Genomic DNA, 54,346 nt, shown 5'->3' on the forward strand with positions numbered 1-54,346 from the left:
GCTACAACTGGCATCGGCCACACTCCGCACTCAACCGCCAGCCGCCCATGAGCCGTATCCCGGCCATGAACAACCTACTGGAACTCAACAGCTAGGCACGGAGAGGGCGAAGCAGTCGCCGCCGCCTGAGCAGGCATTTCTGGCGGCAGTTGCGGCAGCGTCAGGTTGACAAGCCCAAGCAGAGCCGGTGCACAGGAACTGGCATCACTCGCCAAGTGCTGGGCCGACGCGACGGATCGGTCTTCATGTACGCCGTCCTCATCCTGATCGTGGCTATCGTGATGGTGAGCTTCGCCCTCGAAGTGCATCACCGCATGCTTCTGCTCACCAGCATCCGCCATCACGACGGCAATGCCAGCATGGGCCAGCGACTGCAAGCACATGCAAAGCATCAGGGCGAATGTCGTCAGACTGCGGCACACAACCAAATTTTACTCGTTGAGGGGCGGACAACAAAGTTTCGAACTCGGGGAGGCCCCATCCCAGTCATTACCATTCGCAGGTGGCCTCGCCGCTGGCTCGCAAGTCCAGCGACTCGACCGCCAGCCACACAGCTTCGACGCGGATCACCGCAACAACCCGCGAGACACTCCGCAAACCTGACGCCGCTCTGACCGGCCAGGTGACCGTGATCGATGCTGGCCGGCGCCTAAGTTCGACTCGCGCATCAGGCGCCCGTACGGTGAGATCGGGCGGCGCAGGAAGCGAGAGCGCGATGAACTCGCGTATCTAGGCGAGTCCGGTCAACTGCCTCCATCGGTTAGCGACATTGGCACTGATGTCGTGGCACGGTTGGGCCTAGCCCACCGAATTTTCCGTAGGTAGCCGGAACAACTACTGCGCGCCGCGAACTTCCCCTTTTTGAGCGAGCTGGATAGACTGAGGCTGTGCGACGCATCTTCATGTACGTGCTGTTGATCGTGGGGCTGCTGCAGTTCAACTGGGCAGCTGCAGCCGCGTATTGCGCGCACGAAACTGGTGCTGCAGCCGAGCACTTTGGCCATCACGAGCACAAGCACTCGACGTCTGATCAGGCGAAGCCCGCCAAGGAGTCCAAGGCAACGAACCTCGCTCATGCGGACTGCGAGATGTGCCATTTCGGTTCCAGCGCGCCCAGCTTCGAGGTGCTGATTGCGTTGAGCAATCCCTCGAGCCAGACCGTGCTCGCAGAGCCGATGGAACACGCTTCCCACATCCCCTCGTTGCCAGACCGGCCAGATAGATCGCGCCTCGCCTGATCCGGCGAGAAGCGCGCTACTGCTTTCCCAAGCTCCGTTCGACGCCTCGTCGGAAACCTTGTCGGCACCTGCCACGAGGAACCGATGCGACCACCTTTGATCGCACGAACCTCTCCCAGCAGGCTGCCATCGCAGTCAACTGACGCGGCAACGTCGCGCAGCATCTAGGAGATAGACATGGGATTTTGGGAACGCATCGCGCGTGGCGTCATGAGCGGACACGGTAGTGGCGGTCATCACGGCGGGTCTCGCTCGCACGGGTCCGGCCACGGCGGCTACAACAAGCACGGTGGTCACGGTGGCGGTGGCTACTACCCCTCGGCACCGACGCCAACACAGACGAGCCCTGGTGGCATTTCTGGCCTGACGTGCGCGAAGTGCAGCCAGCCCGGGGCGCCAGGTGCGCGCTTTTGTGGTGGATGTGGCGGTCCCCTCGTGGCGGCCAGCTGCGAGGGCTGTGGAGCTGTACTCCTGCCCGGCGCTCGGTTCTGCAGCCAGTGTGGCAAACCGGGTGCGTGATCATGGACAGGCGCAGCGTCATCGTGTCCTCCGCAGCGTTGGGCAGCCTGGTGCTGTCGGGTTGCGCGAGCACTTCTCGCACTCCTCCGAACGATCGCCATTGCTACTGGGCGAGAACGCGGAGCAGATCCAAGCCGACCTGCACGGCTGGGCCGATCCCGGACCTCGCAGCCGACGAGAGGGCCAAACGGTTTGAGCCGGTGCCAGGCCGGCTGGTGATCTATGTGGTCCGGCACCGCTGGGGCGACACCGTGAACATGGTCCGAGTGGGAATGATGGGTGGCGCCCTGGTGTCCACGACCCCGGCATCCATGGTGCGGTTGGTGGTCCCGCCAGGCGGGCATCGGTTGGTGTTCGAATGGGCCAAGGGGCAGGGCAGTTTGGATGTCCGCGGCGAAGCCGGGCAGGTGCTCTTCGTGGAACTTGTGGGCAGCCTCTGGTTCTGGAACGAGTACTACCGGTTCGAAACAGGGGAGTCGTCCTTGCGCGACCGCGCATTGAAGTGCCGGTTAGTGGCTGATGTGGATGGGAAGGGATGATGGCCGTACGACAGACCGACGGGCTTGAGGAGGCGCCAGCGCCTCTCCCACCAGAGTCAGCTGCGGCGCACTTTGAGGCGATCGCGAAAGGCATCAACGACGTCGACGTCGTCATCCAGGGGCTGATAGGCCGGATCCGGCCAGCCAAACCTTGGCAGCGCCAGTTGCTGCAGCAGTTGCGGACGGCGGATCGGCATGTCGAGATCCTGCGGTTGGCCATTTCGCTGGACAGGAGTGCCGAAGAGATCCTTGAAGCGGCGAAGGCGTTGAAGCAGGGCCTGCAGCTCACCAATATGCAGATCGTCGGCGGGCGCGCGGACGGCTTCACTCGCAACGCCTTGCTCGTGGCGTTCCGCAACGCGACGCTGGTCACCGAGATGCTCTCTCCCTGACTGGCTACTGTGAAAGTTCAGTTGCGCGGATGGCTGCCTGCATATGTGTCAGGCGCCGTTCGTTCTGAAAGGTTCGCCGGTCGCCTAGACGGCGGCTTCGAACGGCGCAACATGACAAATTTGTAATGGTCTCAGCAGGGGTCTCGTCGGTGGCGGATTTCTACAGTCTTCCTCGTGGTGAACGTTTTCAGGCGGCTCGGTTGAGCGCCACGGGCACCGAACAAGGAGTACCTCATGAACCGCAACCTGTCTGCTACCGCCCTGATCGCCAGTCTGTTCGTCGGCATGACCGCGCAGGCAACGCCGCAGCGCAACGATGCCATGCTGAATGGCAAGTCGGTGCATGGCGAGGCGGTGGCTGCGCCTCAGAACGCCCGTATCGTGAACCTCGATGCTGGGAAGTCCGTGAACGTGAAGTGCGGCGAGGTGATTACGTTCCAGAAGGCGGGCAAGTCTTTCAGCTGGAAGTTCGATTCCGCCCAGCACCGCGCGGTGGATGTGCGCACGATCGCCCCCGCAGGTTTCGCTGACAAGCCGCTGATGGTCTATGTCTCTCGCAGCGAATGGGAAGGCGCCTGACCCTTGGCACAAGCGATCCGCGGCCTCCCGGCTGCGGATCTGTAAGCCAAAGTCACTGCGGTCTGCGAACGATTTCACTCAGTTGGACCGCAACGAGTCACCCTGACTTCACGCATTCAAGACACAATTCGGCCCATGAGTCGCTGGCTGACCATCTTTTTGCTGTTTGTGCTGCCCGTCCAGTTCGCCTGGTCGGCAGCGGCAGCCTATTGCCAGCACGAGGACGCTCCGGCCAAGACGCACATCGGGCATCACGTCCATGAGCACAAGGCCGGCAACGACACCGGCTCCAAGGCGTCTGGTCAGCACTTGGGTGAGTCTTCGTCGGCCAAGGCCGGCAAACTGCTCGGCGACAACGATTGCGGCTACTGCCACTTCAGCGTTGTGAAGCCGATGGTGTCCGAGGCGGTGAAGTTGGACAGCACCGCCACCTTCTCTCTCCACGCTGCGTCGAAGAAGACGTTCAGTTCGCGCGGGCCTGACCTGCTGGAACGCCCCAACTGGCGCATCGCCTGATCGGCGAGCGCAGTTCCGTCTCTACTTTCTTTCTCTCATGCGGCCCTGACCGCAACACTGCTCTCGCCGAAACCCTCGCGTTGTTTCAACAACCCTGGAGCTTTCGATGCGCAGAACCTTCGTGCCGCTGGCGTGTGCGGCACTCATTTCCTCCCTTGCTCAGGCCCAATCGCCTGCGCCTTCGGCCACTACTCGTCCTGACGTCAACGTCGCGGCGTCGGCGGCCATCACCCCCCAAACCGCATCGCTGACGCTCAGCGCGGCGGTCGACACGGCGCTGGCGCAAAACCCGCAGCTCCGTGCAGCCGCGGCCGAGCTGGATGCCAATGACGGCGCCTTGCGGCAGGCTGGCCTCATCCCGAATCCCGTGCTGGGTGTCGATCAGGAAGACCTCAAATCCGGCACCCGTACAACGACCGTGCAGCTCGCCCAAACGCTCGAGATGGGCGGCAAGCGCGCTGCCCGTGTCGAGTTGGCCCAGCGTGGCAAGGACATCGCCGCACTGGACCTTGTGGCGCGGCGCGCCGACATTCGCGCCAGTGCCATCCAGGCGTTCTTTGACGCGCTGACGGCTCAGGAGCGCGTCAAGGTGGTCGAGGAGTCCCTGCGTATCGCCAACAGCGGCGTGGACGCTGCCGTGCGCCGCGTAACGGCAGGCAAGGTCTCGCCGACCGAAGAGACGCGCGCCCGTGTCGCCGCCTCGACGGCACGAATCGACCTGCGCCAAGCCCAGGCTGAACTCTCGGCGTCACTACGGGCCCTGTCGGCCGTGATGGGCGTTGCTGAGGGCACGGTCCAGCGTCTGGACGGCAACGTTGAAGTGCTGCCCGTTGCGCCCTCCGCGCCAGACATCATGGCCCGTCTGCCGGACGCGCCGGCCATTCGCCGCGCCCAGCTGGAAGTCCAGCGAGCCGATGCCGGCTATAGCGTGGCACGTGCCAAGGGCGTGCCTGACGTGACTGTCGGCGTGGGCGCGCGTCGAGACCAGACCGTGGGGCGTACCCAGGCTGTTCTGAGCGTCTCGGTGCCGCTGCCGTTCTTCGATCGCAACCAGGGTGGTCAGTTGGAGGCCCTGCGCCGGCGCGATGCCGCACAGGCGACGGCCCAGGCTGAAGAGCTGCGTCTGCGCTCTGAGGTGTTGCAGATGGCCGACCTGCTGCAGGCACGCAAGGATGAAGTGGAAGCTCTGCGCCGCGAGGTGCTGCCCGGTGCGCAAACCGCGTACGAGGCGGCCAAGACCGGCTTCGAGCTGGGCAAGTTCAGCTTCTTGGATGCCCTCGACGCCCAGCGCACCTGGCTCCAGGTCCGCAGCCAGTACTACACGGCGGTGGCGCAGGTCCATCGCACGGCTGCAGAGATCGACCGCCAGCTCGGCACCACGACAGATCGCCCGTAACGGGCAACCAACTCAAGAGATCGACGATGTACAACAAGCAAAGCACGCTGGAGCGCCTGCGTGGCGCCGTGGGCAAGAAGCAACTGATCGCCATCGCCGCAGTCATCGCACTGGGTGCGGTGGGCACCGTGTCCATCCTGCGCATGGGTTCCAGCGCACCTGCAGCCGAGGAAGAGCATGGCCACGGTCATGACGAAGCCAAGGGCCATGGAGACGAGGAACACCACGGCGAAGCCAAGGGCGCGAAGGGTCACAGCGACGCTGAGGGCCACGGTGACGGTGAGCACCATGAGGAAGCCAAGAAGGGCGCCAACGGCGGCGACGTCCTTGGACAGCAAAAGGGTGTGACCGTCGAGATGCTTCTGGCTGACCAGGGTGGCTCGCCACGCATCAAGGTGTGGCTGACGAAGGACGGCAAGCCCCTGCAACTGGCCGCTGCTCAGGTGGCCGTGCAGCTGCAGCGCCCCGGCCGCGACGCAGAGAAGGTCGCTTTCGCCCTGGACGGCGGCGTGCTGGTGAGCTCCCAGGTCGTGAGTGAGCCGCACCTTTTCAAGGGCACCGTCGACGTCCAGACGGGCGGCGGGCTGCTGCAGTTCCCATTCGAGAAGGACGAGGGCGCTGTGACGATGACAGCCGAGCAGATCAAGGCGGCTGGCATCAGCATCGAGACGTCGGGTGCGGCCACGATCCGTTCCGCGCTGCAGTTGCCCGGCGAGATCGGCTTCAACGAAGACCGCACGGCCCACGTGGTGCCGCGAGTTGGCGGTGTCGTCGAGTCGGTGCCCGTGGCCCTGGGTCAGCAGGTCGTGAAGGGGCAGGTCCTGGCCGTCATCAGCAGCTCGAGCGTGTCCGACCAGCGCGCCGAACTGCAGGCCACCCAAAAGCGTTTGCAACTTGCACGCACGACGTACGAGCGCGAGAAGCAGCTGTTCGAACAGCGAATCTCGCCGCAGCAGGATGTGCAGCAGGCCGAGCAGGCCATGCGCGAGGCAGAGATCGCCGTGGCCAATGCCCGCCAGAAGCTGCAGGCCATCGGCGCCACTTCTGACTCTTCGTCGCTGAACCGGTTCGAGCTGCGTGCGCCGTTCAACGGCATCGTCGTCGAGAAGCACATCGCCCTGGGCGAGCAGGTGCGTGAGGACGCCAACGTGTTCACCATCTCGGACCTGAAGTCGGTCTGGGCGCAGGTGAACGTGCCCGCGCGTGATTTGCCGCAGGTCCGTATCGGCGAGAGCGTGGTCATCCGCACCACGGCCTTCGAGCAGAAGGCCGTGGGCAAGGTCGCCTACGTGGGCGCCCTGATTGGTGAGCAGACCCGCACAGCGCAGGCGCGGGTGGTGGTCGACAACCCGAACATGGCCTGGCGTCCCGGCCTCTTCGTCAACGTCGAGGTCTCGTCTGACGAGTCTCAGGTGCCCGTGTCGGTAACGGCGGACGCCATCCAGACGATGGAAGGCAAGTCGATCGTCTTCGTCCGCACGTCGAGCGGCTTCGCGCCGGTGTCAGTCGAGCTGGGCCGCAGTGACGGCAAGCGTACCGAGGTCACCTCCGGGCTGAAGGCGGGTGCGCAATACGCGACGTCCGGCAGCTTTGTCATCAAGTCTGAAGCCGGCAAGGCCTCGGCCAGCCACGCGCACTGAAAGAGGCGTCGACATGTTTGAACGCATCATCCGATTCGCCATCGAACACCGATGGCTTGTGATTTTGGCCGTGCTGGGCATGGCCGCGTTGGGTGTCTTCAGCTACCAGAAGCTGCCCATTGACGCGGTGCCCGACATCACCAACGTCCAGGTCCAGATCAACACCAAGGCTCCTGGCTATTCGCCGCTCGAAACCGAGCAGCGAGTGACCTATCCCATCGAGACCGTCATGGCCGGCTTGCCCGGCCTTGAGCAGACCCGTTCACTGTCGCGCTACGGTCTGTCGCAGGTGACGGTCATCTTTAAGGACGGCACCGACATCTACTTCGCCCGCCAGCTGGTCAACGAGCGCATCCAGAGTGCGCGTGGCCAGATGCCGGCTGGCGTGGAGCCAAACATTGGTCCGATCTCCACCGGCCTCGGTGAGATCTACCTCTGGACGGTCGAGTCGCAGCCAGGCGCGAAGAAGCCCAACGGCGAGCCCTACACGGCCACCGACCTGCGCGAGATCCAGGACTGGGTCATCAAGCCGCAGCTGCGCAACGTGACCGGTGTGACCGAGATCAACACCATCGGCGGCTATGCCAAGGAGTACCACGTCTCGCCGGATCCGAGCCGCCTGGCTTCCTACGGCATCACGCTGGCTGACGTCGTCAACGCCCTGGAGCGCAACAACGCCAACGTGGGCGCGGGCTACATCGAGCGCCGCGGCGAGCAGTACCTGATCCGCGCGCCGGGCCAAGTCAAGTCCATCGCCGACATCGGCAACATCGTGCTGCGCAACGAAGGCAGCGTGCCGGTTCGCATCAAGGACGTGGCCAACGTCGAGCTGGGACGCGAGCTGCGGACCGGTGCTGCGACCGACAACGGCAAGGAAGTGGTGCTTGGCACCGTGTTCATGCTGATCGGCGAGAACAGCCGCACCGTCTCCCAGGCCGTCGACAAGAAGATGGAGGAGATCAACAAGAACCTGCCGGCCGGCGTCCATGCCGTGACGGTCTACGACCGCACCACGCTGGTCGACAAGGCCATCGGCACCGTCAAGAAGAACCTGCTGGAAGGCGCGATCCTCGTGATCGTCATCCTTTTCCTGTTCCTGGGCAACATCCGCGCAGCCGTGCTGACGGCGATGGTGATCCCACTGTCGATGCTCTTCACGTTCACGGGCATGGTGAACCAGAAAGTCAGCGCCAACCTGATGAGTCTCGGAGCGTTGGACTTCGGGATCATCATCGACGGCGCGGTCGTGATCGTCGAGAACTGTGTGCGACGCCTGGCGCATGCGCAGGAGCACAAGGGCAGACCGTTGACTAGGTCCGAGCGGTTCCATGAGGTGTTCCTCGCCTCGCAGGAAGCACGTCGTCCGCTGCTTTTCGGGCAACTGATCATCATGATCGTCTACCTGCCGATCTTTGCGCTGGCTGGTGTCGAAGGGAAGATGTTCCACCCGATGGCCTTCACGGTCGTGATCGCTCTGGTGGGCGCAATGATCCTGTCGATGACCTTCGTGCCGGCAGCCGTTGCGCTGTTCATCGGCGAGAAGGTTGCCGAGAAGGAGAACTTCCTGATGGGTTGGGCCCGTCGCGCCTATGAGCCTGCGCTCAAGCGCGTGATGAACGCCCAGCCGCTGGTCATCACCTTTGCACTCGTCACGGTGTTCCTGTCGGGGCTGCTCGCCACCCGCATGGGCAGCGAGTTCGTGCCGAGCCTCAATGAGGGCGACTTCTCCATCCAGACCTTGCGGATCCCGGGCACGAGCCTGACGCAGTCGGTAGCGATGCAGCAGCAACTCGAAGCGACGCTGAAGGCGAAGTTCCCCGAGATCGAACGGACCTTCGCGCGCACCGGCACGGCTGAGATCGCGTCGGACCCGATGCCGCCGAACATCTCTGACGCCTACGTGATGCTGAAGCCGCAGTCCGAGTGGCCCGAACCCCGCAAGACGCGTGACGAACTGCTGGCCGCGATCAAGGCCGAAGTCGAGAAGATGCCGGGTCAGAACTACGAGTTCTCGCAGCCTATCCAGTTGCGGTTCAACGAGCTGATCTCCGGCGTGCGCTCCGACGTGGCCGTCAAGGTCTTCGGCGACGACATGGAGGTGATGGACGGGGCAGCCCAGAAGATCGCCGCGGTGCTCAAGGGCATCTCGGGCTCCACGGAAGTCAACATCGAACAGACATCGGGCCTTCCGATGCTGAGCGTGCAGATCGATCGCGAGAAGACGGCGCGCTACGGCCTGAACGTTCAGGACGTCCAGGACACGCTGGCCACCGCCGTTGGCGGCAAGGAAGGCGGCACGATGTTCGAAGGTGACCGTCGCTTTGACATCATCGTGCGCGTGCCCGAGTCTGTCCGCACGGACCTGGAGGCGATCAAGCGCCTGCCGGTGCCGCTGCCTGGCAGTGCTGATGGCAAGGGTGCACGTCGCTTCATCCCGCTGAGCGAAGTGGCTGACCTCTCCCTGGCCCCTGGTCCCAACCAGGTCAGCCGCGAGAACGGCAAGCGCCGCGTGGTGGTCAGCGCCAACGTTCGTGGTCGCGACATCGGCACCTTCGTCGCAGAGGCTGAAGCCGCGATCCAGCAACAGGTCAAGCTGCCCACGGGCTACTGGATGGTCTGGGGCGGCCAGTTCGAGAACTTGCAGTCCGCCACGCAGCGTCTGAAGGTCGTCGTGCCGGTGTCCCTGCTGCTGGTGTTCACGTTGCTTTTCGTGATGTTCGGCAACGCCAAGGACGGCATGCTGGTGTTTACCGGCATTCCATTCGCGTTGACCGGCGGCATCGTGGCGCTGTGGCTGCGGGACATCCCGATGTCCATTTCTGCGGCGGTCGGCTTCATCGCGCTGTCGGGCGTGGCGGTGCTCAATGGCCTCGTGATGATCTCGTTCATCAGAAGTCTGCGGGAGTCGGGCAAGAGTCTCGACCAGGCCATCTTCGAAGGCGCGGTCACCCGTCTGCGTCCGGTCCTGATGACCGCGCTGGTCGCATCGCTCGGCTTCGTGCCGATGGCGATCGCAACCGGTACCGGCGCCGAGGTTCAACGTCCGCTGGCCACGGTGGTGATCGGCGGCATCCTCTCCTCGACGGCCCTGACGCTGCTGGTGCTGCCGGTGCTGTACCGCATTGCCCACCGCAAGGACGAAGAGGGCGAGGCTGAAGCGCCCCGCACCACGCCTGGCGCGGAGGTGGTTGCATGAATCCAGCGCCACACAACACGGCGCGCAGGCCGAAAGGCCGGTGCCTCGCGAACCTGAGCTCCTTGCATGGAGGGTGGCCGCTTGGCCGCAGAGCCTCATGAAGATCCTGGTCGTCGAAGATGAAGTCAAGGCGGCCGGATATCTGCGAAAGGGTCTTACCGAGGAGGGCTACCAAGTCGAGGTGGCTCTCTCAGGTGTCGACGGCCTGCACATGGCGTCCGTCAACGAGTACGACCTGGTCATCCTGGACTGGATGCTGCCGGGCATCGACGGCCTGGCCGTCCTGTCCGCTCTGCGTCACACCCGGTCCGTACCCGTTCTCATGCTGACCGCGCGCGGTCAGGTCGAGGACCGGGTGCGGGGCCTGCAGAGCGGCGCCGATGACTATCTCGTCAAGCCTTTCGCGTTCTCGGAACTGGTAGCGCGCGTGCAGGTTCTCCTGCGCCGCGCATCGGGTTCCCGAACGGTGGCCGAGACCACCCTCTACAAGGTCGCCGACCTTGAGGTGGACATGGTTCGCCGCAAGGCCAGCAGGTCCGGTCAGCGGCTGGATTTGACGCCCAAGGAGTTCAGCCTGCTGGCGCTCCTGTTGCGTCGACAAGGCCACGTGCTGTCGCGAACCGAGCTTGCCGAGCAGGTCTGGGACATGAACTTCGACAGCGAGACCAACGTCGTCGAAGTGGCTATCCGCCGGCTGCGATCCAAGCTGGACCAGCCGTTCGAGCGTCCCTTGCTGCACACGGTGCGTGGCATGGGGTACGTGCTCGAGGACCGGACATGACTGCCGCGCCGCTCAGCGCTCCGAGCCTGCGGGCTCGGTTGTCGCGCCAGTTCGCGTTGCAGACCATGGTCGGTCTCAGCCTGGTGTGCGGCGCGGTCTACCTTGTCATCGCGCTCACCTTGTCCAGCCGGCAAGACGACACCCTCGTGAAGAAGCGGGCCACCGTCCTTCGCTTGCTCAACGAAGCCCGCGAGGTACACGACGTCGCGGGAATCCAGCACCTGCTCAGCGATTTCCTGACGGGCCACGACGATCTGTCGTTGGTCGTGCGCCAGCGAAACGGCCATGCGGTGTTCGACAAGAACGACCCGGATAGGCCGGACGCGATGAGCAAGCGCCTGGTTTTTGACGTTCGCCTTCCGGATGAGATGGGTGGATCTGGGCGTGCGGAATTGATCCACGACATCCGCAAGGACGAGGCGCTCCTGTCGCGCTTGTGGTGGACGCTGTTGACCGGCGCGATCGTTGGCACGCTGGCCGTGTCGGCAACCGGGTTCATGCTGGTCAAGCGGGGGCTCGCCCCAGTCAACGCGTTGGCGGGACGGACCTCCGAACTGGATGCCACTCGGATGGGCCAGCGTCTCGACCTCACGGGCCAGCCCGAGGAAGTCCTGCCGTTGCTGCTGCAGTTCAACGCGTTGCTGGACCGCCTGCAGGCCGCGTACCTGCAGATGTCGGCCTTCAACGCCGATGTGGCGCATGAGCTCAACAATCCGCTGTCGATCCTGATCGGTAGCTGCGAGGTGGCTCTTCGCCGGCCCCGTTCCGGAGCGGAGCTCCAGGACGTGCTCAGTTCCAACCTGGAAGAGCTTCGTCGGATCGCGGGCATCGTGGCCGACATGCTGTTCTTGTCTCACGCTGAACGAGGCGTGACCGCGCGTCGCGCATACCCGACGCGGATGGCAGAACTCGCCGCCGAGGTGGCGGAGTACCACGAGGCGGCTCTGGAAGAGGCGGAATTGCGCGTCGAGGTGCGGGGTGACGCCCGAGTTTCGGTCGACGCGGGACTGGTGCGGCGTGCCATCTCCAATCTCTTGAGCAATGCGTCTCGCTACGCGACAAAGGGGTCGCTGGTCGAGGTGAGGATTGATCGGCCGAACGTCGACCTCGTCTCGATCGGCGTTCACAACAAGGGACCAGTGATCCCGGCAGAACACCTGCCACGGCTCTTCGACCGGTTCTACCGAATTGACCCGTCTCGGACCAACGCCGACCGGAACCACGGACTGGGCCTCTCCATCGTCGCGGCGATCGCCAAGATGCACGGTGGGACCGCTACGGCCACATCAAGCGAAGAGGGCACCTACGTCGGGTTCACCGTCGATAACCGCGTGGAGGACCCAGCGCTGGCGGATGAAAGGGCACAGCCATGGTGACGCTGTTCGAGCACCTCAAGGACAAGCACCACGGGCTCGCTTACTTCATCTTCCTGAGTTCGCTGGCCGTGGTCATCCTCTCGTTGATCCTGGGCATCTACTTCTTCCGGCAGGATCGTGCGAAGAAGAGGGCCCGGCGTGAGGAACGGCGAGAGCGTCGCCGCCGTGGCGGCCGCCAAAAGCGGTAGCCTCCTACATTGACCCGCTGCTAGGATCATTTCGTGCGTAGAGCCCTCGTGATCTTCTTGCTCGCGGTGCTGCCTTTCCAGTTCGTCTGGGGAGCTGCGGCTGGGTATTGCCGTCACGAGCCAGGCAGTGAGGTCAGCCACTTTGGCCATCACCTGCACAAGCATCAGTCGACGGCCGGCAAGGCCTCTGATGCCGCGGGTGACAGCGCCAAGCAGCTCGCTGGCGAGGATGCGGACTGCATTTCGTGCCACTTCAGTTGCGCATCCTTCCCCTCCGATGTCGCCGTCAGTCTGCTTAGCGACGAGGTCGGGCACGTGGTGCCGACGGTAAGGCAGGCCAGCTTCTGGCTGCTTGTGCCATCGATCGACCGCCCCAATTGGGCATCGCCTTCTTGATCTGAGCCTGGGCTCTGCCCGGGTAACGTCGCCGGCGCTATGCGTCCGGCAGTTCAGATAGACCCGACCGCCGGCATCGACGGGTCTAGTCACGATGTAGCCAGCTAATGCCTGTCCCGGGCGCTGGCAACCACCTTCGCAAGAAAGAGATGTCGTCCATGAGCGATACCCAGAAGCTGCGTCTGGATCTCCCCCTGGTGCTGCCGGATATCCACGACGCTGAAGATCCCTGCGTTACGCGCCTGCAGGACAAACTGGTAGGGCGGCCAGGCATCGAAGAGGCCCATGTCACGGGTGTCAAAGAGGGCAGGCCTCAGCTATGCGTGCACTACGACCCCAACGTGATCTCGCTGAGCCGCCTGCGTGAGCTGGTTGCTTCGACCGGCCTGGAGCTGACAGATCGGTTTGCGCATGTGTTGGCGCGGGTGAATCTGCCGATGCATGCCCGATTCGCGCAGCGCATCGCTGAGCAACTGCGATCGCTGGAAGGCGTCATTGAAGCCGATGTGTCCCCGGGTGGTGTCGTGCGCATTGAGTACGACCGCTCGAAGATGGACGCCACGAAGCTCCGTCAACGATTGACCTCGCTCGACATCTCCATTGGCGAGCCACGAGCCTCTGGAGCCAAGCCTGGCGAGAAGGGGCTGTCAGCATCAGCGTCGGAGCCGCGCGCTGGTTCTTCCAAGGACCAGAAGGCCGCGAACGATGAGCATGCCGGTCGTGAAGAAGACGACCAAGACCATGAGCATCGGGACGGCGACGGTCATGACCATGCGCATGCAGCCGACGGCAGCTCCACGGGCAAGCACAAACACGGCGAAAAGGGCCACGTTCACGGCAAGGACGAGGAGGGCGGCGAGCACAGCCATGAGCACGGGGGCCTCTTCGGCGAGAAGACGGAGCTGATCTTTGCGTGCCTGTCAGGCGTGTTCCTGCTCGGAGGCTGGCTTGTCGGGCGAGGGGGCTCGGGACCGGAGTGGCTGCCGACGGCCTGCTACGTCGTGTCGTACTTCTTCGGCGGCTTCTACACGGTCCGCGAGGCCATCGAGAACCTGCGCGCCAAGCGATTCGAGATCGACACGCTGATGCTGGTGGCCGCAGCGGGCGCCGCTGCCCTGGGATCCTGGGGTGAGGGCGCGTTGCTGCTCTTCCTGTTCAGTCTGGGGCATTCGCTGGAGCACTACGCCATGGGACGGGCACGGCGAGCGATCGAGGCGCTGGCCAAGCTGGCACCGGACACGGCGACCGTCAGGCGCGAGTCCGGGACCGAGGTCGTGCCGCTGGATCAGCTGCAGGTTGGTGACGTCGTGGTCGTGAAGCCCAACGAGCGACTGCCGGCGGATGGCGTTGTGGTCGTGGGGACGTCCAGCGTCAACCAGGCGCCCGTGACGGGCGAGAGCGTGCCGGTCGACAAGCGGCCTACCGAAGACGGTAGGGCCGCGATCGGCAACTTCGAGCGGGTCGCGGCGGAGAACCGCGTGTTCGCGGGCACCATCAACGGCTCGGGCGCCATGGACGTCATGGTTGCGCGCAAGTCGGACCAGTCGACGATGGCGCGCGTCATCAAGATGGTCACCGAAGCCGAAGCGCAGCGGTCTCCCACGCAGCAGTTCACCGAAAAGTTCGAGCGGATCTTCGTGCCGTCGGTGTTGGTGCTCGTCGCTCTGCTGCTGTGTGCTGGGTTTGTCATCGATGAACCGTTCGCGCAGACCTTCTACCGGGCGATGGCGGTGCTTGTGGCCGCCAGCCCCTGCGCATTGGCGATCTCGGTGCCGAGCGCGGTGCTGAGCGGCGTCGCACGGGCAGCGCGGGGCGGGGTGCTGGTCAAGGGCGGCGGTCCACTGGAGAACCTGGGCACGTTGACGTCCATTGCGTTCGACAAGACGGGCACCCTGACCGAAGGCAAGCCAAAGCTGACTGATGTGGTGCCTGCGCAGGGCGTGCCGGAAGATGAGCTGCTGGCGGTTGCGTTGGCCGTTGAAGAGCACAGCGACCATCCACTGGCCGCGGCCATTGTCACGGGTGCGAAGGAGCGACTGGGCGACAACGCCAAGCTGCTGCAGGCTTCAGACGTCAAGAGCATCACCGGCCGTGGCGTGCAGGCTCAGCTTGCTGGCGAGACGGTGCACATCGGCAAGCCGGTCTTGTTTACCGAGTTGCCCGATTCGAAGGTGCCGCCTGATGTCGACGAGGCCAACACGAAGCTGGTGGCGGATGGCCGCACCACCATGATCGTGCGCAAGGGTGGCCGCTTCCTGGGCGTGATCGGCGTGATGGACACGCCGCGGCCTGTTGCCGGCCAGGTGATGGCCGAACTGCGCAAGCTCGGGATCGAGCGTCTGATCATGATCTCCGGCGACAACCAGAAGGTCGCGGAAGCCGTGGCGCAGACCGTGGGGCTCACCGAGGCTCGGGGCGATCTGATGCCCGAGCAGAAGGTCGGGGAGATCAAGAAGCTGCGCACCGAGCACGGCAAGGTGGCGATGGTGGGCGATGGCGTCAACGACGCTCCTGCGATGGCCAACGCCACCGTGGGTATCGCGATGGGCGCTGCGGGGTCGGATGTGGCGTTGGAAACCGCAGACGTGGCGCTGATGGCGGACGACCTGGCGCAACTTCCGTTCGCGGTGGGTCTCTCGCGCAGCACGAGCCGTGTCATCAAGCAAAACCTCTGGGTGAGCCTTGGCGTGGTGGCCGTGTTGATCCCGTCCACCATCATGGGTCTGAGCATCGGCACCGCCGTCATCTTCCACGAAGGATCGACGCTGCTCGTGGTCTTCAACGCGCTGAGACTTCTGGCCTACAAGCCGTTCGACAAGAGCGCGAAGGCGGCGGAGCCGGCCGCAGCAACAGCGTGAGGCAGCCATGACCGTGCAGGACGATGAAAGCCGGACCGGGCAGCTGATGGAGGACGACGACGGTGACCTGACCGACATGCTGGGAGAGCTGCGGGTGCTGCTTCCGACTGCCCAACTGCTGTCGGCCTTCCTGATCGCCGTGCCGTTTGCACCGGGGTTTCGCAGCATTGTGCAAGCCGAGAAGAACGTCTTCCTGGCCACGTTCATGCTGTCGGTCGCGGCTCTCGTGTTGTTCACGGCGCCGGCGGTGCAGCACCGGCTGATGCGGCCGCTGCGCCAGCGTGCGAACTTCAAGGCCAGGGCCAGCCGGCAGATGTTGGTCGGCGCGGCATCGCTCGCCATTGCGCTGGTGCTGGCCACGCAGTTCGTGCTGTCGGAGGTGCTGGGACACGTGGTGGGGAACATCGCCGCAGCCTTCATCGGTGCGTTGATTGGCGTGATGTGGTTGCTGGTGCCGCTGGACTGGAACCGACGACAAGATGAATGAGCGCTCCGCCGATTTCGCTAGCCGGCGTGATGATGTTCGCGTCGGTGCCGGCTTCGGTCAAGCATACCGACCGCTACGGCACGATTGGCGCCGAGGGCTGAACGCAGAAGTCAAACGAGAGCACGTGCGAAGCAAGCGGGCCTACCACTAGGCACCGTCTGCTTGAGGCTAGCTGCAGCCGACCGGATCGCTTCGTCGTCAGTGATGGCCACTGCAGCTGCGCCTTGAAAGCGCTGCTGATCGTTCAGCAGATCGAATCCCGTGTGTCCGCTCTCATCAACTCGGAAACACTGCATGGTGTGCTCAGGGGAAGGGAACAGTCACGCATCCATCGGTGCCATATACGGTCGTGTAGTGGTACTGGGCAGCTAACAGACGATCGTTCCACCGCGTGGTGAGGTCCGTTTCATAGTTAAAGACCAGTTCGGGCGATCGACCATGCCGAACGGTCCTGGCAACAGCTTCGGGCGACGGATGGCCGTAGATCTTGCCGTTACTGCTGAAAAGGTATCTCTGGCTCCTCAAGGCGTCGATGAGCGGGATGGACACATTCGCCTTGCTTCCGTGGTGAGGCAGTTTCACCAGGTCGAATTTATAGGGTGCTTCTCCCTCGAAATGCCGCAATGAATCCAATACTCGAGAGGGGTACGCATCAGCACCGAACAGGATCCGATGCTTCCCGAACTTGAAGACGAAGGCGATGCTGCTCCCGTTGGCCTCTGCTACATCCTCGATGAACGGGTCATCTGCCAGAGCATCGACATCCATCATGCCCGTTCCGCCAAAACGTTCCCGCTCGGATTCGACGATGTGTTCGGCAAGTGGATCGGCGTACAGACCGGCGGCCTCGCACACATCAATCCATTTCTTGCGGAGCCTCTTGAGCAGCGCATCATCTGGCGACAACAGCCGGATCAACGCACCGCCAGGCATTTTCACGTCGTCCTTGATCGAATCAACCGAAATTCGGCTGCCCGCAAAGGCATCGTTCCATGGCAAGCCTTTTTCCAAGATCAGCGCCGTCAGCTTCTCGCCTTGCTTTTCACTGAACGCCTCGCCGGGAAGATGGCGAAGGCCGTTGAACCACAGGTCTCGCACCGGTACGCCGAAGAAGTCCTTCTCAAGGAGGCCGATCATGCCGGCGATGTGATCAGCGTCGATGTGGGTGACGACAACGAGTTCGAGCTCTCCGCCTCGCGCCGCAAGTTCTTCCAGCTTGTTCTTGAGGACCTCGGACACGCTGAGCCCGCCGTCAATCAGGATCACGAGGGGGGCGTAGGCGTCACCGTATTCGATCCAAAGGCAGTCGCCATAGTTGGCCGGCAAAGCGGTGACCAAGATCATGGCGTTCCTCTTAAGCTTTTTGGAGCGAGGTCCAGAAACTTCGATAGATTCACGGTGGTGAACACAGCGTCCTGGGAGCACGCCAAAGACGCGCGTGTTACGGCCGTCAGCGCACGCTTCGCAGGCTGGTCCTTGGCATTTACCACCGTCAGGAAGTTCAGCGCATCTGAGAGAACGCGGAGCCCGATGGTGAAGTAGGGGAGTCCTTGGTCGACCGAACCCAGAATCAGCTGTCTTGCTTGGACGAATTCGCGCGAATTGCTTTCAGCATCTCGCAGCAAAGTCCACCCGACGGCGATCCAAATGTCTGACATCCAGTAGTTGCCCGCAAGAAAATTTAAGGCTATCTCCGACCTTATCAGCGCCTCATCATTGGCGAGTGCATTGACGTAGGCTGCAATGGCAGCGAGGAACGGCTCTTGAAGCTTGTACTCGAAATCCTGCCCTGAACTGCAGATTTCCCGAAACATGGCGTTAGCGGATGACCAGTCACGGATGGAGAGATATTCGAGGAGTGCGTTCAGGGGCGGGTCCGCTATTTCCAAACGAAAGCTCCACGGCGCGGTGGCATTCAGGGGCTCCTCGCGCTGACTTCGCAAAAGCAAAGGGGCGGCACCGGCGCGCCAAGACCAAGTCTCCGGATAGGAGATCAGCGTCCACGGCTCTGCGCCGCCACGTGCTAGCAGCCAGGCGCGCCCCATCGGAGGAGACGGCTTAAGCCATGGGCCTTTCGGCAATTCGGTCTGTAAGTCAATAGCGGGTATTTGAGCCATTCGAACGACCGGATGGCCCTGCCTTCTGCGGGACAGAACTCCGGCCACGAATGCACGTGGGTTCAGGAGGCTGATGTCCTGGGACGTACCCGTAGCGACTGCGAGAACTTCGAGGTCCTGCGTCGATGCCTTCGCAGACGCAGATGACATCACCACGCGTGCTGCGAGCCGGTTGGCGAAGTGGCTCGGTTCCGCAGGCTTCTTTGCGGACGGTTGGATGTATGGGATTTCGAACAGATACTCCTCGTCCCTCTTGACCAAAATGGTGCGTATTGAGCGCCGGCCACGTGGCTGAATCACTTCGACGAGGTATTTTCCGGGGCCAGGCAGGGAGAGCTGCGATGGGGGGGACGAAGAGCCATTGCCCACTGTGATCGGCTGCTCGCTGTAGACGCTATCGCTAGCCTCGGTTCCGTTCACAAGCCGAATGTTGCACACGGCCTGAAGTACGCGGGGGGCAGTGCTGCCGCCGACCCCGGCTGTGAACTTGATGACTGCGCTCACAAGACCTCCAATTCGACTTCTTGCAGCGGAGCGATAAGAACCACATCCCTGGGGTAGGCGGCGGGGTGTCCGCTAGCGCGCAGGCAGCCAAATCTCCAAAGGTTGCTTCTTCGTGGTGTCCCGGGGGACCAGCTTGATCGGTACGGCGGTCGTCGCTCCGAGCTCTCCAGTCGCTAGGGCAGCGACGTCGTTCGCCACCTGCTGGTCTGCTGGTGAAAAGTAGCGTACTTCCGCAGTCTTGGGGGGTATCGCCTTGCGGGCGATTTTCTCCACGCCTGGTGCGACGTAGCGATTCTGGAGGAGCGCGCGCCGCAGTTGCTCGCCTGTCGCGCGGTCTTCTTCGCGGGCGACCTGCACGTAAACCAGCGGGCGTGCAGCCAGCTCCAGGCGCTCCAGTTTTTCAGTGAGCCGACCCATGGCTGAAAGTCCTTGGGTCGATGCAAGGGCCTTCAATGGCGCGATGTTGGAAGCGACGAAGTTGCCAAAGGCGTTGCCGGGCTTGAATGGGTAGTCCCGACGTGCGCGCTTGATGTCTTCTGCAGACATGCGCTTGTTCTTTTCCCGGACGTAGCAGGGCCCCTTTGTGCCGTTGATGGTCCCGGGCACGATGTCATCGGGCGTCGGGTACAGGAACAACGAGCGCTTGTCGGGGTGCGCAGATCCGCTCACGGTGTACGAGTTTGCGAGGAGCAGGTTCGCTTGCGTCCAGTTCGGTGGTGCGTTGTACGCGCGCAGGTAGACATCAAAGATGGTCGGCTCGCCATTGGGGCCGGGCTCCAGCCTGTACTCCGCCTTGCATTCAGGCCTCTGCTGTTCATGGAGGAATCCCAGCACATGGCCGAACTCGTGCAGCACATCGGCCTTGTCCTCGGCAGTCCAGAGCGGATAAGTCTGAGCAAGAGCGCCCAGTTGCATCGTGGCCTGGTTGAACTCCGGTTGCAGGGCTTGGCGTCCGACGGCGCTCCACCTGAGCCTTGCGTCTGACGCGGTCAGGTCAATGCGGACCTGCGCAACCGACGGAGGGTCACCGGGGCTGTATGTGCGCCCCGAGCGAGCGACGGGATTCAGGCCGAAATCAAAGCTGATGTTGGCGACGGATGACCACTGGCCTGCGATGGTGGCGATGTCGCGCCAGATCTCGAAATTACCGCCCTGGAATGCAACGATGAGTTTGGTGCCATTCGGCCAAGCGTAGTTCGTTGCGACGAAGGAGAACAAGCCCGGCGAAGCTGTCTTCTTGATCGCTTCGTCTTCAGCCTGCTTCCGTTGCAGCAGCGCTTCGGCAAGCTCTGTTGGGTAGCCCTCGATAGCGGTTGGCGGGGGTGAGGCGACCGGTTGGGCCTGAATCAAGAAGGTCAGGCCAGCGAGCGTCAACCCGGCCGCCCACTGGCGACGGCGGTGCCTCCCGCCTTGTTGTTTGGCGCGAGGGGCCATGATCAGGTCCCACAACCAAGCTTGGCGATGAGCGTATCGTCCTTGCTCTTGATCGCTTCGATGCACGCCTCGTATTTCTTCCTGGCCAGTTCAGCCTTGGTTGACGCCGCCAAGACCTCCGCTTCCTTGGTGTCGCGTGTCTTGAAGCTGTCGAACAGCTTGCCCACTGCGCCGAAGTACGCGCCGATGACATCCGCTGGTAACTTGAGCAGGGCGATGAGTTCGCCATCCGCATCCTGATCGAACTTCGTCGGCATCCCATCTGAAAAGCCGAAATCCGCGGTCGCCGAACCAAAGAAGGACTTGGCCATCGGCAAGAAGCGTGTCGGCGAGAGAGAAGGTGATAGCACGATCGCGGTCACCTTGACTCCCGGGCCATCAGCCGTGACCTTGAACGCTTCTTCCTGCCGGTAATAGATCCCCTCCCGGGAACCTCCCGTGAGTGACGGCGACGATGCGGCGCCGGTAGGGGTGCCTGCCGGCACCGCAGCAGCGATGCGTTCAATCGTGACCTTCAGATCGCAGGCGTTCGCTTTCGCGCCCGGCTCCACGGTGTACAGGAACGTATGAGTGCCATCAGCGCACGGCGGAGGAGGGAGAGGCGCCGCAGCAAGCCCAGGGCCCGCGAGCATGCCAGCGCTCTCGGCGAGATTCTTGAGTGCGTCTGCCACCCCGCTCGTGCTCGTTGACTTGGCGGTTGAAAGCAGCCCCGTCGGGCTGATGCCGATGTTCATGGCGTTCTTGCCGACCCAGTTGCGATTGAAGTTGATGGCGTAGGCCTGCTGGGTGTCGGGCAGGGCCGCAGTGCTGGCGATGGTCACACTGGTGGTGACGGCTTTGCCTTTGGTCTCTTTGACCACCGTCACCAGCACATCCTTCTTCGGGAGGTAGTACACCAATCCCTCCGAAGCCTTGGCGGCGGGCTCGGAGCTGATGCTTGCGCATCCAGTCATGACGAGTGCCAGTGGCAGAACAAACAGGCGGAATTTCATTGTTGGCTCCCAGGAAGTAGGTGCCGACAGCTTAGGAGGCTCCGGTGCTGGTGTGCTCCTCAATCTTGACGGGGATGCGCGCTTGCCGAACTGACGGATGCTGCGCTGGGTTTCTCGCGGACGCAGGATGGGCGAATGCCGACGCGATCAATTCGCTTCAGGTGCGCGCCGACTCGAGACCATCGCGCCGCACGCAATCCCTCACGAGCGCCAGCCGGTGCCGGCTCGACGTTCGACCCACTGTGTGCGCAACGCCATTGGCGCAACCTGCGGGGATCCTTCCCCCTCACTAGACTCCCCGCACATGCCCCGCCGCCCCGCCCGCCACCACCACCACGTCTACGTGGTGGAACTGGCCGACCAGGTCTGGAATGAGCCGAGCTTTCGCAAGTGCAACCCCGACTACCAGCTGGGCAAGCCTTTCGTCTACGTGGGCATGACGGGGCTGGACCCGGACCTGCGGTTTGACAAGCACAAGGCCGGCATCCAGGCCAACCGCTTCGTGCGCGAGTACGGGCTGCGGTTGGTGCCGGCGCTGTATGAGGTCTACAACCCCATGCCTTACGAGGCGGCGCGCGAGATGGAAGTGGAGTTGGCCATCGGTCTGCGCGAGGCGGGGTTTGGGGTGTGGCAGGCCTGAGCGGGCGGCGTGCGCGGTGACTTGAGGTGGCAGGCAGGGTGCTGCCTACACTTGGCGTTGCTTCAGGAGACCTTTGAGATGACGCCCCCCACTCTCTCTTGCGCCGAGGCGCTGCGCGATGGCGGCATCGACGCCATGGCAGCGTTGGACAGCGCCCTCGCCTTGGCGCTCGCCCAGGCGCCCGTGGAAAGCCATGCGGAACTCAAGCGGGCCATCGGGCGAGCGATGTCGGCCATCATGGGCGAGACGATCAACCCCGCGGTGAAGGCCTTTGGCGCGCTGGCCCCGAGCGAGGACGAGTGGCGCCGTGTGGTGCAGGCGAGATTGCAGGCCCGCATGGCAGGCACTGCCGGCGCGGCAGGCGCCTGAGATGACTGGCGCAGCGCGGGCCGCTTTAGAAGTCGCCGCCGCCGCGCCGCCCCGCCTTGATGCTGCTGCGCTTGGCCTTGCCCTCCAGCCGCCGTTGCTGCGAGCCGTAGGTGGGCTTGGTGGCGCGGCGGGCCTTGGGCACGTGGGCGGCGGCTTGCACGAGGTCGATGAGGCGGGCCACGGCGTCGGCGCGGTTGCGTTCCAGGCTGCGGGCTTCCTGGGCCTTGATGACGACGATGCCGTCGGCGCTGATGCGTTGATCGGGCCAGCGCAGCAGCCGGGCCTTCACGGCCTCGGGCAGGCTGGAGGCGCGGATGTCGAACCGCAGGTGGACGGCGTTGCTGACCTTGTTGACGTTCTGGCCACCCGGGCCGCTGGCGCGGATCGCGTCGAATGTGATCTCGCCGGGCTGGGGCACCCAGCGCAGCTCAACCATGGCCCGCGGTGCGCACCGGCACGCGAGGGGCCACGGCGCACATCAGCTCGTAGCCGATGGTGCCTGCGGCCTGGGCCACTTCGTCGATGGGCAGGCGCGAGGGCTTGCCGTCGACGGTGGGGCCCTCGCCCCAGAGCGTCACTTCGCTGCCCCAGCCGCTGGCGGGCAGGGCGGTGAGATCCACGGCCAGCATGTCCATCGACACGCGGCCCAGGGTGCGGGTGCGGTGGCCGTCCACCAGCACAGGGGTGCCGGTGCCGGCATGGCGCGGGTAACCGTCGGCATAGCCACAGGCCACGATGCCGATGCGCATGGGCTGCTCGGCGGTGAAGGCGCTGCCGTAGCCCACGGTGTCGCCGGGTTGCAGTTGCTGCACGCCGATGATCTTGGAGCGCAGGGTCATGGCGGGGCGCAGGTCCCAGTGGGTGGCGTCGTGCTCGGGGAAGTCGGGCACGCCGCCGTAGGTCATGATGCCGGCGCGCACCCAGTCGTTGGCGGTGCGGGTGGCGTGCCGCAGGGTGGCGGCGCTGTTGGCGATGGTGCGCTCACCGGCCAGGCCGTCGGTGGCGGCCTCGAAGGCGGCCAGCTGGTGGGCGATGCCGTCTTGGCCCAGGCGCAGGGCGTCGGCGTCGGAGAAGTGGGTCATCAGGCCGATCTCGTCGACCTGGGGCAGGGCATCCAGCCGCGCATAGGCGGCGCGGAAGGCGGCCGGCGTGAAGCCCAGGCGGTTCATGCCCGAGTTGAGCTTCAGGAACACGCGGTGCGGCTCGTGCGTCTTGTGCATGGCCAGCCAGTCGATCTGCTGTTCGCAGTGCACCGCGTGCCAGAGCTTCAGGCGCGAGCACAGCTCCAGGTCGCGCGGCTCGAACACGCCTTCCAGCAGCAGGATGGGGCCGCGCCAGTCGAGCGCGCGCAGGCGTTCAGCCTCGGCCAGGTCCAGCAGCGCGAAGCCGTCGGCGGCGCGCAGGCCTTCAAAGGCGCGCTCGATGCCGTGGCCGTAGGCATTGGCCTTGACGACGGCCCACAGGCGGGCGTTGGGGGCCAACGCGCGGGCGCGGGCGAGGTTGTGCGCCAGGGCGTCGGTGTGGATGAGGGCTTCGATGGGACGGGGCATGCCGCGATTTTGCGCGCGCCGCGGGCTCCAGTTCGGCGAAGGGTGCGCGTGCTATAAACCCGCGCCGCACCGGCCAAAAACCAAGAGACAGTTCAGGATTGCGCCTCGCCCGATGAAACGCGGCTTCTACACCATCATGTCGGCGCAGTTCTTCAGCTCGCTGGCAGATAACGCTCTCTTCGTGGCCGCCGTCGAGCTGCTGCGGTCCTCAGGCGCCGCCGAGTGGCAGCGCGCCGCGCTCGTGCCGATGTTCGCCCTGTTCTACGTTGTGCTGGCCCCCTTCGTGGGCGCCTTTGCCGATGCGGTGCCCAAGGGCAAGGTCATGTTCTTCTCCAACAGCATCAAGGTGATCGGCTGCCTGATGATGCTGTTCGGCACCCACCCGCTGGCGGCCTACGCCATCGTGGGCCTGGGCGCCGCGGCCTACTCGCCGGCCAAGTACGGCATCCTGACCGAGCTGCTGCCGCCCTCGCAGCTGGTCAAGGCCAATGGCTGGATCGAAGGCCTGACCATCGCCTCCATCATCCTGGGTGTGCTGTTGGGCGGCCAGCTCATTGGTGACCGCGTCTCGCACATGCTGCTGATGGTGGATATGCCGATGATCGACACCGGCATCGACACCCCGCCTGAGGCGGCCATCGCCAGCCTCGTGGGCCTGTACGTGCTGGCGGCGCTGTTCAACCTGCGCATCCCGCGCACCTCGGCGCCGCTGCAGCCGCTGGCGCACAGCCTGCCGGGTCTGGTGCGCGACTTCTCCGCCTGCAACAGCAAGCTCTGGCAAGACAAGCTCGGCCAGATCTCGCTGGCCACCACCACGCTGTTCTGGGGCGTGAGCGGCAACTTGCGCTACATCGTGCTGGCCTGGGCGGCGGCGGCGCTGGGCTATGGCACCACGCAGGCGTCGTCGCTCGTGGGCGTGGTGGCCATCGGCACGGCAGTGGGCGCGGTCATCGCGTCGCTGTACTGCCGGCTGGACCGTGCCACCTCGGTCATCCCGCTGGGCATTGCGATGGGCCTGCTGGTGATCTTCATGAACGTCATCCACAACGTGTGGGTGGCGGCGCCCTTCCTGATCCTGCTCGGCGGCATCGGCGGCTACCTGGTGGTGCCAATGAATGCGCTGCTGCAGCACCGCGGCCACATGCTGATGGGCGCTGGCCGCAGCATCGCGGTGCAGAACTTCAACGAGCAGGCCTGCATCCTGGGCCTGGGCGCCTTCTACACGGCCATGACCAAGTTCGGCCTGTCGGCCTTCGGGGCCATCACCATCTTCGGCATCGTGGTGGCCGGGGTGATGTGGTGGATCAGGCGCTGGCACCAGCGCAACCTCGTGGAGCACCGCGAGGAGGTCGAGCACCTGCTCGACATCGCCCGCACCGACCACGTCCCGCAAGACCGTTAAGGCTTCCGTCCAAGGCCGCGTGCCTCAGCGCGCGGCGGGGGCCGTCAACTGTTGCTGGAGCCGCGCCCCTTGCGGCCGGTGGGCACCGGGATCAGGTGCTTGCCTTCCAGCACCATCTCGATGTGCTCGCTCCAGGCGCGGGCGATCTTGAAGCAGCCGCTGTGGTTGAGGTGGATCTCGTTGTGCCAGTCGCCGCTGATGCCGGTGGAGCCCGGTGCGGCCAGGGCCAGGGGCACGGCGGTGGAGTCGAACACGAAGAGGCCCGGGAAGGCGGCCTTGTCGGCGGCCATGCTCTTGAGCAGCTGTGCCAGGTGGAACACCATCAGCCGGCTCACCGCGGCCCAGTCGGCCGCCGGCACGCCGTAGGCCTTGAGCGCCGGGTAGAGCCAGGGGCCGCTGGAGCCGAGTTCGTCGCTGCTCTCGGCCCCTGCCGGGCGGGGCATGGGCACCGCATAGCAGTGCATGAACACCGGCTTGCCCGCCGAGGGGCCCTGGTCGCGCAGGCTCAGCAGGTGCTTGACGTTGGCGCGCAGGTAATCGGCGTAGGTCGTCCAGCCGGGTTCAGAGAAGTAACGGGCCACGCCGGCCGAGGGCGGGCCCCATTCGGTCTGGCGGCGCAGCAGGCGCAGCTCCAGGGGGATGGGCTCGCCGTTCCAGTTGTGGGCGGGGGTGCGGGCGGCGGCGATCAGGTCATTGCCGCCCACCGAAAGCAGCACGCCGTCCCACACCGGCGCGCCGGGGCCGGTGAGCAGTTGCACGAACTCGGGGCTGGACTCCAGGTCCACCATGTGGGAGAGGGCATTGCCCGTGCCGGCACAGTTCACGGCGACGGTGTTGGACTTGAACACCAGCTCCTGCAGCAGGTTGGCGTGGGCGTTGAGCTTGGCGCGGGCATTGGAGAACCACGAGTCCCCTTGCGCCAGCAGCTTCCAGCGGTAGCTGCCCAGGTCGGGAGGGGTTCGTCCGGCCAGGTCGGCCGGGGTGAAGCAAGCCAGGTGATCCATGAAAAGGTTGATCCGAAGTTGCTGACCGGTCGGCGCGCCCCGGGGTGGCGGCGCTCAAGTTCGCGCGATTGGAAGGCCACCCGCGCGCCGGCCGCCATGCTACAAACCCTGGGGCTTCCCAGAGGTAGCATCTGCCCCGGCTTCTAGGGGGAATTTGCATGACCGAAAGCGTGTTTGACTTCCAGGCGACGTCCATCCGCGGCGAGCCCGCCGACCTTGCCGCCCAGCGGGGCAAGGTGCTGCTCATCGTCAACACGGCCAGCGAGTGCGGTTTCACGCCGCAGTTCAAGGGCCTGGAGAAGCTCTGGCAGGACTACGGACCCCAGGGCCTGGTGGTCATCGGCTTCCCCAGCAACGAGTTCGGCGGCCAGGACCCCGGCAGCAACGACCAGATTTCGAGCTTCTGCGAGCTGAACTACGGCGTGAGCTTCCCCATGATGGCCAAGATCAAGGTCAATGGCTCCGAGGCACACCCGCTGTGGAAGTTCCTGAAGAGCGAGAAGCCCGGCCTGCTGGGCACCGAGGCCATCAAGTGGAACTTCACCAAGTTCCTGGTCGGCCGCAACGGCCAGGTCATCAAGCGCTACGCGCCGGCCGATGCGCCCGAAAAACTGCGCGCCGACATCGAGGCCGCGCTCGCCGCCAAGGCCTGATCAAGCCCCTGCCGGGCGCCACCACCACCGCCCGCGCCCACGCCGCACCCGGCCGGTGGCCTCGGCGGCGGCCAGCAGTTCGTTCGCCGTCTGGCGTGACACATGGGCCAGCTGGGCCAGCTCGGTCTGCGTGGCGGCCACCTCCACCCAACCTTCGCCTGTCGGGCGCCCGCGCTGCCGGGCCAGCTGGGTGAGGGCGGCCGAGAAGCGGTCGGCTGCCACCTCGTGGCGTGCCGCCTGCAGCAGCTGCAGCGTGACGTCGAACCGCCGGGCGAACTCCGCCAGCAACGCGCGGGCGAAGCCAGGGGCCGAATCCATCATCAATCGGTAGGCCTCGTGGCCGATGACCAACACCTCGCTGGGCCGGCAGGCCACCGCCTCGTACTCCGACGGCAGCCCTGCGGCAAAGGCGGCCAGCCCGAACAGGCGCGGCGGCCCGAAGTGCTCGATGGCCGACACCCTGCCGTCCACGCCCGTGAAGCGAGCCTCCATCTCCCCCGCTGACACGGCGTAGAAGGCTTGGGTGCGCTGGCCCTGCACGAACAGGCTGCGCCCGCGCGCCAATCGGCGCAGCGGCACCAGCGCCGGCAGTTGCCGGGCCACGGCCGGCGGCAGCGCCAGGCCGGGGAAGTTGGCGTCCAGCATGCGCCACAGGGCATCGTGTTCGGGCATGCGGCATTGTCGGCTGCCCGACACAAGCGGCCGGGCGCGCTGTCTATGCTGGCCGCATGCCTGACCTCCTCACCCCTGATCTGGCCGCCATGGCCGAGCTGTTGCGCCGCTTCGGCCGTGACGCCTGTCGGCTGGAGCCGCTGTACGTGGCCCTGTGCGAGGTGGCGGCGGCCAGCGAGCGGGCCTGCGCCCTGATGGCCGAGGCGCCGGCCGAGCAGCGCAAGGCCAACCTGCTGCTGGCGGCGCTGCACGAGCGCGTGCTGGCCGGGGCCGCGCCTGAACTGGCCGCCTACTACCCCAGCGCGGGCGGCATGCGTGCGCCGGATGCCGAGCTGGCTGATGCGCTCGGTGCCTGCCTGTCTCGCGAATGGCCCGCGTTGCTGCAGCGCCTGCAGCACAGCGCCACGCAGACCAACGAAGTCGCCCGCGGTGCCGCCCTGTGGCCGGCCCTGGCCGATGTGGCCGCGCTGACCGGCCGGCGCGATCTGGCGCTGCTGGACTTCGGTTGCAGCGCCGGCCTCAACCTGGGGCTGGACCAGTACGCGCTGCGCTACCGCACCGACGACGGCCTCACCCATGCACGCGGCGAGCCGGCGGACGGGCACCGCGCCGAGATCGAAGCCCGCTGGCTCGGCGCTACGCCGCCGCCGGGCCGGGCGTGGCGCATCGCCAGCCGGCACGGCATCGACCCCGCGCCGCTGGACCCGGCCCGCGCACCGGACCTGCGCTGGCTGCAGGCCTGCCTGTGGCCGCACGACGCCACCCGCCGCGAGCGCCTGGCCCGCGCGGCCGCGCAGTGTCGTGACCTGCCGATCGCCATCGCGCAGGCCAGCGACTGCATTGCCGCCATCGAGCCCTGGCTGGCGGGCTTGCCGGCGGGCGTACAGCCGGTGATGCTGACGAGCTGGGTGCTGTACTACCTGTCGGCGCCCGAGCTGGCGCGGTTGCGGGCGACCGTGGACCGCCTGGCGGTGTCGCACCCGCTGGCGTGGGTCTGTGGCGATTTGCCGGCCCTGAGCGCCCCGACCTTGGCCCCCGCGGACCTGCCGCCCCTGCCTGCCATGACGGCTGAAGACGCCGCCTCGGCCACGCTCTGGGCGTTGCGCTGGGCGGGGCAGACGCGGGTGCTGGGCTGGTCGCATCCGCATGGCCGCTGGGTGGCCTGGGGGGCTCCGGGATAATCGGCGCTCCTCAACGGAGCCTTCCCCATGTTCGAGCATGTCGATGCCTACGCCGGCGACCCCATCCTGAGCCTCAACGAGGCGTTCCAGAAAGACCCCCGCGCCGGCAAGATCAATCTCTCCATCGGCATCTACTTCGACAACGAGGGCCGCATCCCGATGCTGCCCTCGGTGCGCGCGGCCGAGCTGGCCGTGGTGGAGGCGGCGGGTGCGCGGCCCTACCTGCCGATGGAAGGCGCGGCCAACTTCCGCAGCGCGGTGCAGGGCCTGCTGTTCGGCGAGGGCCATCCGGCGATTGCCGCCGGCCGCATCGCCACCATCCAGGGCGTGGGCTCCAGTGGCGGCCTGAAGGTGGGCGCCGACCTGCTCAAGCGCTACTTCCCCGACAGCAAGGTCTATCTCTCCGACCCCACCTGGGACAACCACCGCGCGGTGTTCGAGGGCTCAGGTCACGTCTGCGAGACCTACCCCTACTACGACCCCGCCACCGGCGGCGTGCGCTTCGAGGCGCTGCTCGCGTTCTTCCAGCAGCTGCCTGCGCGCAGCGTGGTGCTGATGCACGCTTGCTGCCACAACCCCACCGGCGTGGACCTCACCGCCGACCAATGGCGCGCGCTCGTGCCCGTGTTCCGCGAGCGCCAATTGCTGCCCTTCCTTGACCTGGCCTACCAGGGCTATGGCGACGGCATCGATGAAGACGCCTTTGCGCCGCGCCTGCTGGCCGACGAGGGTGTGAGCTTCCTGATCGCCAACAGCTTCTCCAAGAGCATGAGCCTGTACGGCGAGCGCTGCGGCGCGCTCAGCGTGGTCTGCCCCGACGCCGACCAGGCCGCCCGCGTGCTGGGCCAGATGAAGTTCATGATCCGCCGCAACTACTCCAACCCGCCGATGCATGGCGGCCAGGTGGTGGCCAAGGTGCTGACCGACCCGAAGTTGCGCGCGATGTGGTTTGCCGAGGTGGCCGACATGCGCGAGCGCATCCAGGCCATGCGCCGCGAACTGCACCGCGTGCTGGTGGCCAAGCTGCCCGGTCGCAACTTCGACTACTTCCTGACCCAGCGCGGCATGTTCAGCTACACCGGCCTCACGGCCGACCAGGCCGACCGCCTGAAGAACGACCACGCCGTCTACATCCTGCGCTCGGGCCGCATGTGCGTGGCCGGCCTGAACACCCGCAACGTCGAGGCCACGGCCGAGGCGATGGCGGCGGTGCTGGGGGCCTGAGATCCTGCGCGCGCTGATCGCAGCCGCCGCCCTGCTGTGGGGCGGCGTGGCGGCGGCTGAGCCGGTCGTGGTCGACCGCATCACCTGGCTGGCGGGCGACACCGTGTCGGGACGTGGCTCGGGCAGCCGGCCCTCCGACCGCCTGCTCGACTGGCTCACCGCCCGGCTGCCGGGCATCACGCATGAGCGCGTGGTGGCCAATGCCAAGCGCAGCTGGATGCTGATCGAACGCGGCGACACCGTCTGCCATGCCGGCGCGGTGCGTTCGCCGCAGCGTGAGGCGCTGGCCTACTTCAGCAACACCTGGCCCATGCCGCCGCTGCAATTGGTGGTCAAGCGTGAGCGCGTGAGTGCCATGCCGGTGGATGCCGCCGGCCAGGTGGACCTCGCCGCGCTGCTCGGGCGCTATGAACTCAAAGGCGTGCTGGTGAGCGGTCGCAGTTACGGGCCGGTGCTGGACCCGCAGCTCGACAAGCTGGGGGCGACGTCGTCGGTGCAGCGCATCACGTCCGCCGATTTCGGCAGCAACCTGCTGCCCATGCTGTTGCAAGGGCGCGCCGACTACGCCCTGGAATACCCGAACGCGCTGGCCGCCCTGGCCAGCCAGCGGCCCGAGGTGGCGGGCCTGGCCCTGCTGCCGATTCGCGGCAATACCGAGATGGTCCTCAGCGGCGTGGCCTGCCCGAAAACCTCCTGGGGCCAGGCGGCCATCCGCCGCATCGATGCGGTGCTGGGCACGCCCGAAGGCGCCGCCATGTTGCGCGAGACCCTGCTGAGCGAGCTGCCGGCCGACAGCCGCCGCAGCTACCGGGACACCATCGACGCCTTCTTCCAGCGCCGCGCGCAGCCCACGCCGGGCCTCTGAACGCGCTCGCCCGCAATACCTGCGGGTTATGGGGGGCTCCGCCGGTTTCATTGGCAGCCGGGCCGCCCCTCTCTTACCCTGCGCCGCTGTATGAAGTTGGCAACGTCAGGATGAAGCATTGCGTGGTGATCGGTGGCGGCGTCGTGGGCCTGACCACGGCCTGGGCGCTGCTGGAGCGCGGCCACGGCGTGACGCTGGTAGAGCGCGAGGCCGATGTGGCCCAGGGCGCGAGCCGCGCCAACGGCGGGCAACTGAGCTATCGCTACGTGTCGCCGCTGGCCGATGCCGGCGTGCCGCTGAAGGCGGTGCGCTGGCTGCTCGACCCCGACGGCCCCTTGCGCTTCAAGCCGGAGTTGAAGTGGGCGCAGTGGTCCTGGCTGCTGGCCTTCCTGCGCAACTGCCGCGGGCCGGTCAACCGGCGGGCCACCGAGCGGCTGCTGGCGTTGGGCGCCTACAGCCAGGCGTCATTTGCGCGGCTGCAGGCCGAGGCTGGGCTGGGCGACACCATCGCCCTGCGCTCGCCGGGCAAGCTGGTGGTCTACCGCAAGCCGGCCGAGTTCGCCCGGGTGGCCGCCCGCGTGAAGGGCAGCACCGCCGAGCAGGCGTTGTCGCACGACGAATGCGTCGCCCTGGAGCCGGCCCTGGCCGACACCGAGGCCTCGCTGGCCGGCGGCATCTTCACGCCGGGCGAGGCGGTGGCCGACTGCCACGCCTTCTGCGCCCGCCTGCACGAACGGCTGGCCGGGCATGCGGGCTTTCGCGGCCGGCTCGGCGCCGAGGTGACGGGCTTCGTGCGCAATGACCTCGGCCGCATCATCGGCGTGCGCACCCCGGAGGCTGACCTGGGCGGCGACGCCATCATCCTGGCCGCCGGCCTGCACAGCCGTGCGCTGGCGGCCGGCGTGGGCGTGGACCTGCCGCTGTACCCCCTCAAGGGCTACAGCCTGACCGCCCCCATCAACGGCGTGCATCGCCCGCCCGAGGTCAGCGTGACCGATTTCGAGCGCAAGATCCTGTACGCCCGCATCGGCCAGGACCTGCGCGTGGCCGCCATGGTCGACCTGGTCGGCGACGACGACGCCCTGGATGCTGGGCGGCTGGCCTCCCTGCAGCGCTCGGTGCGTGCGACCTTCCCGAACGCGGCCGACTACGACCGCGCCACGCCCTGGGCCGGCCTGCGCCCGGCCACGCCCAGCGGGGCGCCCATCGTCGGGCAGAGCGGCGTACCGGGGCTGTGGCTGAATGTGGGCCATGGGGCGCTCGGGTTCACCTTCTCCTTCGCCACGGCCAACATCGTGGCCGAGCTCGTGTCCGGGGCGCCGAGCCCGCTGCCGCTGGACGGGCTGACGCTGTGACCCCCGACGACCTCGCCCAGGCCCTGCGGCGCGCGGTGCTGGCACAGCGCTTCGAGATGACGGCCGATTCGATGCAGGCCGGCGCGCCGCTGGGCTGGCATCCGAGCATCGACCTGGCCGTGATGGTCTTCCCGCGCGATGCCGCGCCCGTCGCCGCGAACGTGCTGTTCTCGCGCGAGCACCCCGACGGCCTGGTGGCGCGGTTCGATGCCACCACGGGCGCCGTCAGCAACATCGCCTTCCAGGCCGATGTGCGCAACGCCGCGGGCGACTCCTACGCCTGGCTGCCGGGGGCGGACTGGTCGCGCATCGACTTCCCGGCCTGGTTCGGCGCCGGGCCGCGCTTCGTGGCGCCTTACCCGGCCTCGTTGTTGAAGATGATGGTGGCCGTGGGCGTGGCCCGCCTCGTGGATGACGGCCGCAGCGATTGGGCGCTGCCCGTGGCCTACGGCGCGCAGACGCGGCCGGTGGGCGACTGGCTGTTCGACATGATCACCGTCAGCAGCAACGACGCGACCTCGGCGTTGGTGGCGCACCTGCATGCCCGCGGCGCCATCCGCCGCGAGGGCGGGCAGGAGGTGCACAACGAGCTGCATGCGCTCTTCGCCGCGCACGGCCTGCCGGGTCTGCGCATCGCCAACACGCAGCCGGACGGCGGTTGGGGCAACGGCGCCGGATCGGGCGTGGGCCAGATCCAGATGACGGCCTGGGATGCGCTGCGCCTGATGGCCCGGCTGGATGCCGACGCGCCCGGCCAGCCGGCGCTGGTCAGCCCCGCGAGCCGCGACGTCATCCGCCGCGCGCTGGACGCGCAAAAGCTCAACGAGATCCTGTCCAGCGAATCGCTGCGCCACCTGCCCGGCTGGGTGCCGGGCATCCCGTCGCGCTTCGCCCACAAGACAGGCAATACCCAGAACTACACCAGCGACGCCGGCATCGTGCACGACGGCGAGTTGCACTACCTCGTGGCCGTGACCACCAGCCTGGGGCAACGCTACGCACCGGCCGGCGCGGCCACCACCTGGCGGCTGCCGGCCCTCGGCGGCGCCCTGCATGCATGGCTGAAGCAAGCGTCCTGATCCCACCGCTGGCGCCTGGCGCCCAGATCGCCGTCATCGCGCCGGCCGGCCCGCCCAAGCCCGGCCGGCTCGACCCGGTGGCCGGCTGGCTGCGCGAGCGCGGCTATGAGCCGGCCTTGCTGCCGAGCTGCTTCGGGCCGCCGCCGCTGGATTTTCTGGCGGCACCCGATGCAGTCCGCCTGGCTGACGTCCACACAGCGTTCACCGACAGCCGTTTCGACGCGGTCCTCGCGCTGCGGGGCGGCTCAGGCTGCATCCGCCTGCTCGACCGCCTGCAGCTCGGTCGCCTCGCCTGCACCCGCAAGCTGCTGATCGGCTACAGCGACCTCACCGTGCTGCACGCCTTGCGCACCAACGCCGGCATCGCCTCGCTGCACGCGCCCATGCCGGCCAGCGACTGGGGCCTGCCCGGTGCCGAGGCTGACACGGATGCGCTCTTCCAGTGCCTGGCCGCCGGCTGGCGCGTGGGCGACGAAGTGGGTCGTGCGGCCCCGCATCCGTTCACGACCGGCAGTGCGGCGCATGGCCGGCTGATCGGCGGCAACCTGGCGATGTTCTGCGCGCTGCTGGGCACGCCCTATCTGCCCGACGTCGACGGCGCACTGCTCTTCCTGGAGGACATCAGCGAAGAGCCCTACCGCGTGGACCGCATGTTCACGCAGCTGCGCCTGGCCGGCGTGCTGGACCGCATTGCGGGCCTGCTGCTGGGCAGCTTCACGGGTGCCGAGTCGCCCGATGCGGTGCTGGCCGACCACCTCTTGCGCCTGCGCTGCCCGGTGCTGGCCGGCTGGCCCTCGGGCCACGGCCAGCCCAACCGCCCGCTGCCCCTGGGCGTGCATGCCGAGATGGACCCGGCCAGCGGCCGGCTCGTCCTCGGCTGACGCGACCCTACCGCGGCATGAAAAAGGCCCTGCGGGAGCAGGGCCTGGAACCCCGGCCCGAAGGCCGGTCAGAGTCTCAGAAGGTCTTACCAGAACTTGTAGTTCACGGTCAGCTGGTAGGCACGGCCGCGCGGGTCGGCCACGCGGGGCTCCCAGGAGCTGCCGGCGCCGGTGTTGCTGTCATAGGCGGCGGAGAACGGCGGGTCTTCGTTCAGCAGGTTCTTGATGCCGAAGGTCAGGCCCAGGTTCTTGAAGCCGGTGTAGCTGATGGTGGCGTCGTAGGTGATGTACTTGCTGACGTTGGGTTTCCAGTCCGGCGGCGTGACGCTGCCATTGGCCACGCCCGGCAGCACCGCATCCTTGTAGCCGGCCGCCCAGCGCTGCAGCACCGTGCCCGTCCAGGGGCCTTCGGCGTAGCTCACGACGATGGAGTGCTTCCAGCGCAGGCCCAGGTCGCTTGAGCGGGTGAACACGCCAATTTCGCTCGGGCCCATCGGGGCGCTGGTGATCAGGCGCGAACGCTTGTCGAGCAGGTAGGTGCCTTCGAGCTTGCCGGTGAGGCGGCCACCGCCCAGCGCGGTGGTACCGCTCAGCGACACATCCACGCCCTTGGTGATGGTTTCGCCGGCGTTGACGTTGCGGTTGTCGATGGCGACCAGGGCACCCGAGGCGTCGCGGATGAAGTTGTCCGGGAACAGGGTGTAGTTCTTGACGAGGTCCGACAGCGTGACGGCCTGGATGGTGCCGGTCTTGCGGATCTGCCACCAGTCGGCGCCGATGGTGACATCCGCCACCGGCGACCAGACGAAGCCCCAGGTCCACTGCTTGCTCTTCTCGGGGCCCAGGGTGACCTTGCCGCCGGTGAGGATGTCGGGTGTGATGGACTCGCAACCCGGCTTGGTGGGGTCGACCACGCCGCCCGGGCACTTGGCCGGGTCGACGAGGTCCTTGCCCGAGTACGGCGAGGTGGTGATGCCGTTGAAGAGCTGGTTGAAGGTCGGGACGCGGAAGCCCTTGCTCGTGGATGCCCGCACCAGCAGTTGCTCGAAAGGCTGGTAGCGCACCGAGAACTTCGGGTTCGTGGTGCTGCCGAAGCCGGTGTAGTCGTCGCGGCGGATGGCCGCACTCGCTTCCAGGTTCTTGACGATGGGCACCAGCACTTCACCGAACACCGCCTTGATGTTGCGGGTGACGGTGTCCAGCGTGTTCACGCTGTCGAAGGGCGCATTGAAGATGGTGGCCTGCGTGGCTGCGTCGGTGGCGTTGCCGTTGAACTTGTACTGTTCCTTGCGGTAGTCGCCACCCACGGCGGCCATCACGTCGCCGGCGGGCAGCTTGAACACCGGGCCGCTGGCAGTGAAGTCGGCCTGCTTGAGCGTGAACTTGCCGCCGTACAGCGTCACGCCGTCGGCGCGCACCGCGTCCAGGGCTGACATGGCGGTCGCGGTCTGGGTGCCGTCGGCCGAGAAGGGGTTGAGCGTGCCGTTGTTGATCAGGGCAGCGAAGGGGCGGCTGTAGAAATAGCCGTGCTTGAGCAGCGAGGTGGTGTCGCTGGTGGCCTGCGACACGCCGGTCTTGTAGTCCCAGCCGGCAAACAGCGGGCCTTCAGCACCCACCAGCAGGCGCTGGGTCTTGGCCGTAGTCTCGATCTCGCGGTTGCCGCAGGGCATGCAGCGCCAGCGCATCGCCAGCGGCAGGCCGCGGTTCTTTTCCAGCGTCGGGAAGGTGGCCACCAGCGCGTTGAAGACACTGTTGTAGGCCGCGCCCGTGCTCGGGTAGGCCAGGTTGTAGAACGGGCTGGTGGTGGAGGTGGAGCTGGTGATCTGGTTGGGCGAGAAGCTCTTGTCGGTGACGACATGGGCGCCCACGTACTCGGCGAACACCTGGTGCTCGCCCAGGGCCAGCGTGCCGCGCAGCACGCCGTTGGTGGACTTGACCGGCTGCTGGATCACGGCCGCGCGGCCCGTGTCCCAGGCGCAGCCCCACTTGGCCGCCGGCGTGGCCCACAGCACTTCGTCATACGCCGCCTGGCCGGGGATGGACGAGCAGCCGGCCTGGCCGGGCAGGTCCAGCACGTTGATGCCGTTCATGGCCTGCGTGGTGCCCGGCTGGATGGGGCCGGTGCCGCGGCCGGTGGCGTTGAGGTTGTCGCGGCTCAGCGCGCTGTTGAGGCTGGAGATGGCGAAGACCGTGGCGTAGGGCGTGCCGCGGGTGTCCACCGACAGGCCGCGGTTGGGCTGGAAGGTGTTGACGAAATCGCGCTGGTCGCCGCGCAGCACCTGGGCGTCGCTGAACGACACCGAACCCAGCACGTTGAAGCGGTCCTTCTCCAGGTTGCCGAAGCCGCCGGTGAGCTTCACGCGGCTGATGTTGCCGCCGCCCTGCTCGGTCACGTCGGTGAAGGCCTGGGCTTCGAGGCCCGAGTAGTCCTTGCGCAGGATGAAGTTGATGACGCCGCCGATGGCGTCGGTGCCGTAGATGGCGGAGGCGCCGTCCTTCAGGATCTCGACGCGCTCGACCGCGGCGAAGGGAATCTGCTGCAGGTCGACCACGCCACCGTTGAGGCCGTGCGAGGCCACGCGGCGGCCGTTGAGCAGCACCAGCGTGCTGGCCGCACCCTGGCCGCGCAGGTTGGCCGAGGTGGCGCCGTTGTTGCCACGGGCCTGGCCGGCGACGACGTCGGCGTTGGAGGCGAGGTTGTCCAGCCCGTTGCCGTTGGCGCTCAGCGTGCTGATCAGCTGCTCGGCCGACACGATGCCCTGGCGCTCGATGTCCTTGCGGGTGATGACCTGCAGCGGCAGCGCGCCCTCGTCCTTGATGCGCTTGATGCTGGAGCCGGTGACCTCGACACGTTCGAGCTTCTGTCCTTCGGACTGCGCCAGCGCGAGCCCAGCGTGTGCGGCCATGCCGACGACGGCGAGATGGGCCACAAGACGGTTCAACTTCATCACAACGACTCCTTGGTTTGATGCCAACTGCGGCCGATGTTCGCCGCGCGGGACGCCGTCGCCCAGAGGGCCGCACCCGAGGTGTTGCGCGGCGTTCAATGAATGCTTGTCGGCGGCGCATAACCTGCGGGAATGCATGGCTGCAGGAAAGCGCAACCGCGGTGCGCCCATGCCCCTCTACAGTGCTGGCCGTGTCTGATGGAGCCCTTGCGATGCGATTGATCTCCGAGGCCGATGTGGCCGCCGTGCTCGACCCTGACAGCGCCGTCACCGCGCTGCGCGCTGCCTTCGCCCAGCACGGCCGCGGCCAGGCCCAGGTGCTGGCCCGCCACCGCGCCACGGCCACCCGCGACGGCGCGTCGCTGGCCATCAGCGCGATGGGTGCCATCCTGGATGCCGAAGGCTCGCTGCCGGCGGTGCTGGGCACCAAGGTCTACTCGGCGCGCAACGGCAAGTACTGCTTCCTCGTGAGCCTGTTCTCGGCTGACACCGGTGCCGCCCTGGCCACGCTGGAGGCCAATGAATTCACCCGGCTGCGCACGGCCGCCGCCACCGCCGTGGCGGCCGACCTGCTGGCGCTGCCGCAGGTCGAGACCTTGTCCGTGCTCGGCGCGGGCATCCAGGCGCAGGCGCATGCCGAGGCGCTGGTGCGGGTGCGATCGTTCAAGCGCCTGCTCGTGTGCGCCCGCTCGGGCGGCGAGGCCTTCGCGACCGCGCTGCAGCGCCAGCTCGGCCTGCCCGTCACCGCGGTGGATGCCGCCACCGCGGCAGGCGAGGGGGATGTGATCGTCACGGCCACGCGCTCGCCCACGCCGCTGTTCGACGGCGCACGGGTGAAGCCCGGCGCCTTCGTCGCCGCCGTCGGATCGAGCACCCAGGCGGCACGCGAACTCGACGACACGCTGCTGGGTCGCGCGGCGCTGGTCGCCGTCGAATGGTTGACGGCCGCCGAGCAGGAGGCGGGCGACTTGGTGCAGGCCGCGCCCGGCGTCGTGCCGCCCGAGAAGCTGGCCGAGCTGGGGACCTTGCTGGTGTCGCCGCGGCCACGAGGGGCGCAGGACATCGTCGTCTACAAGAGCGTCGGCATCGGCCTGGAAGACGTTGCCCTGGCCCGGCTGGTGGCCCATCGCCTCGGAGCTTGCTGATGCGTGCCTGGCTCCTCGTTGCCGCGCTGGTGCTGTCGGGTTGCGCCAGCACCCGCATGCCCGACCCGGTGCAGGCTGCGCTCGACCGCGCCGGCCTGCCCGCCGAGAGCCTGGGCTTCGTGCTGCAGCCACTGGACGGCTCGCGGCCGGCCCTCGCGCGGCGGGCGAATGAGCCGATGGCGCCGGGCTCGACGATGAAGCTCGTGACGGCCACCGTGGCGCTGGAGCAGCTCGGCATCAACCACCGCGCGCGCACCGAGCTGCTGGCTGCCGCACCGCCGGTGGCCGGCGTGATCGACGGCCCGCTCATCCTGCGTGGCGGCGCCGACCCCGACCTCGACTGGCCGGCGCTCTGGTGGCTGCTGCGCCAGCTGCGCGAGAGCGGCGTGAAGGACATCCGCGGCGGCCTGGTGGTGGACCGCACGCTGTTCAACCCGACCCGCTTCGACCTCGGCCTGCCGCCCTTCGATGAGGCGCCCGAGTTCGACTACAACGTCATCCCCGACGCGCTGCACCTCAACGGCAGCCTGCTTGATTTCGAGCTGCAGGCCACCGACCGGGGCGTGCAGGCCCGCACGATGCCTGCCGTCGCCGGGTTGGTCGTGGACGCGAGCGCCGTGACGCTGTCCTCGCGCCCCTGCAAGGACTGGGACGCGGACTGGAAGCCCGCCATCGTGCAGCCAGCCGGTGACGGGCTCGTGGTCAAGTTGCAGGGCGCGTTCCCGGCCGGCTGCCGGCAACAGGTGGCCCTGCAGCTCATCGACCGGCAGTGGCTCGTGACCCATGTGGTGCGCCAGTTCTGGGCCGAGCTGGGTGGCACGCTTGGCCGGGGCGATGCCGAGGCCCCGGCACCGGCCGGCGCCGTCGTGCTGGCCACCCACCGCGGCCGGCCGCTGGCCGAGGTGCTGCGGGGTGTGATGAAGCGCAGCGACAACGCGCTCACCCGGCTGCTCTACCTGCAGCTCGGCGCCCAGGCCGCCCAGCCGGGCGAGCCCACGCTGGCCGCGGCGGAGCGCCGGGTGCGCGCCTGGTTCGCCGCGCGCGGCGTGGCCGATGCGGGCCTGGTGATGGACAACGGCTCGGGGCTGTCGCGCGCGGAGCGCATCACCCCGGCCCAGCTCGCGGCCGTGCTGCGCGCGGGCCAGGCGGGGGCGCAGGCCCCGGAGCTGCTGTCGACCCTGCCGATTGCCGGCGTCGATGGCACCCTGTCGCGCCGGCTGAAGGACGGCCCGGCCGCAGGCCGCGCCCGGCTCAAGACCGGCACCTTGCGCGACGCGGTCGGCCTGGCCGGCTTCGTCACCGATGCCGTGGGCCGGCCGTGGGTGTTCGTGGCACTGCTGAACCACCCGGAGGCCGCCCGCAAGGGCCGGCCCGTGCTCGACGCCCTGGCCGACTGGGTGGCGGCGCAACGCTGATCGGCCTATCCTCTGCCCATTCCCCCAGGGCGTGGAGCAGACGATGAAGGCGCAGACCTTGGCGATGCTGGTGGTGATGGTGGGCGCCCACGGCGCCCAGGCGCGTGACATGCGCTTCGTCACCGAGCCCTTCCCGCCCTACACCTACGCGACCGATGGCCGCGCTGCCGGCCCGATGGTGGACGTGCTGCAGGCGGCCTGCGCGCGCCTGGCCTGGCGCTGCGACATCGAGGTCCTGCCCTGGCGACGTGCACTCGGCATGGCGCAGCGGGCCGAGGTGGAGGGCATCTTCACGGTCGTGGATTCGCCCGAGCGCCGCCAGTATTTCCATGTGTCGCCGGCGGTCATCGAAGGGCGCTACGTGCTCTTCGCGCGGGCGGGCAACGGCTTGCAGTACGCGGGTGACCCTCAGGTGCTGGCCGGCCGCACCCTCGGCGCCTATGGGCCCTCGGCCACGGCGCTCACGCTGGAGGCGCTGGTGGAGGGCGTGGCCCGGGTGCGCACCGAGATCGAACCCGACAACCGCACCGTCATGCGCAAGCTGGCTGCCGGTCGCTACGGCGAAGACGGCCTGGCCCTGGCCAACGAAGCCGTGGCGCAACTGCTGATCCGCGAAGACGGCCTGCACAGCCTCCAACCCGCCGGGCTCGTGAAGGTCTTCGGCTATTCGTTCGGCCTGTCGCGCCAGAACGTCGACCTCGCCCAGGCCCAGGCCTTCGCCAAGGTGCTCTACGAGCTGTGCCGCAGCGGCCGCACGGGCGAGCTCCTCAAACCCTACGGCCTGCCGCCGTCGCCCTGCGTCAGGTGACGGCCGGCTGCAGGAGCCGCACAGTGCCGGCGTCGGCGTCCATCTCGGCCGGCGCGCCGACGGGCACGGTCATCTTGCGCTTGATGTGGCCGATGGCGGCGCCGCGGTAGACGGGCACGTTCAGCGGGCCGAAGTAGTCGTCGAACACCTCGTCCAGCGTCAGGCTGCCGTAGCCCTCGCCGGGCTCGCACTTGGTGAAGCGGCCCAGCACCACGCCGGCCACCTGGCCGAGCGCGCCGGTCAGGCGCAGCGTGGAGAGGCAGCGGTCGATGCGGTAGATGTATTCATTGATGTCTTCCAGGAAGAGCAGGGCGCCGCGGCAGTCGGGGAAGTAGGGCGTGCCGGCGAGCGACGCGAGCACCGTGAGGTTGCCGCCCACGAGACGCCCCTGGGCCTTGCCCCCGCGCAGCGTGCTGATGCGCTCCTCGCGCACGATGAGGTCGTCGCTGGGCTTGACCACCGGGTTGCGCAGCACCGCGGCCTCGGCGTTCATGACCAGCGCGCGGAAGCTCTGCACCGAGTAGTCGTTCCACTCCGACGCGGCCACGGGGCCGTGGAAGGTGACGAGGCCGGTCTGGCGCTGGATGCCGTTGACGAGGCTGGTGAGGTCGCTGAAGCCACCGAAGAATTTGGGCCGGCGGCGGATCTGCGCATAGTCGAGCCGGTCGACGATGCGGTTGCAGCCGGAACCGCCAGTCATCGCGATCACGCCAGCCACGCTGTCGTCGGCGAACATGGCGTTGAGGTCGGCGGCGCGCTGGGCATCGGTGCCCGCGAACGGCCCGCGCCGCGCGGCCACGAACTCGCCCGGCTTGACCTTGAAGCCCAGCGCTTGCAGCGACTCGATGGCCATCTTCAGCGGTTCGCGCTCGAAGGTGGCGTTGGCCGGGCTGACCAGGCCGAGGGTGTCGCCGGGGCGAAGGCGCGGGGCATAGAGCGGTGCGGGCGCGCCCGTGGCGGCGGCGGCGCTCGCCGAGGTCGCAGCCATCAGGCCGGCAGCACTGGCCCCGAGGTGGAGAAGTTGGCGGCGGGAGGTCGTCATGGTGTCGTTTGGCAAGGGTTCGGGTGGGATGTCGGGCGCTGTTCCAATGCAGGCATGAGCTCAGATCTGTCCCCACTGCCCACCCTCGCGCCCGGTCGCTTTCGCCACTACAAGGGCGGCGAGTACGAAGTGATCGGCGTGGCCCGCCACAGCGAAACGCTGGAGCCGGTGGTCGTCTATCGGCCGCTGTACAACGACAGCGGCTGGTGGGTGCGCCCGTTCGAGATGTTCACGGGCACGCTGGAGGTCGATGGCGCGGTGCGGTCGCGGTTCGAGCGCATCACCTGACACAAGCCCCGGCCTGCGGGTGCGGGCCGTCAGTGGGAGGCGGTTGCGTGGCATGGCGGGCGCAGGTCGGGCGACTTGACCTACAGCACGCGGGGCAGGTCGCGGCGCACGGCGATGCGGTCGCCGAAGTCGAAATGCCACCACTCGGTGTTGATGCCGTGAAAGCCGGCCTCCCGCATGGCCGCGCGCAGCCAGCCGCGCTCGATGAGGTGCTGCACGCTCAACAGGCCCTGGGCCAGGTGCTCGGCTTCGTGGTCGGGGTGGGAGGCGAGCGTCATCTCGTCGAAGCCTGAGCCCATGTCGACCTCGCGGCCCGACGGGTCGAGCACGGTCAGGTCCACGGCCATGCCGTAGCTGTGGATGGAGCCACGTTCGGGCGGAGCCAGGTACATCGTGAGCGGCGTGCCCTGCAGCTCGTCCCACAGGCGCTGCTGCACGCGCTGCGGGCGGAGCGCGTCCAGCACCAGCAGGCGGTAGCCGGGGCGGTGGGCGTGCAGCCAGGCGGCGGCGTGCTCCAGGGCCTCGGCCGCCTCGCGGCGCAGCCAGGCGCAGTCGATGCCGGCATAGACCGAGTGGCCGACGAAGTTGTCGGCCGTGGCGTAGCGCAGGTCGACCGCGATGCCGTGACGCAGGGTGCTCAGCGGCCGGAAATGCGGGTGGGCCGTGATGTCTTCGATGCGGACGGGGTCGGCCATCAGGGTAGGCGAGACAGATGTTCGTGGGCAGCGGCGGTGATGAACTTCACCAGCCGGCGCGAGGCCTGGCCCAGCGGTGCGCTGGCGGCGCTGAGCAGGTAGAGCTGCACCGGCACCGCGGGCGACAGCGGTCGCACGCGCACCTTGGATGCGTCGGCGCTGGCGGCGGTGAAGGGGTCCACCAGCGTCATGCCGACGCCAGCCTCCACCAGCGCACGGGCGAGTTGGTAGGTCTGCACGGTGATGCGGCTGGCCAGCGGTTGGCCGAGCGCCTCGCCTGCGTGATGCAGCAGGCCGGCCAGCGGATCGTCGCTCTGCAGGCCGACGATCTCGGTGCTGATGTCGGCCAGGCCGAGCGGGCCTTCGCCCTTGGCCTCAGGACTGCCCAGGGGGCACAGCGCGACCATCATGCCCGCGGCGATGACCTCGGCCTTGATGCCGGGGTGGCGCGGGTCCTGCAGCGACAAGGCCAGGTCGGCCTCGCCCAGCAGCAGGGCCGACACGATCTCGCGCGTGTGGTGGGTGGCCAGCGAGCAGTTGGCGTTCGGGTAGGCCTTGCACCAGGGCGTCATGGCCGCGGGCACGATGGCCATCGCCAGCGCCGGCGTGGCGACCAGCCGCACCTGTTCGCTTTCGCCGCTCTTCAGGTTGGCAGCCAGGCGCCGGATGCCGACGAGGTCGCGGTTGAGCTTGTCGATCTCCACGAACAGGCGCTGCGCCTCGGGCGTGGGGTAGAGCTTGCCGCGCACGCGGTCGAACAGCGGCATGCCCAGCTGCAGCTCGCAGTGCTGCAGCACCTTGGTCACGGCGGGTTGCGAGATGTGCAGCAGTTGCGCGGCGCCACTGATGGTGCCGGCCTGCATGATGGCGTGGAAGACCTCGATGTGCCTCAAACGCATCGTGCGCTCCCCAGCTGATGGAAGCCGCCACAGAGGCACAGAGGCACAGAGGAGCTCAGTCGAAGCGCAAAGACAGCGTCTCTGTGTCTCTGTGCCTCTGTGGCCGTGTTGAGCGACCTCATTTCCTGTACACCCCTTCGAAGTCCACGCTGCCATTCGGTGCCATCTTGAAGCCCACCACGTCCTTGCGGATGGGGATGTAGACGGTGGAGTGGGCCATCGTGATCCAGGGGCGTTCGCGCTTGAAGATGTCCTGGGCCTTCTCGATCATCGCCAGGCGCTTGGGCGTGTCGGTCGTGGCGCGGGCTTCGTCGATGAGCTTCTCGAACTCGGCGTTGCAGAACTTGATGCCGCCCCGGCTGTTGGCGCAGCTCAGGTTGGGCGTGAGGAAGTCGTCCGCATCGCCCGTCTCGCCGCTCCAGCCGCTCATGTAGACGTTGTGCTCGCCGTTGTTGGCGCGTTTGAGGTACTCGCCCCACTCGTAGGTCTTGATGGTGGCCTTCACGCCGATCTTGGCCCAGTCCTGCTGGATGAGCTGGGCCATGAGTTGGCCATTGGGATTGGTCGGGCGCTGCACCGGCAGGGCCCAGAGGTCGATCTCGAAGCCGTTGGGGAAGCCGGCCTTGGCCAGCAGGGCCTTGGCCTTGGCGGGGTCGAACTCGTTCTTCAGCTTCTTGTTGTAGCCGGGGACAGCGGGCGGGAAGGCGCTCACCGCCTGCATCGCATCGCCGCGCGGGAACAGCGCCTTGAAGATGGCATCCCGGTCGATGGCGATGTCCAGCGCCTCGCGCACCTCACGCTTGTCGGTGGGCGGCTTCTTCATGTTGAAGCTCAGGTAGGAGATGTTCAGCGCCTGGATCTTCTCGATGCTGATGTTGGGGTTGTTGGCGAGGCTGGCGACGTCGACATCGCGCAGCGCTGCCGTCACATGGCATTCGCCGGCCGCGATCTTCTGCACGCGGACATTGGGCTCGCGACTGATGCTGAACACCAGGTTGGTGGTGGGCTGCTTGCCGCCCCAGTAGTCGGGGTTGGCGGTCATGCGCAGCACGTCGTCCTTGGCGTAGCTCTTGAATTGGAACGGTCCCGTGCCCACCGGCTGCACGTTGATCTGGCTGGCCTGGCCGGATTTCAGCAACTGCGCGGCGTACTCAGCCGACTGGATGCCGGCCCAGGCGAAGGCGAAGTTGGCGATGAAGGTCACGTTGGGCTGCTTCAAGCGGAAGCGCACCGTCATGTCGTCGACCTTGTCGATGCCGTCGATGGCCTTGGCCAGGCCCAGGTTCTGCGGGTAGATGAAGCTCGCCGGAAACGCCTTGTTGAACGGGTGGTTGGGGTCGATGAAGCGGCTGAAGGTGAACACCACGTCATCCGCGTTGAGCGTGCGCGTGGGCTTGAACCACGCGGTGCTGTGGAACTTCACGCCCGGGCGCAGCTTGAAGGTGAAGCTCTTGGCGTCGGGCGAGATCTCGTAGCTCACCGCCAGCTTGGGCACCAGCTCGGTGGTCGGCCGCTTGAAGCCGAGCAGCCCGTCGAACATCTGGGCACCGACGGTGTTGGTGCTGGCGCTGTCCCACATGCCGGGATCGAAACCCTCGGGGCTGGCGTCAGCGCAGTAGATCAGCGGCTTGCCCTGGGCCAGGGTCAGGGCGGGCGCCAGGGCCAGGAGGGCGGCGGACAGCAGCGGGGCGGCAAGCTTCATGGGGCGGGCAGGGCGAGGCAGGAAACGGACATTGTTGAAAGGCGGGGCCGCCGTCGCAAAGCTGCGAGACGGCGGTCACCCATAACGAAAGCTTATACGTGTTGGCGGGCCACAATCCTCGGCATGTGGAACGGCTTTGAAACCCTGTCCTTCACTCGCGACGGCGTGCAGCTGTTCGCCCGCCAGGGTGGCCCTCGCGGCGCCTCCGGGGCGGCCGGCCTGCCGCTGCTGCTGCTGCATGGCCACCCGCAGACCATGGCCATGTGGCACCGCGTGGCGCCGGCGCTGGCCGAGCGGCACCCGGTCGTGCTGATGGACTTGCGCGGCTATGGCGACAGCGACCGCCCGCCGGCCGGCGAAGGCAGCGCCGCCTATGCCAAGCGCGAGATGGCGCGCGATGCCGTCGGCCTGATGCGCCACCTCGGCCATGACCGCTTCGGCGTTCTGGCGCATGACCGCGGCGCCCGTGTGGCGCACCGGCTGGCGCTGGATCACCCCGAGGCCGTGGATCGCCTGCTGCTGCTGGACATCGCGCCCACGCTGGCCATGTACGAGGGCACGACCGAGGCTTTTGCCCGTGCCTACTGGCACTGGTTCTTTCTGATCCAGCCGGCGCCTTTGCCCGAGCGACTGATCGAGGCTGACCCGCTGGCCTACCTGCGCGATGGCATGGGCCGGCGCGGCGGCGTGTTCTTTGACCCGCGGGCGTGGGCCGAGTACGAGCGCTGCATCCAGCGCGCCGGCTCAGCGGCGGGCATCTGCGCCGACTACCGCGCCAGCGCCGGCATCGACCTGGATCACGACCGCGCTGACCGCGCTGCCGGCCGGCGGGTCCGCGCCCCGTTGCGCGTGCTGTGGGGTGCAAGCGGCGTCGTGGGCCGCTGCTTCGACCCGCTGGCGCTGTGGCGTGCCGCGGCGGACGACGTCAGCGGCCGGGCCGTGGACAGCGGGCACTACATCGCCGAGCAGGCGCCAGCCGAGGTGCTGGCCGAAGCCGCCGAATTCTTTGGAGATACGTGATGCAGAAGATTGCGGTGCTGGCCGGTGACGGCATCGGCCAGGAAGTGATGCCCGAGGGCCTGCGCGTGCTGCGCGCGGTGGCGGAGCGGTTCGGTCTGCCTTTGCGCTTTGACGAGTTCGACTTCGCCAACTGCCGCTACTACGAGCAGCACGGCCAGATGATGCCCAGCGACTGGAAGGACCAGATCGGCGGGCATGACGCCATCTTCTACGGTGCGGTGGGCTGGCCGGCGACGGTGCCCGACCATGTCAGCCTGTGGGGCTCGCTGCTGCAGTTCCGCCGCGAGTTCGACCAGTACGTGAACCTGCGCCCTGCTCGCCTGATGCCGGGCGTGCGCTCGCCGCTGGCGGGACGCCAGCCGGGCGACATCGACATGTGGATCGTGCGCGAGAACACCGAGGGCGAGTACTCCTCGGTCGGCGGGCGCATGTACCCGGGCACCGAGCGGGAGATCGTGCTGCAGGAGACCGTGATGAGCCGCGTCGGCGTGGACCGCGTGCTGCGCTTCGCGTTCGAGCTGGCCGCCTCACGCCCGCGCGCCCGGCTGACCTCGGCCACCAAGAGCAACGGCATTGCCATCACCATGCCCTACTGGGACGAGCGCGTGGAGGCCATGGCGGCGCAGTTCCCGCAGGTCACGGTGGACAAGTTCCACATCGACATCCTGTGCGCGCACTTCGTGCAGCGCCCCCAGCATTTCGACGTGGTGGTGGCCAGCAACCTGTTCGGCGACATCCTGTCCGACCTCGGGCCCGCCTGCACCGGCACCATTGCGATTGCGCCGTCGGCCAACCTCAACCCGACGCGCCAGTGGCCGAGCCTGTTCGAGCCGGTGCATGGCTCGGCGCCTGACATTGCTGGCAAAGGCATCGCCAACCCCATCGGTCAGATCTGGTCGGGCGCCATGATGCTCGACTTCCTCGGCCACCGTACCGCCCACGATGCCATCATGGCCGCCATCGAGGCCGTGCTGGCCGACCCCGCTGCACCCAAGACCCGCGACCTGGGTGGCAGGGCGTCTTGCACCGAGCTTGGACAGGCCATTGCCGAGGCTGCGAAAATCGCCTGACCATGAAGCCCATCGCCTACACCCGCGCCCAGAGCCTGCCTGCCCTGCTGCAGAGCCGCATCGCCATCCTCGACGGCGCCATGGGCACCATGATCCAGCGCTACAAGCTCACCGAGGCCGACTACCGCGGCGAGCGCTTCAAGGACCACCCGAAAGACCTCAAGGGCAACAACGAGCTGCTGATGTTCACGCGGCCCGACGTGCTCAGCGAGATCCACGAGCAATACCTTGCCGCAGGCGCCGACCTCATCGAGACCAACACCTTCGGCGCCACCTCGGTCGCCCAGGAAGACTACGGCCTGGCCGAGCTCGCGTATGAGATGAACGTCGAGGCGGCCAAGCTGGCCCGCGCAGCCTGTGACAAGTACTCGACGCCCGACAAACCCCGCTACGTCGCGGGCGCCCTCGGCCCGACGCCTCGCACCGCGTCCATCAGCCCGGACGTCAACGACCCCGGCGCACGCAACATCGACTTCGACACCCTGCGCGCCGCCTACTACGAGCAGGCCAGGGGCTTGCTGGACGGCGGCTGTGACCTGTTCCTGGTCGAGACCATCTTCGACACCTTGAACGCCAAGGCCGCCATCTTCGCGCTCGACGAGCTGATGGAAGCCACCGGCGAGCGCCTGCCCGTCATCATCTCGGGCACCGTGACCGACGCCTCCGGCCGCATCCTGTCGGGCCAGACGGTGACGGCTTTCTGGCATTCGGTACGCCATGCGCGGCCCATCGCCATCGGCCTGAACTGCGCGCTGGGCGCCACGCTGATGCGGCCCTACATCGAAGAGCTGAGCAAGGTCGCGGGCGAGGTGGCGGTGAGCTGCTACCCCAACGCCGGCCTGCCCAACCCGATGAGCGACACCGGCTTCGACGAGACGCCCGACGTGACCGCCCGCCTGGTGGGCGAGTTCGCCAAGGCCGGCTTCCTGAACATCGCCGGCGGCTGCTGCGGCACCACGCCAGACCACATCGCCGCCATCGCCAAGGCCGTGTCGCCCTACAAGCCGCGGGTGAGTGGCGAGAAGTTCTTCAGCCAGATGCTGGACGCGGCCTGAACAGTGACTGTCGCGGCATGAAAAAAGCGCGGCCCTGAGCCGCGCTTTTGCGTTGGACGCTGGCCGCTGGACCGCGGCCGGTGCCGTTTACCAGCCGATGTCCTTGAACAGCTGGAACGTCAGGTCTTGCGGCGGGATCACGGACTGTGTCAGGTCGTTGCTGATGTTGGGCTCCATCAGCTGGTTGCGGAACGCCGTGCGATCGAAGTGCGAGACCGAAGAGCCGCTGATGAACGGATTGGGTGCGTACATCAGCGCGCGGTTCAGGCTGTCTGCGCCGGCATAGCGGGCGCCGGCATTGCGCCCGATCGACGCGAACACCCCCGTGCCGGTGCGCGTGCGCTTGGACAGCTGGGTGCGCAACACACTCGCATCGCTCAGGAACAGGCGTGCGGCCGGGATGGTGATGGTCTTGTCCCAGCCCCCCAGCGGCGAAGGCTGCACGGCGTTCTCGCTGACCGTGTCGCCGATCAGCACCGCCTTGGCACCGGCGTTCTGCGCGTTCTTGGTCTTGATGGCGACCGTGCAACCGCCCAGCGTGAGGAAGACCACGCGGCCATTCGCTGCGGCTGCATTGGTCGCGTTGAAAGGCTCGCAGCCCTCGCCGGCGCCGGTGGTCTGCTCGAGGATGGGCATCACCTCGGCGTAGACCGGGCTCGTGCCGATGGCTGGCCCGAAATCGGCTTCACCGACCCGCACCGTGCGCCCGGCCAGCGAGCCGGCGTTGACGCCGCTGAAGGCAGCACCCGCCAGTCCGAAGCTCAGCACGTTGGGCACATTGGCCGTCACGTTCGCGCCGGTCCACACCAGGCCGTCACGGCTGATGGCCGACGCGACGCGCTGGGCGTTGGTCATGCTGCCGTCGGCCCAGGTCTTGCCGTCCGCCACGCTGAACAGGAAACGGTCCCAGATGGAGGGAAAGCCGCCGTTGAAGGCGCCGCTCGTGCCGCTCGTGAAGGTCTGGAAGCCCAGGCCGTGACCCAGTTCGTGGATCAGCACGGGCACGAAGTCGATGTCCGTGCCGTGGTTGCCGTCCAGGCCGAGGTACCAGCCCCGACCCGGCAGGCAGTTGGCGTTCAGGCCCAGCTCGGAGTTGAAGTTGGCCGTGATCTGGCCGGCGTTGAGGGTGCCGAGATAGGTGCCTGAAAGCTTGTTGGCCAGGGCGTAGGCGTACCAGGTGTTGGTGAAGGGCGCATTCGCGAAGTTGCGGAAGATGCTCGTGGCGCCGGCGCTGCCCAGCGTGGCTGATGTGGCCGTGCAGGCCAGCGGCGTCATGCGTGCGTTGATGACGATCACCACGTTGCTGGTCAGCGTCGCGCCCCAGATATTGGCCGCGTGCGTGAAGGCGTTCAGCCGTTGCTGGCCGAGCGTGGTGCCGGGATTGCCGCCCACCGGCGTGGCCGGCGTCGGGTCGTTGAAGCCCACGCCCGCGGCGTTGATGTTGTTGATGACGATGGTCGCCGCCGCCTGGGCCTGGCTGACCAGGCCGAGGACGGTGGCGCCAGTCACGAGGGCGCCGACGGCGAGGCGCTGGAGTCGTTGGCAGGTCTTAATCATGGTTATGCCCCTCGTGTCCCTTGGCGGTCGACTTGCGGGCTTCACGCTTGGCGGCCGGTGTGCCCTTGCCGCTGCCCTGCACCCAGGCGCCGGCCTGCTTGGCCGGCAGGCAGGCCGAGGTCAGGGAGCCATCGGCATTCAGGCGAACGACTGAGGCCATGTGGGAATCCTCGCCCAGCGGCATCTCCACGGTGCCGTCCGGATGAACGATCTCGGTCGGGGCGGCCGTTGCGGTGGCGATGCGCGGGCCCCGGGCACGCTGCTGCGCCGCTTCGGCACGCTTCATCGCGTTGACCTCGGCGGCCGTGGGGGCGCGGAGTTCCCCCGTCGCCGGGTCACGAACCACCCGCATCGCTTCACCCGCCTGCGCGGCCAGCGGCGCGGCCATGCCCAGGGTCAGTGCGATGAACAGGGGCGTCAGGCGCCGCCCTCTGTTCTCGTGACGCAACTTCTTCGGATCAGTTTGCATTGCAGCTTCTTCCTCATGAAAAAAAGCGCCCGGACGACGGACACGGTGAACAGACAAGCGCCCTGTACGGCTTCACCGGTTGTACGGAGGCCGGTCTGGCGGGAACACTCGCACTTGCCCTGCATGCCCCCTGGATGCGGGGTTAGTCACCTACCAATGAAGTAGGCGTGGCCGCGGCGTACAGGCTGGCGGGCCTGCAGCCTGTCAGAAACAAAAAAGGTGGCGCGCGGCCACCTTGGTCATGCTCAGCCTGCCTTCAGCGCGTGCGCCGACGGGCAGCCGCGGCGCCGAGCAGGCCCACGCCGACCAGCCCCGCCGAGACGGGCTCGGGCACGCTGTTGACGGTGACGGCGTCGATGCCGGCATAGTTGCCTGCGGTGAGCACATCGGCCACGTAATAGCGGAAAGCGAAGCGCAGCGAATTGGGTCCCGACAGGAAGTCCAGGCTCTCGCTTTGGATCGCCCAGCCGGTGTCCACATCGGAGGCGTAGGTGTTCAGCAGAATGAAGTCGGCGAGGTTGGTGCTGCTGCCCGAGAGGCTGTAGTACACCTCGACGGTGTCCAGGAAGCCTTCACCCACCAGGCGCAGGGCGAAGTCGAGGCGGGCTCGGCTGGTCAGGTTGACGACCGGCGTGAACAGCCAGTTGCTGACGGTGCCCCCGTCGGGGTCGGTGTTGTAGAAATTGGCGCCGATATGCGAGCCGGCTGCGCCGTCATACGAACCACTGATCGGATTGCCCTGGAACCACGACGTGACGCCGACCGGCGTGCTGAGGTTGTTGATCGCCCATCCCTTGGCGGCCAGGGTCTCGACGTCGTCAAAACCTTCAGAGAGCACCACATCGGCCATGCTGGCAGTGGACGCGGCCACGGCAAGAACGCCGGCGAGCCATTTGCTGATCTTCATTGTCGGTCCTTGTAGTAGGGCATGAAGGAATCACCAACGGCACGCCCAACTCCCGCCTGCTCGCCGGTCCTGCGGCCCAGGATAGGCACGCCCCATCGGCATGCCTACCCTTCAACTGCGGGGTCAGGGCGTGCGCCCGTCGGACAAACGCTAGGAAGGCTGCGATCTTCAGGGGCTTACCCTGAGTTGCGCAGCGGCGTCGGGCGGCGACGGCCTCGGATGGGGGTCATGCCGATCGCCGCCCCAGCCAGCGCAGCACCATCCACAGATTCACGAAGCTGCCGAGGGCGGGCAGTGCCGCGAGCACGGTGGCCAGCGTGCGGGTAGCGCCCTTGACGCCGACCGAGGGGCCGACCTTGAAGACACCGACCGCGCCAATCAGGGACAGCGCCCACGACAACCCCACGAAGCGCTGGCCGCGCATGTTCAGGACCAGCAGCACGATGACAGCGGCGGCGCCCACCAGCAAGGCCACGTGGCCCAGCCCGAAGCCCGCGGCCGGGCGTTCGGCATCGGGCGCGGCATCGGGAGACGCCGGCTGGCGCCCGGCGTTCGGGCCGTGCTTGAAGCGTTCCACGCCGGTGTCCGCCTGCCCGGCCAGCACCTTGCGCCGACGGGCCGACAGCAGCGCTACCAACTGGCCCGGTTCGCTCAGTTGGGCGGCCAGCGCGGTGGACTCGGCCAGGCTGCCCGCCATCACGCCCGCCTGGCGAGCCTCGGCCACGCCGCGCTTCTGGGCCAGCATCATCAGCGCGTTGGACGCGATGAAATCCTGCGGCAGGTCGTCGCCCTGCCGGTAAGCCAGGGCCAGGAAATAGGCCGCCTGCCCGTGCCCGCCTTCGGCCGCGAGGGCGAACCAGCGCAGGCGCTGCTTGGCGTCCTTCGGCCGGCCGTCGCCGTTCTGGTAGCAGACGCCCAGGTTGAAAGCGGCCTGCGCGAGGCCGGCCTGCGCGGCCTTTTCGAAGCAGTCGGCCGCGCGCTTGAAGTCCTGCGGCACATGCGCGCCGGTGATGTATTCGGCGCCGAGCTCGAACCAGGCGTCGCGGTCGCCCTGTTCGGCGCGCCGCTGCAGCGCGGCGAGGTCGGGTGCCGGGCCGGGCGGTGGCGACGCTGGCGGCGGGGGTGAAGGTGGCGGTGGGTCGCCCACGAGGCTCAACTCAGGCGTCTGGCGGCTCTGGCGCCAGGCGGCCAGCCGCCGGTCCAGCACGGGCTTGATCAGGTCAAAGTTGGCCCAGGTGTCGGGCACGCTGCAGATGTCGTCCGCATCGTGGCCGGTGCTCGGGATCTGGCTGTCGAACACCCGCGCGTAGTCGTGGTGGTACTGCTTGTCGTAGTAGACCGCCGCAAACGCATTGCCCTCGGCGTTGAGGTCGGCATCGGTGAGCTTGCCATCGCATTGGTCCGACAGCATCTGCCCGCCCGTCTTGCGGCGCGCGAGCACGGCCTGGACGTCAGCCGCCCAGCGACCGCCGCGCTCGTCCTGCCGAGCCAGGCCGGCGTGCACGGCCCAGGCCAGGAACATGCCGATGTGGGTGTTGGCGGCTTCGTTGTCGAGATCGGTCTCGAAATTGAGGAAGTAGTACTCCGAGTCGTCGTATTTCATGCGTGAGCGCAGGTCGGGGCCGAGAGTGCGCCGCAGTCTCGCCGCAAAGAAGCCATGGCTGAAGGTGATTGTTGACATGCGAATTCAAATGAATACATTTGCGTTCGTGTGAACTCATTTGAAGGCGGTGCCGCATGGCGACGCAAGCGATCACGATGGAGCCGCTGTCGGCGCGCATCCCGAGTGACCTCTACCTCTGGCTGGCGCAGCTGCAAGTCGAGGGCGCGACCACCAACAGCGACAAGTTGCGCGTGCTGCTGGGCCAGCTCAAGCGCCAGCATGACGGCGCGTTCGACTATGTGGCCGCCCACGGCTGGGCGCGCGAGCTGACGCATCGGCTGCGCGAGGCGCTGGTGCGCATCGAGGGCCAGGAGGGGCGGCATTCCGAGGTGCTGGGCCAACTGGTGGAGCAGATCACCACGCTGATGGCGCTGGTCATCAGCGCCGCACCGGCCAACGCCGCCGAGGCCGGTCGGCTGGAAGACGCCTTGGTGCGCCGGGCCGCGCTGCTGGGTGAGTCCCTGCTGCGCCAGGCCACCACCGGCGCGGCCCATGCGTTCGACCCCGAGGTGGTGCATCGCCATCTCGGCCCCACCGTCGAGCTCGCCTCGACCCTCAACGCCCAACAAGGAGGCTGACATGGCGGAATCCCTCAAGACCCGCGTGGGTCGCGTCGTGGCCGGTGGCCTGCATGCGCTGCTGGATCGGCTGGAAGACCTGAACCCGCAGGCTGCGATGGAGCAGGCCGTGCGTGAGGCAGAAGGCGTGATCGACGAGGTGCGGCATGAGCTGGGCACGGTCAGCGCCAATCGTCATCTGGCCCAGCAGCAGCATGCGCGGCTGAACCGAAGTCACGAGAGCTTGAACGAACAGATCGCCCAGGCCCTGGCAGCCGGGCGCGAGGACCTGGCCCGGGCTGCCGTGGCGCGCCAGCTCGATATCGAAGCCCAGATTCCGGTGCTGGAGACCACGCTGGCGGACCTGGCCCGCCAGGAGCGGGAGCTGCAGGGCTACACCGCCGCGCTGCTGGCCAAGCGGCGGGAGATGCATGAAGCGCTGGCCGCCTTCCGTCAGAGTCGGGCCAGCACCGGCTCCGCCGCGCAGGCCGCCGGGCAGTCGGCGGTGGAGCAGCGCCTGGCGCAGATGACCGAGGCCTTCGACCGCGTCTACCAACGGCACACCGGCCTGGACGGCACCCAGGGCGGCAGCCAGGGCGGCGATGTGGACCAGGCAGCCCGGCTGAGCGAACTGGAGGCCCTGGTGCGTGATCACCAGATTGCCGAGCGCCTGGCCCGCATCAAGGCCGGAGAGGCCTGACACTCGCGAACTGTCGGACTGAAGGGAGAACTGATGAACCTGTTCACTGCGCCGGAGACCCTGCCTTTCGGCGTGGCCGTGGCGCTGATCGTGGCGGTGGCGCTGCTGGAAGGCCTGGGCATGCTGGTGGCGCTAAGCCCCAGCAATGTCATCGACGACCTGCTGCCCCATGCCGTGCCCGAGTCGGGCCTGGACCGCGTGCTCGGCTGGCTCCACCTCGGGCGCGTGCCGGCACTGGTGCTGCTGCTGATCTTCCTGCTGGGCTATGCGCTGTTCGGCTATGCGCTGCAGAAGGTCGCGTTCAACCTGCTCGGCAGCTTCCTGCCGGCCTGGGTGGCGGGGCTGCTGGCCGTGCCTCCGGGCCTGGCCACGGTGCGCGGGCT

The 54,346-nt window shown here is 67.2% G+C and carries 53 protein-coding genes (1 of these 53 cut by a window edge); 35 read left to right on the plus strand and 18 right to left on the minus strand.

Features of this window, described 5'->3' with window-relative positions; translation table 11 throughout:
* Positions 1–74: 74 nt before the first annotated feature.
* Entirely contained in the window at positions 75–377 is a 303-nt protein-coding gene (locus CDO81_RS28205) for a hypothetical protein (protein ID WP_158218361.1), read from the minus strand.
* 510 nt (positions 378–887) lie between these two features.
* Here CDO81_RS28205 and CDO81_RS20235 point away from each other — a divergent pair.
* The 15 genes from CDO81_RS20235 to CDO81_RS20305 all read left to right on the plus strand — a co-directional run bounded on the left by CDO81_RS20235 (position 888) and on the right by CDO81_RS20305 (position 16,101).
* On the plus strand, positions 888–1,238 hold the full coding sequence (locus CDO81_RS20235) for a cobalt-zinc-cadmium resistance protein (RefSeq protein ID WP_088485051.1): 351 nt from the start codon (positions 888–890) through the stop codon (positions 1,236–1,238).
* 210 nt (positions 1,239–1,448) lie between these two features.
* The gene (locus CDO81_RS20240; RefSeq protein WP_241517091.1) at positions 1,449–1,757 is read left to right on the plus strand and encodes a zinc ribbon domain-containing protein; all 309 of its coding nucleotides are present in this window, start codon (positions 1,449–1,451) and stop codon (positions 1,755–1,757) included.
* Positions 1,758–1,759: 2 nt separating this feature from the next.
* Positions 1,760–2,296, plus strand: a complete 537-nt coding sequence (locus CDO81_RS20245; protein ID WP_088485053.1) for a hypothetical protein — start codon at positions 1,760–1,762, stop codon at positions 2,294–2,296.
* Entirely contained in the window at positions 2,293–2,688 is a 396-nt protein-coding gene (locus CDO81_RS20250) for a hypothetical protein (protein WP_088485054.1), read from the plus strand. The genes CDO81_RS20245 and CDO81_RS20250 overlap by 4 nt, the downstream gene beginning before the upstream one ends.
* Positions 2,689–2,922: 234 nt before the next feature.
* A complete protein-coding gene (locus tag CDO81_RS20255) occupies positions 2,923–3,267 on the plus strand; it encodes a CzcE family metal-binding protein (RefSeq protein WP_144397325.1) in 345 nt (114 codons plus the stop codon).
* A gap of 135 nt (positions 3,268–3,402) precedes the next feature.
* Positions 3,403–3,783: a cation efflux protein, CzcI family gene (gene czcI / locus CDO81_RS20260; RefSeq protein WP_088485055.1), complete on the plus strand. Its 381-nt coding sequence runs from the start codon at positions 3,403–3,405 to the stop codon at positions 3,781–3,783.
* A gap of 106 nt (positions 3,784–3,889) precedes the next feature.
* The gene (locus CDO81_RS20265) at positions 3,890–5,179 is read left to right on the plus strand and encodes a TolC family protein (protein ID WP_088485056.1); all 1,290 of its coding nucleotides are present in this window, start codon (positions 3,890–3,892) and stop codon (positions 5,177–5,179) included.
* A 26-nt stretch (positions 5,180–5,205) separates the two neighbouring features.
* Entirely contained in the window at positions 5,206–6,819 is a 1,614-nt protein-coding gene (locus CDO81_RS20270) for an efflux RND transporter periplasmic adaptor subunit (RefSeq protein ID WP_088485057.1), read from the plus strand.
* A 13-nt stretch (positions 6,820–6,832) separates the two neighbouring features.
* Positions 6,833–10,015, plus strand: a complete 3,183-nt coding sequence (locus tag CDO81_RS20275) for a CusA/CzcA family heavy metal efflux RND transporter (protein ID WP_088485058.1) — start codon at positions 6,833–6,835, stop codon at positions 10,013–10,015.
* 97 nt (positions 10,016–10,112) lie between these two features.
* Positions 10,113–10,796, plus strand: a complete 684-nt coding sequence (locus tag CDO81_RS20280; protein ID WP_088485059.1) for a heavy metal response regulator transcription factor — start codon at positions 10,113–10,115, stop codon at positions 10,794–10,796.
* The gene (locus CDO81_RS20285) at positions 10,793–12,172 is read left to right on the plus strand and encodes a heavy metal sensor histidine kinase (RefSeq protein ID WP_088485060.1); all 1,380 of its coding nucleotides are present in this window, start codon (positions 10,793–10,795) and stop codon (positions 12,170–12,172) included. Before CDO81_RS20280 ends, CDO81_RS20285 begins: the two co-directional genes overlap by 4 nt.
* Positions 12,166–12,360, plus strand: coding sequence for a hypothetical protein (locus tag CDO81_RS20290; protein WP_088485061.1), 195 nt, complete (start codon positions 12,166–12,168; stop codon positions 12,358–12,360). The genes CDO81_RS20285 and CDO81_RS20290 overlap by 7 nt, the downstream gene beginning before the upstream one ends.
* A gap of 48 nt (positions 12,361–12,408) precedes the next feature.
* Complete coding sequence (locus tag CDO81_RS20295) at positions 12,409–12,756, plus strand: hypothetical protein (RefSeq protein WP_088485062.1); 348 nt, start codon at positions 12,409–12,411, stop codon at positions 12,754–12,756.
* A gap of 158 nt (positions 12,757–12,914) precedes the next feature.
* On the plus strand, positions 12,915–15,614 hold the full coding sequence (locus tag CDO81_RS20300; RefSeq protein WP_088485283.1) for a heavy metal translocating P-type ATPase: 2,700 nt from the start codon (positions 12,915–12,917) through the stop codon (positions 15,612–15,614).
* A gap of 7 nt (positions 15,615–15,621) precedes the next feature.
* Positions 15,622–16,101, plus strand: a complete 480-nt coding sequence (locus CDO81_RS20305; RefSeq protein WP_088485063.1) for a DUF6328 family protein — start codon at positions 15,622–15,624, stop codon at positions 16,099–16,101.
* A gap of 303 nt (positions 16,102–16,404) precedes the next feature.
* Here CDO81_RS20305 and CDO81_RS20315 read toward each other — a convergent pair whose 3' ends face one another.
* The 4 genes from CDO81_RS20315 to CDO81_RS20330 form a co-directional block, all read right to left on the minus strand.
* Entirely contained in the window at positions 16,405–17,445 is a 1,041-nt protein-coding gene (locus CDO81_RS20315) for a ComEC/Rec2 family competence protein (RefSeq protein ID WP_088485065.1), read from the minus strand.
* Positions 17,442–18,722: a hypothetical protein gene (locus CDO81_RS27755; RefSeq protein WP_144397326.1), complete on the minus strand. Its 1,281-nt coding sequence runs from the start codon at positions 18,720–18,722 to the stop codon at positions 17,442–17,444. Before CDO81_RS27755 ends, CDO81_RS20315 begins: the two co-directional genes overlap by 4 nt.
* Positions 18,723–18,794: 72 nt before the next feature.
* Entirely contained in the window at positions 18,795–20,156 is a 1,362-nt protein-coding gene (locus tag CDO81_RS20325; RefSeq protein ID WP_144397327.1) for a zinc metalloprotease, read from the minus strand.
* 2 nt (positions 20,157–20,158) lie between these two features.
* Positions 20,159–21,148, minus strand: a complete 990-nt coding sequence (locus CDO81_RS20330; protein ID WP_206602139.1) for a hypothetical protein — start codon at positions 21,146–21,148, stop codon at positions 20,159–20,161.
* 304 nt (positions 21,149–21,452) lie between these two features.
* Between CDO81_RS20330 and CDO81_RS20335 the strand changes: the two genes are divergently transcribed.
* Positions 21,453–21,788, plus strand: a complete 336-nt coding sequence (locus tag CDO81_RS20335) for a hypothetical protein (RefSeq protein ID WP_088485069.1) — start codon at positions 21,453–21,455, stop codon at positions 21,786–21,788.
* Between the two features lie 78 nt (positions 21,789–21,866).
* Positions 21,867–22,157 (plus strand): hypothetical protein, encoded by a 291-nt coding sequence (locus CDO81_RS20340; RefSeq protein WP_144397328.1) that lies wholly within the window; start codon positions 21,867–21,869, stop codon positions 22,155–22,157.
* 25 nt (positions 22,158–22,182) lie between these two features.
* Here the strand turns inward: CDO81_RS20340 and arfB are convergent, their stop codons facing one another.
* Both arfB and alr read right to left on the minus strand, forming a co-directional pair.
* Complete coding sequence (gene arfB, locus CDO81_RS20345) at positions 22,183–22,593, minus strand: alternative ribosome rescue aminoacyl-tRNA hydrolase ArfB (RefSeq protein WP_088485071.1); 411 nt, start codon at positions 22,591–22,593, stop codon at positions 22,183–22,185.
* Entirely contained in the window at positions 22,586–23,707 is a 1,122-nt protein-coding gene (gene alr / locus CDO81_RS20350) for an alanine racemase (RefSeq protein WP_088485072.1), read from the minus strand. The genes arfB and alr overlap by 8 nt, the downstream gene beginning before the upstream one ends.
* A gap of 112 nt (positions 23,708–23,819) precedes the next feature.
* Between alr and lplT the strand changes: the two genes are divergently transcribed.
* The gene (gene lplT / locus CDO81_RS20355) at positions 23,820–25,109 is read left to right on the plus strand and encodes a lysophospholipid transporter LplT (RefSeq protein WP_088485073.1); all 1,290 of its coding nucleotides are present in this window, start codon (positions 23,820–23,822) and stop codon (positions 25,107–25,109) included.
* A gap of 44 nt (positions 25,110–25,153) precedes the next feature.
* On the opposite strand, the gene CDO81_RS20360 is transcribed toward lplT, so the two are convergent.
* Complete coding sequence (locus CDO81_RS20360) at positions 25,154–26,113, minus strand: hypothetical protein (protein WP_088485074.1); 960 nt, start codon at positions 26,111–26,113, stop codon at positions 25,154–25,156.
* Between the two features lie 158 nt (positions 26,114–26,271).
* On the opposite strand from CDO81_RS20360, the gene CDO81_RS20365 reads away from it, so the two are divergent.
* Positions 26,272–26,766: a glutathione peroxidase gene (locus tag CDO81_RS20365; RefSeq protein WP_088485075.1), complete on the plus strand. Its 495-nt coding sequence runs from the start codon at positions 26,272–26,274 to the stop codon at positions 26,764–26,766.
* Here CDO81_RS20365 and CDO81_RS20370 read toward each other — a convergent pair whose 3' ends face one another.
* A complete protein-coding gene (locus tag CDO81_RS20370) occupies positions 26,767–27,438 on the minus strand; it encodes a Crp/Fnr family transcriptional regulator (protein WP_088485076.1) in 672 nt (223 codons plus the stop codon).
* 56 nt (positions 27,439–27,494) lie between these two features.
* Here CDO81_RS20370 and CDO81_RS20375 point away from each other — a divergent pair, with 56 nt between their 5' ends.
* From CDO81_RS20375 to CDO81_RS20400, 6 genes are all read left to right on the plus strand, one after another.
* A complete protein-coding gene (locus CDO81_RS20375; protein ID WP_088485077.1) occupies positions 27,495–28,619 on the plus strand; it encodes a DUF2332 domain-containing protein in 1,125 nt (374 codons plus the stop codon).
* Positions 28,620–28,646: 27 nt separating this feature from the next.
* Positions 28,647–29,843 carry an amino acid aminotransferase gene (locus CDO81_RS20380; RefSeq protein ID WP_088485078.1) on the plus strand — a complete coding sequence of 399 codons (1,197 nt, stop codon included), beginning with the start codon at positions 28,647–28,649 and terminating at the stop codon, positions 29,841–29,843.
* Positions 29,844–29,910: 67 nt separating this feature from the next.
* A complete protein-coding gene (locus tag CDO81_RS20385; protein ID WP_144397329.1) occupies positions 29,911–30,708 on the plus strand; it encodes a hypothetical protein in 798 nt (265 codons plus the stop codon).
* Between the two features lie 110 nt (positions 30,709–30,818).
* Positions 30,819–32,063: a D-amino acid dehydrogenase gene (locus CDO81_RS20390; RefSeq protein WP_088485080.1), complete on the plus strand. Its 1,245-nt coding sequence runs from the start codon at positions 30,819–30,821 to the stop codon at positions 32,061–32,063.
* On the plus strand, positions 32,060–33,142 hold the full coding sequence (locus CDO81_RS20395) for a serine hydrolase (protein WP_088485081.1): 1,083 nt from the start codon (positions 32,060–32,062) through the stop codon (positions 33,140–33,142). The genes CDO81_RS20390 and CDO81_RS20395 overlap by 4 nt, the downstream gene beginning before the upstream one ends.
* Positions 33,121–34,023 carry a S66 peptidase family protein gene (locus CDO81_RS20400; protein ID WP_088485082.1) on the plus strand — a complete coding sequence of 301 codons (903 nt, stop codon included), beginning with the start codon at positions 33,121–33,123 and terminating at the stop codon, positions 34,021–34,023. The genes CDO81_RS20395 and CDO81_RS20400 overlap by 22 nt, the downstream gene beginning before the upstream one ends.
* A gap of 86 nt (positions 34,024–34,109) precedes the next feature.
* Here the strand turns inward: CDO81_RS20400 and CDO81_RS20405 are convergent, their stop codons facing one another.
* Positions 34,110–36,971: a TonB-dependent receptor domain-containing protein gene (locus CDO81_RS20405; protein ID WP_088485083.1), complete on the minus strand. Its 2,862-nt coding sequence runs from the start codon at positions 36,969–36,971 to the stop codon at positions 34,110–34,112.
* Positions 36,972–37,183: 212 nt separating this feature from the next.
* Here CDO81_RS20405 and CDO81_RS20410 point away from each other — a divergent pair, with 212 nt between their 5' ends.
* The 3 genes from CDO81_RS20410 to CDO81_RS20420 are packed head-to-tail and all read left to right on the plus strand — an operon-like array spanning position 37,184 to position 40,339.
* Positions 37,184–38,116, plus strand: coding sequence for an ornithine cyclodeaminase family protein (locus CDO81_RS20410; protein WP_088485084.1), 933 nt, complete (start codon positions 37,184–37,186; stop codon positions 38,114–38,116).
* Complete coding sequence (dacB, locus tag CDO81_RS20415) at positions 38,116–39,531, plus strand: D-alanyl-D-alanine carboxypeptidase/D-alanyl-D-alanine endopeptidase (protein WP_088485085.1); 1,416 nt, start codon at positions 38,116–38,118, stop codon at positions 39,529–39,531. Before CDO81_RS20410 ends, dacB begins: the two co-directional genes overlap by 1 nt.
* A 43-nt stretch (positions 39,532–39,574) precedes the next feature.
* Complete coding sequence (locus tag CDO81_RS20420; protein WP_088485086.1) at positions 39,575–40,339, plus strand: substrate-binding periplasmic protein; 765 nt, start codon at positions 39,575–39,577, stop codon at positions 40,337–40,339.
* Here the strand turns inward: CDO81_RS20420 and CDO81_RS20425 are convergent.
* On the minus strand, positions 40,332–41,381 hold the full coding sequence (locus tag CDO81_RS20425) for a S66 peptidase family protein (RefSeq protein ID WP_088485087.1): 1,050 nt from the start codon (positions 41,379–41,381) through the stop codon (positions 40,332–40,334). The genes CDO81_RS20420 and CDO81_RS20425 overlap by 8 nt on opposite strands.
* Positions 41,382–41,435: 54 nt before the next feature.
* On the opposite strand from CDO81_RS20425, the gene CDO81_RS20430 reads away from it, so the two are divergent.
* Complete coding sequence (locus CDO81_RS20430) at positions 41,436–41,669, plus strand: DUF1653 domain-containing protein (protein WP_088485088.1); 234 nt, start codon at positions 41,436–41,438, stop codon at positions 41,667–41,669.
* 80 nt (positions 41,670–41,749) lie between these two features.
* On the opposite strand, the gene CDO81_RS20435 is transcribed toward CDO81_RS20430, so the two are convergent.
* The 3 genes from CDO81_RS20435 to CDO81_RS20445 form a co-directional block, all read right to left on the minus strand.
* Positions 41,750–42,364 carry a M15 family metallopeptidase gene (locus CDO81_RS20435; RefSeq protein ID WP_088485089.1) on the minus strand — a complete coding sequence of 205 codons (615 nt, stop codon included), beginning with the start codon at positions 42,362–42,364 and terminating at the stop codon, positions 41,750–41,752.
* On the minus strand, positions 42,364–43,263 hold the full coding sequence (locus CDO81_RS20440) for a LysR family transcriptional regulator (protein ID WP_088485090.1): 900 nt from the start codon (positions 43,261–43,263) through the stop codon (positions 42,364–42,366). The genes CDO81_RS20435 and CDO81_RS20440 overlap by 1 nt, the downstream gene beginning before the upstream one ends.
* 118 nt (positions 43,264–43,381) lie before the next feature.
* Positions 43,382–44,965, minus strand: coding sequence for an ABC transporter substrate-binding protein (locus CDO81_RS20445; protein ID WP_088485091.1), 1,584 nt, complete (start codon positions 44,963–44,965; stop codon positions 43,382–43,384).
* A 123-nt stretch (positions 44,966–45,088) separates the two neighbouring features.
* On the opposite strand from CDO81_RS20445, the gene CDO81_RS20450 reads away from it, so the two are divergent.
* From CDO81_RS20450 to CDO81_RS20460, 3 genes are read left to right on the plus strand one after another with little or no spacing between them, the layout of a single operon-like run.
* Positions 45,089–45,985, plus strand: coding sequence for an alpha/beta fold hydrolase (locus tag CDO81_RS20450; RefSeq protein WP_088485092.1), 897 nt, complete (start codon positions 45,089–45,091; stop codon positions 45,983–45,985).
* On the plus strand, positions 45,985–47,055 hold the full coding sequence (locus CDO81_RS20455) for a tartrate dehydrogenase (protein ID WP_088485093.1): 1,071 nt from the start codon (positions 45,985–45,987) through the stop codon (positions 47,053–47,055). Before CDO81_RS20450 ends, CDO81_RS20455 begins: the two co-directional genes overlap by 1 nt.
* Before the next feature lie 2 nt (positions 47,056–47,057).
* On the plus strand, positions 47,058–48,110 hold the full coding sequence (locus tag CDO81_RS20460; protein ID WP_088485094.1) for a homocysteine S-methyltransferase family protein: 1,053 nt from the start codon (positions 47,058–47,060) through the stop codon (positions 48,108–48,110).
* An 87-nt stretch (positions 48,111–48,197) separates the two neighbouring features.
* Here the strand turns inward: CDO81_RS20460 and CDO81_RS20465 are convergent, their stop codons facing one another.
* From CDO81_RS20465 to CDO81_RS20480, 4 genes are all read right to left on the minus strand, one after another.
* Positions 48,198–49,667, minus strand: coding sequence for a PA domain-containing protein (locus CDO81_RS20465; RefSeq protein WP_088485095.1), 1,470 nt, complete (start codon positions 49,665–49,667; stop codon positions 48,198–48,200).
* A complete protein-coding gene (locus CDO81_RS20470) occupies positions 49,660–50,136 on the minus strand; it encodes a post-PEP-CTERM-1 domain-containing protein (RefSeq protein ID WP_088485096.1) in 477 nt (158 codons plus the stop codon). The genes CDO81_RS20465 and CDO81_RS20470 overlap by 8 nt, the downstream gene beginning before the upstream one ends.
* A gap of 256 nt (positions 50,137–50,392) precedes the next feature.
* The gene (locus CDO81_RS20475; protein WP_088485097.1) at positions 50,393–51,043 is read right to left on the minus strand and encodes a choice-of-anchor J family PEP-CTERM protein; all 651 of its coding nucleotides are present in this window, start codon (positions 51,041–51,043) and stop codon (positions 50,393–50,395) included.
* Between the two features lie 226 nt (positions 51,044–51,269).
* Positions 51,270–52,724 carry a tetratricopeptide repeat protein gene (locus CDO81_RS20480; protein WP_088485098.1) on the minus strand — a complete coding sequence of 485 codons (1,455 nt, stop codon included), beginning with the start codon at positions 52,722–52,724 and terminating at the stop codon, positions 51,270–51,272.
* Positions 52,725–52,780: 56 nt separating this feature from the next.
* Here CDO81_RS20480 and CDO81_RS20485 point away from each other — a divergent pair, with 56 nt between their 5' ends.
* The 3 genes in view from CDO81_RS20485 to CDO81_RS20495 are tightly spaced (at most 33 nt apart) and all read left to right on the plus strand, a layout consistent with a single transcriptional unit that may run on beyond the window.
* On the plus strand, positions 52,781–53,284 hold the full coding sequence (locus tag CDO81_RS20485) for a hypothetical protein (protein ID WP_088485099.1): 504 nt from the start codon (positions 52,781–52,783) through the stop codon (positions 53,282–53,284).
* 1 nt (position 53,285) lies between these two features.
* Positions 53,286–53,963, plus strand: coding sequence for a PspA/IM30 family protein (locus tag CDO81_RS20490; RefSeq protein WP_088485100.1), 678 nt, complete (start codon positions 53,286–53,288; stop codon positions 53,961–53,963).
* Between the two features lie 33 nt (positions 53,964–53,996).
* Positions 53,997–54,346, plus strand: the 5' portion of a protein-coding gene (locus CDO81_RS20495) for a YqiJ family protein (protein WP_088485101.1). Its footprint extends 277 nt past the window's final position; only the first 350 of its 627 coding nucleotides appear in the window; its start codon is at positions 53,997–53,999; its stop codon lies beyond the right edge, outside the window.

Origin of the sequence: Roseateles puraquae, assembly GCF_002205845.1 — a bacterium.
Classification (GTDB): domain Bacteria; phylum Pseudomonadota; class Gammaproteobacteria; order Burkholderiales; family Burkholderiaceae_C; genus Pelomonas; species Pelomonas puraquae.

What these genes read in the sequence shown, in the direction of transcription:
- CDO81_RS20470 (WP_088485096.1), bottom strand. Translation starts at nt 50,136, where the DNA reads ATGCAAACTGATCCGAAGAAGTTGCGTCACGAGAACAGAGGGCGGCGC.
- lplT (WP_088485073.1), top strand. Translation starts at nt 23,820, where the DNA reads ATGAAACGCGGCTTCTACACCATCATGTCGGCGCAGTTCTTCAGCTCG.
- czcI (WP_088485055.1), top strand. Translation starts at nt 3,403, where the DNA reads ATGAGTCGCTGGCTGACCATCTTTTTGCTGTTTGTGCTGCCCGTCCAG.
- CDO81_RS20275 (WP_088485058.1), top strand. Translation starts at nt 6,833, where the DNA reads ATGTTTGAACGCATCATCCGATTCGCCATCGAACACCGATGGCTTGTG.
- CDO81_RS20370 (WP_088485076.1), bottom strand. Translation starts at nt 27,438, where the DNA reads ATGCCCGAACACGATGCCCTGTGGCGCATGCTGGACGCCAACTTCCCC.
- CDO81_RS20490 (WP_088485100.1), top strand. Translation starts at nt 53,286, where the DNA reads ATGGCGGAATCCCTCAAGACCCGCGTGGGTCGCGTCGTGGCCGGTGGC.
- CDO81_RS20450 (WP_088485092.1), top strand. Translation starts at nt 45,089, where the DNA reads ATGTGGAACGGCTTTGAAACCCTGTCCTTCACTCGCGACGGCGTGCAG.
- CDO81_RS20325 (WP_144397327.1), bottom strand. Translation starts at nt 20,156, where the DNA reads ATGGCCCCTCGCGCCAAACAACAAGGCGGGAGGCACCGCCGTCGCCAG.
- CDO81_RS20245 (WP_088485053.1), top strand. Translation starts at nt 1,760, where the DNA reads ATGGACAGGCGCAGCGTCATCGTGTCCTCCGCAGCGTTGGGCAGCCTG.
- CDO81_RS20300 (WP_088485283.1), top strand. Translation starts at nt 12,915, where the DNA reads ATGAGCGATACCCAGAAGCTGCGTCTGGATCTCCCCCTGGTGCTGCCG.
- CDO81_RS20420 (WP_088485086.1), top strand. Translation starts at nt 39,575, where the DNA reads ATGAAGGCGCAGACCTTGGCGATGCTGGTGGTGATGGTGGGCGCCCAC.
- CDO81_RS20405 (WP_088485083.1), bottom strand. Translation starts at nt 36,971, where the DNA reads ATGAAGTTGAACCGTCTTGTGGCCCATCTCGCCGTCGTCGGCATGGCC.
- CDO81_RS20460 (WP_088485094.1), top strand. Translation starts at nt 47,058, where the DNA reads ATGAAGCCCATCGCCTACACCCGCGCCCAGAGCCTGCCTGCCCTGCTG.
- CDO81_RS20365 (WP_088485075.1), top strand. Translation starts at nt 26,272, where the DNA reads ATGACCGAAAGCGTGTTTGACTTCCAGGCGACGTCCATCCGCGGCGAG.
- CDO81_RS20380 (WP_088485078.1), top strand. Translation starts at nt 28,647, where the DNA reads ATGTTCGAGCATGTCGATGCCTACGCCGGCGACCCCATCCTGAGCCTC.
- CDO81_RS20280 (WP_088485059.1), top strand. Translation starts at nt 10,113, where the DNA reads ATGAAGATCCTGGTCGTCGAAGATGAAGTCAAGGCGGCCGGATATCTG.
- CDO81_RS20425 (WP_088485087.1), bottom strand. Translation starts at nt 41,381, where the DNA reads ATGACGACCTCCCGCCGCCAACTTCTCCACCTCGGGGCCAGTGCTGCC.
- CDO81_RS20485 (WP_088485099.1), top strand. Translation starts at nt 52,781, where the DNA reads ATGGCGACGCAAGCGATCACGATGGAGCCGCTGTCGGCGCGCATCCCG.
- CDO81_RS20270 (WP_088485057.1), top strand. Translation starts at nt 5,206, where the DNA reads ATGTACAACAAGCAAAGCACGCTGGAGCGCCTGCGTGGCGCCGTGGGC.
- alr (WP_088485072.1), bottom strand. Translation starts at nt 23,707, where the DNA reads ATGCCCCGTCCCATCGAAGCCCTCATCCACACCGACGCCCTGGCGCAC.
- CDO81_RS20400 (WP_088485082.1), top strand. Translation starts at nt 33,121, where the DNA reads ATGGCTGAAGCAAGCGTCCTGATCCCACCGCTGGCGCCTGGCGCCCAG.
- CDO81_RS20340 (WP_144397328.1), top strand. Translation starts at nt 21,867, where the DNA reads ATGACGCCCCCCACTCTCTCTTGCGCCGAGGCGCTGCGCGATGGCGGC.
- CDO81_RS20480 (WP_088485098.1), bottom strand. Translation starts at nt 52,724, where the DNA reads ATGTCAACAATCACCTTCAGCCATGGCTTCTTTGCGGCGAGACTGCGG.
- CDO81_RS20375 (WP_088485077.1), top strand. Translation starts at nt 27,495, where the DNA reads ATGCCTGACCTCCTCACCCCTGATCTGGCCGCCATGGCCGAGCTGTTG.
- arfB (WP_088485071.1), bottom strand. Translation starts at nt 22,593, where the DNA reads ATGGTTGAGCTGCGCTGGGTGCCCCAGCCCGGCGAGATCACATTCGAC.
- CDO81_RS20410 (WP_088485084.1), top strand. Translation starts at nt 37,184, where the DNA reads ATGCGATTGATCTCCGAGGCCGATGTGGCCGCCGTGCTCGACCCTGAC.
- CDO81_RS20240 (WP_241517091.1), top strand. Translation starts at nt 1,449, where the DNA reads ATGAGCGGACACGGTAGTGGCGGTCATCACGGCGGGTCTCGCTCGCAC.
- CDO81_RS20255 (WP_144397325.1), top strand. Translation starts at nt 2,923, where the DNA reads ATGAACCGCAACCTGTCTGCTACCGCCCTGATCGCCAGTCTGTTCGTC.
- CDO81_RS20290 (WP_088485061.1), top strand. Translation starts at nt 12,166, where the DNA reads ATGGTGACGCTGTTCGAGCACCTCAAGGACAAGCACCACGGGCTCGCT.
- CDO81_RS20390 (WP_088485080.1), top strand. Translation starts at nt 30,819, where the DNA reads ATGAAGCATTGCGTGGTGATCGGTGGCGGCGTCGTGGGCCTGACCACG.
- CDO81_RS20475 (WP_088485097.1), bottom strand. Translation starts at nt 51,043, where the DNA reads ATGAAGATCAGCAAATGGCTCGCCGGCGTTCTTGCCGTGGCCGCGTCC.
- CDO81_RS20315 (WP_088485065.1), bottom strand. Translation starts at nt 17,445, where the DNA reads ATGATCTTGGTCACCGCTTTGCCGGCCAACTATGGCGACTGCCTTTGG.
- CDO81_RS20435 (WP_088485089.1), bottom strand. Translation starts at nt 42,364, where the DNA reads ATGGCCGACCCCGTCCGCATCGAAGACATCACGGCCCACCCGCATTTC.
- CDO81_RS20455 (WP_088485093.1), top strand. Translation starts at nt 45,985, where the DNA reads ATGCAGAAGATTGCGGTGCTGGCCGGTGACGGCATCGGCCAGGAAGTG.
- CDO81_RS20430 (WP_088485088.1), top strand. Translation starts at nt 41,436, where the DNA reads ATGAGCTCAGATCTGTCCCCACTGCCCACCCTCGCGCCCGGTCGCTTT.
- CDO81_RS20360 (WP_088485074.1), bottom strand. Translation starts at nt 26,113, where the DNA reads ATGGATCACCTGGCTTGCTTCACCCCGGCCGACCTGGCCGGACGAACC.
- CDO81_RS20465 (WP_088485095.1), bottom strand. Translation starts at nt 49,667, where the DNA reads ATGATTAAGACCTGCCAACGACTCCAGCGCCTCGCCGTCGGCGCCCTC.
- CDO81_RS20285 (WP_088485060.1), top strand. Translation starts at nt 10,793, where the DNA reads ATGACTGCCGCGCCGCTCAGCGCTCCGAGCCTGCGGGCTCGGTTGTCG.
- CDO81_RS20445 (WP_088485091.1), bottom strand. Translation starts at nt 44,965, where the DNA reads ATGAAGCTTGCCGCCCCGCTGCTGTCCGCCGCCCTCCTGGCCCTGGCG.
- CDO81_RS20265 (WP_088485056.1), top strand. Translation starts at nt 3,890, where the DNA reads ATGCGCAGAACCTTCGTGCCGCTGGCGTGTGCGGCACTCATTTCCTCC.
- CDO81_RS20250 (WP_088485054.1), top strand. Translation starts at nt 2,293, where the DNA reads ATGATGGCCGTACGACAGACCGACGGGCTTGAGGAGGCGCCAGCGCCT.
- CDO81_RS20305 (WP_088485063.1), top strand. Translation starts at nt 15,622, where the DNA reads ATGACCGTGCAGGACGATGAAAGCCGGACCGGGCAGCTGATGGAGGAC.
- dacB (WP_088485085.1), top strand. Translation starts at nt 38,116, where the DNA reads ATGCGTGCCTGGCTCCTCGTTGCCGCGCTGGTGCTGTCGGGTTGCGCC.
- CDO81_RS20330 (WP_206602139.1), bottom strand. Translation starts at nt 21,148, where the DNA reads ATGAAATTCCGCCTGTTTGTTCTGCCACTGGCACTCGTCATGACTGGA.
- CDO81_RS20440 (WP_088485090.1), bottom strand. Translation starts at nt 43,263, where the DNA reads ATGCGTTTGAGGCACATCGAGGTCTTCCACGCCATCATGCAGGCCGGC.
- CDO81_RS20335 (WP_088485069.1), top strand. Translation starts at nt 21,453, where the DNA reads ATGCCCCGCCGCCCCGCCCGCCACCACCACCACGTCTACGTGGTGGAA.